Origin of the sequence: Oceanobacter mangrovi, assembly GCF_019740315.1 — a bacterium.
GTDB classification, from domain to species: Bacteria; Pseudomonadota; Gammaproteobacteria; order Pseudomonadales; family Oceanobacteraceae; genus Oceanobacter; species Oceanobacter mangrovi.
Map to the genome: position 1 here is coordinate 1 of NZ_JAHXZR010000013.1, position 57671 is coordinate 57671.

The 57671-nt window shown below is 54.7% G+C and carries 56 protein-coding genes and 2 pseudogenes; 21 read left to right on the plus strand and 37 right to left on the minus strand.

The window, feature by feature from the left end; translation table 11 throughout:
* From K6123_RS20620 to gyrA, 12 genes and pseudogenes are all read right to left on the minus strand, one after another.
* Positions 1–184 (minus strand): annotated as a pseudogene (locus tag K6123_RS20620) (UDP-glucose 6-dehydrogenase); the annotation flags it as partial.
* Positions 185–218: 34 nt separating this feature from the next.
* A complete protein-coding gene (gene pyrF / locus K6123_RS20625; protein ID WP_221801201.1) occupies positions 219–914 on the minus strand; it encodes an orotidine-5'-phosphate decarboxylase in 696 nt (231 codons plus the stop codon).
* Positions 911–2095: a hypothetical protein gene (locus K6123_RS20630; RefSeq protein WP_221801204.1), complete on the minus strand. Its 1185-nt coding sequence runs from the start codon at positions 2093–2095 to the stop codon at positions 911–913. Before K6123_RS20630 ends, pyrF begins: the two co-directional genes overlap by 4 nt.
* 8 nt (positions 2096–2103) lie before the next feature.
* Positions 2104–2388, minus strand: coding sequence for a LapA family protein (locus K6123_RS20635; protein ID WP_221801206.1), 285 nt, complete (start codon positions 2386–2388; stop codon positions 2104–2106).
* Between the two features lie 22 nt (positions 2389–2410).
* Positions 2411–2707 (minus strand): integration host factor subunit beta, encoded by a 297-nt coding sequence (gene ihfB / locus K6123_RS20640; protein WP_221801208.1) that lies wholly within the window; start codon positions 2705–2707, stop codon positions 2411–2413.
* Positions 2708–2884: 177 nt separating this feature from the next.
* Complete coding sequence (gene rpsA / locus K6123_RS20645; RefSeq protein WP_221801210.1) at positions 2885–4567, minus strand: 30S ribosomal protein S1; 1683 nt, start codon at positions 4565–4567, stop codon at positions 2885–2887.
* Between the two features lie 153 nt (positions 4568–4720).
* Positions 4721–5401, minus strand: coding sequence for a (d)CMP kinase (cmk, locus tag K6123_RS20650; protein WP_221801212.1), 681 nt, complete (start codon positions 5399–5401; stop codon positions 4721–4723).
* Between the two features lie 5 nt (positions 5402–5406).
* Positions 5407–7650: a bifunctional prephenate dehydrogenase/3-phosphoshikimate 1-carboxyvinyltransferase gene (locus K6123_RS20655; protein WP_221801214.1), complete on the minus strand. Its 2244-nt coding sequence runs from the start codon at positions 7648–7650 to the stop codon at positions 5407–5409.
* On the minus strand, positions 7647–8759 hold the full coding sequence (gene hisC / locus K6123_RS20660; protein ID WP_221801216.1) for a histidinol-phosphate transaminase: 1113 nt from the start codon (positions 8757–8759) through the stop codon (positions 7647–7649). Before hisC ends, K6123_RS20655 begins: the two co-directional genes overlap by 4 nt.
* A 76-nt stretch (positions 8760–8835) precedes the next feature.
* On the minus strand, positions 8836–9927 hold the full coding sequence (gene pheA, locus K6123_RS20665; protein ID WP_221801219.1) for a prephenate dehydratase: 1092 nt from the start codon (positions 9925–9927) through the stop codon (positions 8836–8838).
* A gap of 92 nt (positions 9928–10019) precedes the next feature.
* Positions 10020–11102 (minus strand): 3-phosphoserine/phosphohydroxythreonine transaminase, encoded by a 1083-nt coding sequence (serC, locus tag K6123_RS20670; protein ID WP_221801221.1) that lies wholly within the window; start codon positions 11100–11102, stop codon positions 10020–10022.
* Between the two features lie 36 nt (positions 11103–11138).
* The gene (gene gyrA / locus K6123_RS20675) at positions 11139–13811 is read right to left on the minus strand and encodes a DNA gyrase subunit A (protein ID WP_221801223.1); all 2673 of its coding nucleotides are present in this window, start codon (positions 13809–13811) and stop codon (positions 11139–11141) included.
* Positions 13812–14179: 368 nt separating this feature from the next.
* Here gyrA and K6123_RS20680 point away from each other — a divergent pair, with 368 nt between their 5' ends.
* The 6 genes from K6123_RS20680 (at position 14180) to K6123_RS20705 (ending at position 20111) form a co-directional block, all read left to right on the plus strand.
* On the plus strand, positions 14180–15487 hold the full coding sequence (locus K6123_RS20680) for a TRZ/ATZ family hydrolase (protein ID WP_221801225.1): 1308 nt from the start codon (positions 14180–14182) through the stop codon (positions 15485–15487).
* Between the two features lie 53 nt (positions 15488–15540).
* Positions 15541–16263: a bifunctional 2-polyprenyl-6-hydroxyphenol methylase/3-demethylubiquinol 3-O-methyltransferase UbiG gene (gene ubiG / locus K6123_RS20685; RefSeq protein WP_221801226.1), complete on the plus strand. Its 723-nt coding sequence runs from the start codon at positions 15541–15543 to the stop codon at positions 16261–16263.
* A 2-nt stretch (positions 16264–16265) separates the two neighbouring features.
* Positions 16266–16934: an HAD-IA family hydrolase gene (locus K6123_RS20690; RefSeq protein WP_221801229.1), complete on the plus strand. Its 669-nt coding sequence runs from the start codon at positions 16266–16268 to the stop codon at positions 16932–16934.
* 27 nt (positions 16935–16961) lie between these two features.
* Entirely contained in the window at positions 16962–17726 is a 765-nt protein-coding gene (locus K6123_RS20695; protein WP_221801231.1) for a YciK family oxidoreductase, read from the plus strand.
* Between the two features lie 426 nt (positions 17727–18152).
* On the plus strand, positions 18153–18911 hold the full coding sequence (locus K6123_RS20700) for a substrate-binding periplasmic protein (protein ID WP_221801233.1): 759 nt from the start codon (positions 18153–18155) through the stop codon (positions 18909–18911).
* Positions 18912–19166: 255 nt separating this feature from the next.
* Positions 19167–20111 (plus strand): GGDEF domain-containing protein, encoded by a 945-nt coding sequence (locus K6123_RS20705; protein WP_343224024.1) that lies wholly within the window; start codon positions 19167–19169, stop codon positions 20109–20111.
* A 38-nt stretch (positions 20112–20149) separates the two neighbouring features.
* Here K6123_RS20705 and rluB read toward each other — a convergent pair whose 3' ends face one another.
* The 7 genes from rluB to K6123_RS20740 form a co-directional block, all read right to left on the minus strand.
* Complete coding sequence (gene rluB, locus K6123_RS20710) at positions 20150–20995, minus strand: 23S rRNA pseudouridine(2605) synthase RluB (RefSeq protein ID WP_221801237.1); 846 nt, start codon at positions 20993–20995, stop codon at positions 20150–20152.
* Entirely contained in the window at positions 20992–21912 is a 921-nt protein-coding gene (scpB, locus tag K6123_RS20715; RefSeq protein ID WP_246624937.1) for an SMC-Scp complex subunit ScpB, read from the minus strand. Before scpB ends, rluB begins: the two co-directional genes overlap by 4 nt.
* Positions 21890–22741 (minus strand): segregation and condensation protein A, encoded by an 852-nt coding sequence (locus tag K6123_RS20720; RefSeq protein ID WP_221801239.1) that lies wholly within the window; start codon positions 22739–22741, stop codon positions 21890–21892. The genes scpB and K6123_RS20720 overlap by 23 nt, the downstream gene beginning before the upstream one ends.
* A complete protein-coding gene (locus K6123_RS20725; RefSeq protein WP_221801241.1) occupies positions 22741–23955 on the minus strand; it encodes a tryptophan--tRNA ligase in 1215 nt (404 codons plus the stop codon). The genes K6123_RS20720 and K6123_RS20725 overlap by 1 nt, the downstream gene beginning before the upstream one ends.
* A gap of 89 nt (positions 23956–24044) precedes the next feature.
* Positions 24045–25085, minus strand: coding sequence for a tryptophan--tRNA ligase (locus K6123_RS20730; RefSeq protein WP_221801242.1), 1041 nt, complete (start codon positions 25083–25085; stop codon positions 24045–24047).
* A 110-nt stretch (positions 25086–25195) separates the two neighbouring features.
* Complete coding sequence (locus K6123_RS20735) at positions 25196–25819, minus strand: L-threonylcarbamoyladenylate synthase (protein ID WP_221801244.1); 624 nt, start codon at positions 25817–25819, stop codon at positions 25196–25198.
* Positions 25820–25894: 75 nt separating this feature from the next.
* Entirely contained in the window at positions 25895–26764 is an 870-nt protein-coding gene (locus K6123_RS20740) for a PHP domain-containing protein (RefSeq protein WP_221801246.1), read from the minus strand.
* A 39-nt stretch (positions 26765–26803) separates the two neighbouring features.
* Here K6123_RS20740 and K6123_RS20745 point away from each other — a divergent pair, with 39 nt between their 5' ends.
* From K6123_RS20745 to mnmC, 5 genes are all read left to right on the plus strand, one after another.
* On the plus strand, positions 26804–27409 hold the full coding sequence (locus tag K6123_RS20745) for a septation protein A (protein WP_221801248.1): 606 nt from the start codon (positions 26804–26806) through the stop codon (positions 27407–27409).
* A 3-nt stretch (positions 27410–27412) separates the two neighbouring features.
* Positions 27413–27712 carry a YciI family protein gene (locus K6123_RS20750; RefSeq protein WP_221801250.1) on the plus strand — a complete coding sequence of 100 codons (300 nt, stop codon included), beginning with the start codon at positions 27413–27415 and terminating at the stop codon, positions 27710–27712.
* Positions 27713–27731: 19 nt separating this feature from the next.
* Positions 27732–28457, plus strand: a complete 726-nt coding sequence (locus tag K6123_RS20755; RefSeq protein ID WP_221801252.1) for a TIGR04211 family SH3 domain-containing protein — start codon at positions 27732–27734, stop codon at positions 28455–28457.
* 99 nt (positions 28458–28556) lie between these two features.
* Positions 28557–29147, plus strand: a complete 591-nt coding sequence (locus K6123_RS20760) for a peptidylprolyl isomerase (protein ID WP_221801254.1) — start codon at positions 28557–28559, stop codon at positions 29145–29147.
* A gap of 155 nt (positions 29148–29302) precedes the next feature.
* The gene (gene mnmC, locus K6123_RS20765; protein WP_221801256.1) at positions 29303–31342 is read left to right on the plus strand and encodes a bifunctional tRNA (5-methylaminomethyl-2-thiouridine)(34)-methyltransferase MnmC2/FAD-dependent 5-carboxymethylaminomethyl-2-thiouridine(34) oxidoreductase MnmC1; all 2040 of its coding nucleotides are present in this window, start codon (positions 29303–29305) and stop codon (positions 31340–31342) included.
* A 14-nt stretch (positions 31343–31356) separates the two neighbouring features.
* Here mnmC and K6123_RS20770 read toward each other — a convergent pair whose 3' ends face one another.
* The 11 genes from K6123_RS20770 to K6123_RS20820 all read right to left on the minus strand — a co-directional run bounded on the left by K6123_RS20770 (position 31357) and on the right by K6123_RS20820 (position 40517).
* Positions 31357–31554, minus strand: a complete 198-nt coding sequence (locus K6123_RS20770) for a hypothetical protein (protein ID WP_221801258.1) — start codon at positions 31552–31554, stop codon at positions 31357–31359.
* A 51-nt stretch (positions 31555–31605) separates the two neighbouring features.
* Entirely contained in the window at positions 31606–31863 is a 258-nt protein-coding gene (locus tag K6123_RS20775) for a YheU family protein (protein WP_246624938.1), read from the minus strand.
* A 1-nt stretch (position 31864) separates the two neighbouring features.
* Positions 31865–32308 (minus strand): hypothetical protein, encoded by a 444-nt coding sequence (locus K6123_RS20780; protein WP_221801259.1) that lies wholly within the window; start codon positions 32306–32308, stop codon positions 31865–31867.
* 165 nt (positions 32309–32473) lie between these two features.
* The gene (locus tag K6123_RS20785) at positions 32474–34276 is read right to left on the minus strand and encodes a PHA/PHB synthase family protein (protein ID WP_221801262.1); all 1803 of its coding nucleotides are present in this window, start codon (positions 34274–34276) and stop codon (positions 32474–32476) included.
* Between the two features lie 83 nt (positions 34277–34359).
* Positions 34360–34752, minus strand: coding sequence for a phasin family protein (locus K6123_RS20790; protein ID WP_221801264.1), 393 nt, complete (start codon positions 34750–34752; stop codon positions 34360–34362).
* Between the two features lie 256 nt (positions 34753–35008).
* Positions 35009–35260 (minus strand): DUF6489 family protein, encoded by a 252-nt coding sequence (locus tag K6123_RS20795; protein ID WP_221801266.1) that lies wholly within the window; start codon positions 35258–35260, stop codon positions 35009–35011.
* A gap of 43 nt (positions 35261–35303) precedes the next feature.
* Entirely contained in the window at positions 35304–36467 is a 1164-nt protein-coding gene (locus K6123_RS20800; protein WP_221801267.1) for an MFS transporter, read from the minus strand.
* A complete protein-coding gene (gene aroC, locus K6123_RS20805) occupies positions 36467–37579 on the minus strand; it encodes a chorismate synthase (RefSeq protein ID WP_221801269.1) in 1113 nt (370 codons plus the stop codon). The genes K6123_RS20800 and aroC overlap by 1 nt, the downstream gene beginning before the upstream one ends.
* A 69-nt stretch (positions 37580–37648) precedes the next feature.
* Positions 37649–38581, minus strand: coding sequence for a 50S ribosomal protein L3 N(5)-glutamine methyltransferase (gene prmB / locus K6123_RS20810; protein ID WP_221801270.1), 933 nt, complete (start codon positions 38579–38581; stop codon positions 37649–37651).
* 74 nt (positions 38582–38655) lie between these two features.
* Positions 38656–39588, minus strand: coding sequence for a patatin-like phospholipase family protein (locus K6123_RS20815; protein WP_221801272.1), 933 nt, complete (start codon positions 39586–39588; stop codon positions 38656–38658).
* 2 nt (positions 39589–39590) lie between these two features.
* On the minus strand, positions 39591–40517 hold the full coding sequence (locus K6123_RS20820) for a DUF4892 domain-containing protein (RefSeq protein WP_221801274.1): 927 nt from the start codon (positions 40515–40517) through the stop codon (positions 39591–39593).
* 157 nt (positions 40518–40674) lie between these two features.
* Here K6123_RS20820 and K6123_RS20825 point away from each other — a divergent pair, with 157 nt between their 5' ends.
* Positions 40675–42456 carry a DUF885 family protein gene (locus K6123_RS20825; protein ID WP_221801276.1) on the plus strand — a complete coding sequence of 594 codons (1782 nt, stop codon included), beginning with the start codon at positions 40675–40677 and terminating at the stop codon, positions 42454–42456.
* Positions 42457–42614: 158 nt separating this feature from the next.
* On the opposite strand, the gene K6123_RS20830 is transcribed toward K6123_RS20825, so the two are convergent.
* The 4 genes from K6123_RS20830 to K6123_RS20845 form a co-directional block, all read right to left on the minus strand.
* Positions 42615–43484, minus strand: a complete 870-nt coding sequence (locus K6123_RS20830; protein WP_221801279.1) for a DUF6268 family outer membrane beta-barrel protein — start codon at positions 43482–43484, stop codon at positions 42615–42617.
* Positions 43462–43947, minus strand: a complete 486-nt coding sequence (locus K6123_RS20835) for a hypothetical protein (protein ID WP_221801280.1) — start codon at positions 43945–43947, stop codon at positions 43462–43464. Before K6123_RS20835 ends, K6123_RS20830 begins: the two co-directional genes overlap by 23 nt.
* Before the next feature lie 363 nt (positions 43948–44310).
* Positions 44311–45654, minus strand: coding sequence for a DUF3422 family protein (locus K6123_RS20840; protein ID WP_221801282.1), 1344 nt, complete (start codon positions 45652–45654; stop codon positions 44311–44313).
* A 164-nt stretch (positions 45655–45818) separates the two neighbouring features.
* Positions 45819–47045 (minus strand): YihY family inner membrane protein, encoded by a 1227-nt coding sequence (locus K6123_RS20845; RefSeq protein ID WP_221801284.1) that lies wholly within the window; start codon positions 47043–47045, stop codon positions 45819–45821.
* A 62-nt stretch (positions 47046–47107) separates the two neighbouring features.
* Between K6123_RS20845 and arsC the strand changes: the two genes are divergently transcribed.
* Genes arsC through K6123_RS20860 form a run of 3 tightly spaced genes read left to right on the plus strand, consistent with a single transcriptional unit; the run spans position 47108 to position 48483 of the window.
* Positions 47108–47458 carry an arsenate reductase (glutaredoxin) gene (gene arsC / locus K6123_RS20850; protein WP_221801286.1) on the plus strand — a complete coding sequence of 117 codons (351 nt, stop codon included), beginning with the start codon at positions 47108–47110 and terminating at the stop codon, positions 47456–47458.
* Complete coding sequence (gene wrbA / locus K6123_RS20855) at positions 47458–48066, plus strand: NAD(P)H:quinone oxidoreductase (protein ID WP_221801288.1); 609 nt, start codon at positions 47458–47460, stop codon at positions 48064–48066. The genes arsC and wrbA overlap by 1 nt, the downstream gene beginning before the upstream one ends.
* 12 nt (positions 48067–48078) lie before the next feature.
* Positions 48079–48483, plus strand: coding sequence for a DUF2069 domain-containing protein (locus K6123_RS20860; protein ID WP_221801290.1), 405 nt, complete (start codon positions 48079–48081; stop codon positions 48481–48483).
* An 85-nt stretch (positions 48484–48568) separates the two neighbouring features.
* On the opposite strand, the pseudogene K6123_RS23305 reads toward K6123_RS20860, so the two are convergent.
* Positions 48569–50239 (minus strand): annotated as a pseudogene (locus K6123_RS23305) (PAS domain S-box protein); the annotation flags it as partial.
* Between the two features lie 257 nt (positions 50240–50496).
* Positions 50497–50733, minus strand: a complete 237-nt coding sequence (locus K6123_RS20870; protein WP_221801292.1) for a hypothetical protein — start codon at positions 50731–50733, stop codon at positions 50497–50499.
* Positions 50734–50951: 218 nt separating this feature from the next.
* Between K6123_RS20870 and K6123_RS20875 the strand changes: the two genes are divergently transcribed.
* From K6123_RS20875 to K6123_RS20895, 5 genes are all read left to right on the plus strand, one after another.
* Positions 50952–51668, plus strand: a complete 717-nt coding sequence (locus tag K6123_RS20875; RefSeq protein WP_221801293.1) for a pirin family protein — start codon at positions 50952–50954, stop codon at positions 51666–51668.
* Positions 51669–51770: 102 nt separating this feature from the next.
* A complete protein-coding gene (locus tag K6123_RS20880; protein WP_221801295.1) occupies positions 51771–52226 on the plus strand; it encodes a hypothetical protein in 456 nt (151 codons plus the stop codon).
* The gene (locus tag K6123_RS20885) at positions 52201–52866 is read left to right on the plus strand and encodes a glutathione S-transferase family protein (protein ID WP_221801298.1); all 666 of its coding nucleotides are present in this window, start codon (positions 52201–52203) and stop codon (positions 52864–52866) included. The genes K6123_RS20880 and K6123_RS20885 overlap by 26 nt, the downstream gene beginning before the upstream one ends.
* 145 nt (positions 52867–53011) lie before the next feature.
* Complete coding sequence (locus tag K6123_RS20890; protein ID WP_221801300.1) at positions 53012–54916, plus strand: methyl-accepting chemotaxis protein; 1905 nt, start codon at positions 53012–53014, stop codon at positions 54914–54916.
* A 396-nt stretch (positions 54917–55312) separates the two neighbouring features.
* Positions 55313–56092 (plus strand): phospholipase D family protein, encoded by a 780-nt coding sequence (locus tag K6123_RS20895; RefSeq protein ID WP_221801302.1) that lies wholly within the window; start codon positions 55313–55315, stop codon positions 56090–56092.
* Between the two features lie 80 nt (positions 56093–56172).
* On the opposite strand, the gene gcvA is transcribed toward K6123_RS20895, so the two are convergent.
* Positions 56173–57066 carry a transcriptional regulator GcvA gene (gene gcvA, locus K6123_RS20900; RefSeq protein WP_221801304.1) on the minus strand — a complete coding sequence of 298 codons (894 nt, stop codon included), beginning with the start codon at positions 57064–57066 and terminating at the stop codon, positions 56173–56175.
* Positions 57067–57189: 123 nt separating this feature from the next.
* Here gcvA and K6123_RS20905 point away from each other — a divergent pair, with 123 nt between their 5' ends.
* On the plus strand, positions 57190–57369 hold the full coding sequence (locus K6123_RS20905) for an RSP_7527 family protein (protein WP_221801306.1): 180 nt from the start codon (positions 57190–57192) through the stop codon (positions 57367–57369).
* Positions 57370–57671: the final 302 nt, after the last annotated feature.

Consider the following 57671-nt stretch of genomic DNA (forward strand, 5'->3'; position numbering starts at 1 on the left):
TGAAGTTGAGCGTCTTGTTGTTGAGAAAATCCTCGATCTCAACATCAACAATCGGAGACTGCCGATTATTCAGCATCTCAACCTTTTCCGGGACAATATCCAGCGCAACCACTTCATTGTGCTGGGATAACAACATGGCGTTTGACAGGCCTACATAGCCAGTCCCTGCGACTGCAATCTTCATACTCACCACTTCCTGATGCCTATTACCAGCCAGATCAAGCCAGACTATTCAAAATTCGTTCACAAGCTTCTGCCGGATCAGCGGCCTGGGTAATCGGACGACCAATCACCATGTAATCCACCCCCGCAGCCACAGCCTGCTCTGGCGTCATCACCCGCTTCTGGTCCTGAGCATCAGCCCAGGACGGACGAATGCCTGGCGTAACGGTTTTGAAATCGGCACCACAATGACGGCGAATAATGCCCACTTCCTGAGCGGAACAAACAACACCATCTAGACCCGAAGCCTGAGCCAGCTGCGCCAGCCGCTGCACCTGCACCGCAGGCTCAATATCCAGACCGATTCCGGCCAGATCACCCTGATCCATCGAGGTCAGCACAGTCACACCAATCAGCAACGGCTGATGGGATTTTTTCTCCAGCTCATTACGAGCCGCTTCCATCATGCGACGGCCACCACTGGCGTGCACGTTCACCATCCAGACACCCATATCCGCAGCAACACCAACCGCCTTGGCACAGGTGTTCGGAATGTCGTGGAATTTGAGGTCAAGGAAGACTTCAAAACCCTGCTGGTGCAGCTGGTCAAGAATCGCCGGACCGCAAGCGGTGTAGAGCTCCTTGCCCACCTTGACGCGACATTTGGCCGGATCCAGCAAGCGTGCCATTTCAACAGCACTATCCAGTGTTGGGTAATCCAGCGCAACTACAATAGGGGAAAGATTGGTCATAAATCGTCGATAGAAATAGTAGAGACCCGCGTAGGGGAAATGGCTTTGAGACTGGCCCAGTCCTTACAACTGGGACAGCGCCAATGAAACTGGCGGGCCTTGAAACCACAATGCCCACAGACAAACGCCGCTTCACTGGCATTAATTCGCTGCAGAATATCATAGACCCCATGCGCCTGCGACTCGCTGAGCTGACGCTGGAACGATAGCATCAAGCCCAGCATGGCCACATAGCCGCGGTAGGATGGATGACTCTCCAGATCACTGATAAAGGTCTGCAATGCCACATCTGTATTATCAACCCGGGCTACCGCTTCCGCTTTGGCAACCAGCGCAGGAACAAAATCGAGGGTGACATTATGACGCTTCAGATGAGCCAGCAAGCCACTGTAGTCATCTACCTGATGGAAGGAATCCACCATTTTCTCCAGTAGCGAAATAATGCAACCGGAATCAATTTCCAGCGCTTTCAGATAGCAGCGAATGGCTTCGTGAAACTCATGCTGGGAATATGCCATGTTGCCCAGCACCACAAACGCGCGGGCACAGCCACTATCAACTTTCAGCGCCTGCCGACAGAGATTACGGGTTTCGATAAAGTCACCGCGAGTCGATGCTTTTTCAGCCATTTCGCAGGCGGCATGGGCAATCCGCCGCTGCAGCTGCGAGGTCATCGGGAAGCGTTTGCCTGCCGCCAACTCCAGAATACGCAGCCACTCGCCTTCCTCTTCCAGCAAGCGGATCAGGCTGGTTGCAGCCTTCTCCTGAATCTGCCCCTTGCCTTCCAACAACTCAACCAGCAACCGCTCGGCGCGATCATGCAAACCAGCAGCGGCATAATCCATCGCCAGTTCCAGCTCCAGAGACTGCAGCAAGGGCTTCGGCAAATCAGTGCGGGCAAACAGGGTTTGATGCAAATGAATGGCACGTTCGACCTCGCCCTTCTCGCGCAAGCTGCGGCCAAGCTTGAGAAACAGGTCAACGGTATCTTCATCAAGGGTTTGGGCATTCACCAACCGTTTCAACGCGGCATCGGAGTTTTGCGAGAAAATAAGCTCGACACTGGGAATCCAGTCCGGTGAGGAAAGTTTTTTCTGCGATCTGGCTGAGCGACTCCCCAGAAACCAGCCCGCAGCAGTGCCCGTCAACACCAACAGGAAGACAAGCATGGACTCAATCATAGTTGACCCTATGGCAGGCGCCCCAGACGGTCCTGGGCATCGGCCAATTGTTTTTCCAGGCGACGAATCTGGCGTTTACGCGCCAGGATGGTCACAGCCCCAACCAGAATCCCCAACGCACAACCGAGCGCGAGAATAAAGCCGAACCAGAGTGCCAGCGGCAGTACCAGTGGCTCTCCAACCAGAAAGTTGACTGCCACATCAGCGCTGTTGCGAGATGCGAACGCCAGACAGTAAACAAAAATCAACAGGAAGGATATCAGGCTTAGGGCCAATCTGATTTTCTTGATCATGTGGCGACGGACTTCCCCAGCCTTAATAATATGGTTCAAGAGCGTCGTTTACCTGGTCACGAAGATCCTTGCCCGGCTTGAAATGCGGCACAAACTTGCCGTGCAGCTCTACAGCTTCGCCGGTTTTTGGATTACGGCCCTTACGCGGTGCCCGGTAATGCAATGAGAAACTGCCAAATCCGCGAATCTCAATACGATCACCCGACGACAGGGTCATGGACATATAATCCAGCATGGTCTTCACCGCCAGCTCGACGTCCTTCGGCGACAGCTGCGGTTGTCTGCTAACGATGCGCTCAATTAACTCCGATTTGGTCACAGCACATTCCTCCGTGAGGTGACTGCTTCAAAATAATTGTTTTCAAATCATGCAGTTAGCTTATGACAATTGCAACCACTGGAGAAAGATTTGTGGTTTTGTCCGCTTTCTTTGGCAGCTGTCCCGATTACAGACATAAAAAAACCCGCCGAAGCGGGTTTTTTTAATCAGGATAGCTTAGTCTTTCTGACCCAGCTGTTCCTTGATCAGGTCACCAATAGTGGTAGGACCAGATACTTCAGAGTCGGCCTTAGCACGAACATCTTTCAGAGCCTGACGGTCATCTGCAGAATCCTTCGCACGAACAGAGATGTTCAGAGCACGGTTCTTGCGATCAACCAGAGTGATGGCAGCTTCAACTTCGTCACCTTCGTTCAGAACGGTGCGAGCATCTTCTACCTTGTCACGGCTGATTTCAGAAGCCTTCAGAACCGCTTCAACGCCTGGAGCAACTTCAACGATAGCAGCTTTGGCATCAACGGAAATTACTTTACCAGTGATGATAGCGCCTTTGTCGTTTTCAGCTACGAAGTCATTGAATGGATCATTTTCCAGCTGCTTCACGCCCAGAGAGATACGCTCACGCTCTGGATCGATAGACAGGATAACGGTTTCCAGTTCGTCGCCTTTCTTGTAGTTACGAACGGCTTCTTCGCCGTTGTCGTTCCAGGAAATGTCAGACAGGTGAACCAGACCGTCGATACCGCCGTCCAGACCGATGAAGATACCGAAGTCAGTGATAGACTTGATCTTGCCGGAAATCTTGTCGCCCTTATTGAACTGAGTGCCGAATGCTTCCCATGGGTTCATGGTGCACTGCTTGATACCCAGAGAGATACGACGACGTTCTTCGTCGATATCCAGGACCATAACGTCGATTTCGTCGCCAACCTGAACAACCTTGGATGGGTGGATGTTCTTGTTGGTCCAATCCATTTCGGATACGTGAACCAGACCTTCAACGCCTTCTTCCAGCTCAGCGAAACAGCCGTAGTCAGTCAGGTTGGTTACGCGAGCCTTAACGATGGCGCTTTCTGGGTAACGATCGTTGATGTTAACCCATGGATCATCACCCAGCTGCTTCAGACCCAGAGAAACGCGGTTGCGCTCACGGTCGAACTTCAGAACCTTAACGTCGATCTCGTCACCAACAGCAACGATTTCGCTTGGGTGCTTGATGCGCTTCCAGGCCATGTCAGTGATGTGCAGCAGGCCGTCAACACCACCCAGATCTACGAACGCGCCGTAGTCGGTCAGGTTCTTGACGATACCCTTGACAGACTGACCTTCCTGCAGGTTGGCCAGCAGCTCTTCACGCTCTTGAGAGTTGGCTGCTTCCAGAACTGCACGACGGGAAACAACAACGTTGTTACGCTTGGCGTCCAGTTTGATAACCTTGAACTCCAGCTCTTTACCTTCCAGGTGTGCGGTGTCGCGTACTGGACGTACGTCAACCAGGGAACCTGGCAGGAAGGCACGGATGTTCTTCAGATCAACAGTGAAACCACCCTTGACCTTGCCGTTGATGATACCGGTAACCAGCTCTTCTGCTTCGAAGGCTTTTTCCAGCTCTTTCCAGCTTTCAGCGCGCTTGGCTTTTTCACGAGACAGGCGAGTTTCACCGAAGCCATCTTCTACAGCTTCTAGGGAAACCTGGGTTTCGTCGCCGATAGCAACTTCCAGTTCACCTTTTTCGTTCAGGAATTGGCTGCGAGGAATAACAGCTTCAGACTTCAGACCAGAGTTAACAGTTACCCAGTCGCTGTCGATGTCAACAACGGTACCGGTAACGATAGAACCAGGCTGCATGTCCAGTTCTTTCAAGGATTCTTCAAACAGATCAGCAAAGCTTTCGCTCATGAATAACACCTATATAGTCGCGCGCATCCGGGGTTGGATTACCGGACATCATCGCATTCCAAATGGCCAGACATTTGGGGTTAGTCAGACAAAAAATCCATCGCGTTATCTGGCTCCTTAGGGCAGGAGGCTGGCAAGCGCGGGGATTTCATCTCAGATCAAACCAGCTTCACGAACAAGCTGGAGTACCTGGCTACACACTTCGTCGATTGAAAGTTCAGTACTATCAATAACTTGTGCGTCTTCAGCCGGTCTCAGTGGCGCTACAGCACGGTTGCTGTCACGCTCATCGCGAGCCTGGATGTCTTCGATAAGGGCCAGTAAACTAGCATTTATTCCCTTGTCAAGCAACTGTTGATGGCGCCGACGGCCCCTTTCTTCAGCACTTGCCGTCAGGAAAACCTTGACCTCGGCATCGGTGAAAACCACCGTCCCCATATCCCGGCCATCGGCAATCAAACCGGGCGCGGCACGGAAATCCCGCTGCCGCTGCAGCAGCGCATCGCGCACTGCTGGCAAGGCAGCAACCTGCGATGCCAGGCTGCCCACATCTTCGGTACGAATGGTCGTGGTGACGTTTTCACCTTCCAGCATTACTTCGACGCCTTCGGCAGTCGGCGCAAAACGCACATCCAGACTGGCCGCCACCGCCGCTACCGCGGGCTCATCGTCCAGCGCAATCTGCTTGCGCGATGCCGCCAGGCCGGTAATCCGGTAGAGCGCACCACTGTCCAGCAAGTGCCAGTTCAGCTGTTCAGCCAGACGGGCACAGACAGTGCCCTTGCCAGCCCCGGATGGTCCATCAATAGCGATGACTGCCGCGCGTTTGGTCATAATCCTTATTCCCCTGCGCCGTCAGCCTCGACACTCAGGCCAACGCTGTTTACCAGTTCAACAAAGCCCGGGAAGGAGGTCGCCACGTTGGCGCAATCCAACACTTCGATTGGCGCGCTGCCACGCAGCGAGGCAATGGTAAAGCTCATGGCAATCCGGTGATCACCATGGCTGGCAACGGTACCCGCCGCAAAACTGCCAGCCGCACCAAAACCAGGAATGATCGCACCGTCAGGTGTACCTTTGGCGGCCACGCCCAGCGCATTCAGACCATCAACCATGGACTGGATACGATCGCTTTCCTTGACGCGCAGCTCTTCAGCACCGGTCAGGATGGTTTCGCCTTCAGCACAGGCGGCAGCGATAAACAGTGCCGGGAATTCATCAATTGCCAATGGCACCTGATCTTCCGGAATATGAATACCTTTCAGCGGTGCGTAACGTACACGGATGTCAGCCACTGGCTCGCCGCCGACTTCGCGTTCATTCAGCACTTCAATATTACCGCCCATGGCGCGCAGGATATTGATCACGCCGATACGGGTCGGGTTAATACCAACGTGCTCCAGGGTGATATCAGAACCCGGAGCAATCGACGCGCCCACCATAAAGAAAGCGGTCGAGGAAATATCAGAAGGTACGTCGATGGTGGTTGCTGTCAGCTCTCCGCCAGATTTGATGGTGACTGTGCTGCCATCCACCTGCACGTCGTAGCCAAAACCCTTCAGCATACGTTCAGTGTGATCACGGGTTGGCGCCGGTTCGGTCACCGAGGTTTCGCCTTCAGCGTACAAACCCGCCAGCAACACACAGCTTTTCACCTGGGCACTGGCCATTGGCAGATCATAGTGAATGCCCTTGAGCTTGCTGCTGCCCTTGATTTTCAGCGGTGGACGACCACCTTCTGCGGTTTCAACTTCAGCCCCCATCAAACGCAGCGGATCCGCCACACGACCCATTGGACGCTTGCTGAGCGACTCGTCGCCACTCATTTCAACGTCAAAGGTCTGGCCTGCCAGCAAGCCTGCCAGCAGTCGAATGGAAGTACCTGAGTTACCCACATACAGAGAATTGGCTGGTGCTTTCAGACCATGCAAACCAACCCCGTGAATAGTCACCCGGCCACGATGCGGGCCTTCAATCACCACCCCCATGTCACGGAACGCCTGCAACGTTGCCAGGCTGTCTTCACCTTCCAGGAAACCACTGACTTCAGTGACGCCATTAGCCAGCGAACCCAGCATGATGGAACGGTGGGAAATAGACTTGTCGCCAGGTACACGGAAAGTACCGGACATCACGTTGGACGGGTTTGCCTTGTAGGTAAGTGAGCTGGTTTTCATAGGTTCCACAAAAGCCCGGCGGGCGAGTATGTTCGAAAAGTGATCACGGGCAGCCTTGGCACGGGTCAGCACTCCCATCAGAGTGGTCTGATCGTTGTCCTCAATAGCAGCTCGCAGCTTGACCAGATCAGCATTAAACAGATCCAGGGTTGCCAACAGGTGCTCACGATTGGCAGTAAAAATATCACGCCACATTTCCGGGCTACTGGCCGCGATACGGGTAAAGTCGCGGAAGCCACCGGCAGCGTAATTGAAAATTTCCTTGTTTTCGTGACTGTTCGCCAGGGTATCAACCAGCGAATAGGCCAGCAGGTGTGGCAAATGGCTGGTCGCCGCCAACACCTCGTCGTGGTGGCCCACCGACATGGTTTCCACGTCTGCTTCCACCGCCTGCCAGGCCTGAATCACCAGATCCAGTGCAGCAGGGCTGGTATTGCTTTCGGTCGTGACAATCACTTTGTGGCGACAGAACAAATCACCGTCGGCTGCCTTCACACCACTACGTTCGGAACCGGCAATCGGATGACCCAGCACAAAACGGTCAAACTGGTCGCCAAACACAGCCCTGGCATCACGGGCAACCGAGCCTTTAACCGAGCCCACATCGGTAATGACCGCATGAGCAGGCAAGCCTTCTGCGACCGACTCCAGTACCGGCCGAATCGACAGAATCGGCACGGATACAATCACCAGATCGGCATCCAGCACCGCTTCCGCTGGCGTCAGCGCAAAGCGGTCGATAATGCCCATCTGCAGACCCAGCTGCATGGAGTCGAGGTTGCGGTCACAACCCACTACCTCTGCCACACAGCCGCGGTCACGCAGCCCCTTGACCCAGGAACAACCAATCAGTCCGAGGCCAATGACTGCAATGCGCTTGATAAAAAACGGGTTATCCGAACTCAAGCCAACACCTTCTTCAGTGCCTCAATAAAGGTCTGGTTTTCCGCCTGGGTGCCAATGGATACACGGATATATCCTGGCATCTGGTAGTTGGCTACCGGACGAATAATCACACCCTGAGCCAGCAACTGCTGGTTCACTTCAGCATCCTTGTAACCTTCCGGCAGCTTGAAGCAAACGAAGTTACCCACGGACGGAATGTAGCTCAGCTTCAGCTCCTCGAAAGCTGCTGTCAGCTGCGCCATGCCCTGGCTGTTTACCTCAAGGCTTTTCGCCAGGTAGGCATCATCCATCAGGGCTGCACGGGCAGCAGCCAGCGCAAAGGAGTCCACGTTGAATGGCGGACGAATACGGTTCATCAAGTCAGCCAGTTGCGGGCTGGAAACACTGAATCCAACACGCAGTGACGCCAGGCCATAGGCCTTGGAGAAGGTACGGGAAACCACCAGGTTCGGATACTGGCTGAGGTAATCCATGCCGTTCGGGTAGTCTGGCTTGTTAACAAACTCGAAATAGGCTTCATCCAGCAACACCACAACGTTTTCCGGTACGGCTTGCAGGAAAGCTTCAAACTCGTCACGGGTATTGTAGGTACCGGTCGGGTTGTTCGGGTTGGTCACAAACACAATACGGGTCTTGTCATTGATTGCTGCCGCCATGGCTGCCAGATCATGTCCCCAGTTAACCGCCGGGACCTCAATCACATCTCCACCCGCTGCGCGGGTAACCAGACCGTAGATAGAGAATGAGTGAGCAGCCACAACCACGTTGTCGCCTTTCTCGATGAATACCCGCACGATGAAATCGAGAATATCGCTGGAGCCGTTACCCAGAGTGATCTGGTTCATTTCAACGCCCAGACGCTTGCACAGCTCGGCCTTCAGTTCAAAACCGGCACCGTCGGGGTAACGGGTCAGCTCGGCCAGTTGTTCCTTGATCGCCGCTTCAATCGCAGGAGAAGGGCCAAGCGGGTTTTCGTTGCTGGCCAGTTTAACGATATCGGCTTCATTCAGACCCAGTTCACGCGCCAGTTCATCAATTGGTTTGCCGGGCTGATATGGATGCAGTCCCTGAACACCGGAAACCGCCAAATCAAGAAAGTTAACGCTCATAGTTGCTTCTCTCAGAATGGCCAAATGGCCATCAAAACAGGTTCAAATAGGTCCAAATCAGAGTCTTGGTCGATTATCAAAGCACGGCTTTTGGATAAGAGCCCAGCCATTTGTAATCGGATGCCAGTTGCTGCAGACGCTCCAGTACCGGATTGATGTCCGGGTCTTCGCAATGGCCTTCAAAATCGATAAAAAATGCGTAGTTCCAGGTACCTGAACGGGCTGGCCGCGTTTCGATACGGGTCAGGCTGATACCGGCCTCATGGAATGGTGCCAGCACCTGATACAGCGCGCCTGGCTGGTTTCGGCTGGACACCATAATGGAGGTCTTGTCATCACCACTCGGCGTGGTCAGCTGGCGGCCAACGATCAGGAAACGCGTGGTGTTGTCCGGCCGATCCTCAATATTGGAATGCAGCAGGTTGAGCTGATACAGATCTGCCGCCACTTCACCGGCTATCGCTGCGCAATCAGCTTCCTGACTGGCTCGCAGCGCCGCGTCGGCATTGGAGTTAACAGCAATACGCTCGGCATTGGGGAAATGCTGGTCAAGCCAGCGACGGCACTGACCCAAAGACTGCGAGTGGGAATAAATGCGCTTGATGGACGCACCATCGCCCTGCGACATCAGATGGTGATGAATACGCAGGGTCACTTCGCCACAGACGTGCAGATTGGAGTCAAAGAAACTGTCGAGAGTGTGGGTCACCACGCCTTCGGTAGAGTTTTCAACCGGCACCACGCCATAGTTGGCGGAGCCGCTTTCCACTTCGCGGAAGACATCGGCTATCGACACCTGACTCTTGCATTGCACCGAGTGGCCAAAATGCTTGACGGTCGCCTGTTGGGTAAAAGTCCCTTCAGGGCCAAGAAAGGCAACATTCAGCGGTTCTTCCAGCGCCAGGCATTGGGACATGATTTCACGGAACAGCCGCGCCATACCCTCACCGGAAAGCGGGCCTTCATTACGCTCCATCACACTGCGAAGCACCTGGGCTTCCCGCTCAGGACGATAAAATACAACCTGCTCACCGGGAGCCGCGTATCTCTCTTTCACCTCCGCGACCTGTTGCGCACAACGGGCCCGCTGGTTGATCAACTCCTGAATCTGGCGATCTATCGAATCGATGGATTGACGGAGTTGTTCGAGTTCCTGAGCTTCAGTCATGATTTGCCTTGCTGTCGTTCTTGTCATTGGATGTCTTGCCTGCCGCCAGCAAGGCAGCAGGCAGATGGGTTGTCAGTCAGCGCTTGCCGACCTCACCCGTTACGGCGAGCAAATTCTGCCATAAAGTCGATCAACGCAGTGACCGCTTCTTCCGGTACGGCGTTGTAGATGCTGGCACGCATGCCACCCACACTACGGTGACCAGCCAGATTCAGCAAACCGGCCGCTTCACTTTCTTGCAGGAACAGCTTGTCGAGCGAACTGTCCGCCAGGGTAAATGGCACGTTCATGATCGAGCGATTATTGACTGCCACCGGGTTGGCGTAGAAATCATTGGTATCAATGAAGTCATACAGGCGCTTGGCCTTACGATGGTTGATGGCAGCAATCGCCTCAACACCACCCTGCTCTTTCAACCATTCAAACACCAGACCAGACAGGTACCAGCTATAGGTTGGCGGCGTGTTGTACATGGAGTCGGCATCCGCGCAGACCTTGTAGTCCAGCATGGTTGGGGTACAGGCCTGGGCATTGCCAATCAGGTCTTCACGCACAATCACCACACACAGACCGGCCGGGCCAATGTTCTTCTGGGCACCAGCGTAGATCATGCCAAACTTGGTGACATCCAGCGGTTCCGCCAGGATGCAGGAAGACAGGTCAGCAACCAGCGGTACATCACCGGTTTGCGGAATGTAGTCGAACGCGACACCACCAATGGTTTCGTTCGGGCAGTAGTGAACGTAATCGGCGTCAGCAGACAATTGCAGCTCAGCCTGGCTCGGTGCCGAGGTGAAGTTATTGCCAGCCGTAGTTGCCGCAACGTTAACCTGAGCAAAACGCTTGCCTTCTTCCAGCGCCTTTTTGGACCACTGACCGGTAACGATCTGGTCAACCTTGCCGGATTTGTTGGCAAGGTTCAGTGGCACCATGGCGAACTGGCTGCTGGCCCCGCCCTGCATAAACATCACCTTGTAGTTTTCAGGGATGTTCATCAGATCGCGCAGATCCAGCTCGGCTTTTTTGCAAACTTCCACGACGTCTTTATGACGGTGGCTCATTTCCATCAGCGACAGGCCTTTGCCACGCCAGTCAACCATTTCCGCGCTGGCGCGTTCCAGCACCGCAGTTGGCAGAGCAGCTGGCCCTGCACAGAAGTTAAACGCTCGGCTCATTCTTTCGATTGCCCTTGATTGAAAACCAACGACGCCTTACTCAGCGTCGTCTTCGGTATTGTCTTCGGTATTGTCTTCGGTATTGCTGTCAGTCGCTGGCTGGTCATCAGCGGCAGCGGCTGTGTTATCAACATCACCGACTTCGCCAGTGGCGTCGATCAGAGCATTGTCTTCATCCTCTTCCGGATCACAGATACGCTCCAGACCAACCAGTTTTTCCTTGTCGTTAACCTTGATCAGGGTAACACCCTGGGTATTACGACCGAGACGAGAGACTTCGTTGACGCGCGTACGAACCAGCGTACCCTGGTCACTGATCAGCATCACTTCGTCGCCATCAAACACCTGCACAGCACCGACCAGACGACCGTTACGATCACTGGTTACCATGGCGATAACACCCTGGGTACCACGGCCCTTGGTCGGGAATTCGGTAACATCGGTACGCTTGCCGAAACCACGCTCGGAAGCGGTCAGTACAGCACCGTTTTCCTGCGGCACGATCAGCGAGATCACCTGTTGATCATCGGTCAGCTTGATACCACGCACACCGCGGGCAGTACGACCCATTGCACGGACATCGGATTCCTTGAAGCGAACCGCCTTGCCAGCATCCGACAACAGCATGATTTCCTGGCTGCCATCAGTGATATCAACGCCAACCAGCCAGTCGCCTTCATCCAGCTCACACGCGATCAGGCCGCTGGAACGTGGACGGGAGAACTGATCCAGAGTGGTCTTCTTGACCGTTCCGCGCGCAGTCGCCATAAAGACGTACTGGTCTTCGCTGTATTCCTCGACCGGCAGAATAGCGGTAATACGCTCACCTTCATCGAGCGCCAGCACGTTCACAATCGGACGGCCCTTGGCGTTACGGGAAGCTTGCGGAATATCGTAAACCGTCAGCCAGTACACCTTGCCAGCGTCAGTGAAGCACAACACGGTATCGTGGCTGTTCACCACCAGCAGGTGTTCAATAAAGTCTTCATCTTTCACGGAAGTCGCAGAGCGACCCTTGCCACCACGCTTCTGCGCCTGATAGGCATCAATTGGCTGGGTCTTGGCGTAACCGCCATGAGACAGGGTCAGCACCAGATCTTCGACCGGAATCAGGTCAGCCATGCTCAGATCGCGTTTCACGGCGATAATTTCAGACTTGCGCTCGTCGCCGTATTCGTCACGAATGGCTTCCAGCTCTTCCCGAATCACCTGCATCAGACGCTCTGGTGAACCCAGAATCTCCAGATACTCGGCGATTTCTTCCAGTTTCTGCTGGTATTCCTCGATCAGCTTTTCGTGTTCCAGGCCGGTCAGCTTTTGCAGACGCAGATCCAGAATCGCCTGCGCCTGAGCTGGCGACAGATAATATTTGCCGTTGCGGAAACCAAATTCTTCCGGCAGATCGTCCGGGCGACAGGCGTCTTCACCGGCACGCTCAAGCATATCCAGTACATCACCCGGATCCCAGGCAGTGTTGATCAGACGTTCTTTCGCTTCAGCACCGGTCGGTGATGATTTGATCAGCTCGATCACTGGATCGATATTAGCCAGCGCCAGCGCCAGGCCTTCGAGCAGATGTCCACGCTCACGGGCCTTGCGCAGATCGTAAATGGTACGACGGGTAACCACTTCACGACGGTGCTTGACGAAGGCATCGAGCAAATCTTTCAGATTGAGAATTTTTGGCTGGCCATCAACCAGCGCCACGGTATTGATACCAAACACGCCCTGCAACTGGGTCTGGGCGAACAGGTTGTTCAGCACCACTTCCGGCATTTCGCCGCGACGCAGTTCCACCACGATACGCATACCGTCCTTGTCGGACTCGTCGCGCAGTTCGGTAATACCTTCCAGTTTCTTTTCCTTCACCAGCTCGGCAATCTTTTCGATCAGACGAGCCTTGTTTACCATGTACGGGATTTCGGTGAAGATAATGCTGACCTTGCCGTTGCGCTCGTCTTCCTCAAAGTGATGACGGGCCCGCAGGTAGATACGGCCACGGCCGGTGCGATAGGCTTCAACAATGCCATCACGACCGTTAATAAAGGCACCGGTCGGGAAATCCGGCCCCGGGATGTATTCCATCAGGCCATCGACATCAATGTTCGGGTTGTCGATCAAAGCCAGACAGCCGCTCAGCACTTCACGCAGGTTGTGAGGCGGAATGTTGGTCGCCATCCCCACGGCAATACCGGCAGAGCCGTTCACCAGCAGGTTCGGTACGCGGGTCGGCAGCACATCCGGAATCTGTTCGGTACCGTCGTAGTTAGGTACCCAGTCAACCGTTTCCTTGTCGATGTCTGCCAGCATGTCGTGGCTGATCTTGGCCATACGGATTTCGGTATAACGCATCGCCGCAGCGGAGTCGCCGTCGATCGAACCGAAGTTGCCCTGGCCATCCACCAGGGTATAACGCATGGAAAAATCCTGCGCCATACGCACAATGGTGTCGTAAACCGCAGAGTCACCGTGAGGGTGGTATTTACCGATTACATCACCAACCACACGGGCTGATTTTTTGTATGGTTTGTTCCAGTCATTGCCCAGTACGTTCATGGCGTGCAGAACACGACGGTGTACCGGTTTCAGACCATCCCGCACATCGGGCAATGCACGCCCTACGATAACGCTCATGGCGTAGTCGAGGTAGGACTGTTGCAATTCATCTTCGATGTTAATCGGGAGAACTTCTTTGGCTAACTCACCCATAGACTCTTGAGATCCGTACTATTTGTCGCTTGGTGGCAATGGCTTGATCAACGTCGATGGTTGACGGACAGCCGCTTTGACGATTTTATAAAATACCCGTCAAACGAAGCGCGTAAGCATACCACAATTGTCCTGATTACCTAGGTGCTGGAATGCTCATTAATTGCCCAGACGGCCTCTCAGCGCTGCCAAAGCTCGAAAAGCCACACCCAAATGCCCCCTATCACAAAAGCCAAAAAATCTCCCTGACGGGATTTTGAACGCTTTTCGATCAATTTCCGTTCAATTCATCAAACCAGTGAGGTCGATCTTGCAGGGCAACGGTTGTTATACTCCGCCCAGTTAACCAAGCATGTTCCGGGGATCCAATGACTGCAGATCTGCGCCTCAACGCCCGCTGGCTTCTTACCATGGCCGACGCCACTGCCACCGTGCAGGAAAACGTCGCTGTTTTTATCAGCAACGGCCGCATCGACAGCATAGAGCCACAGGACTCTACTCGCCTGGCTGCTGCAACCATCGAACTTGGCCAGCATGTCTTGATGCCAGGTTACGTCAATGCTCACGGCCACGCGGCGATGTCACTGTTTCGAGGCATGGCAGACGATCTGGCGCTGATGACCTGGCTGCAGGAACACATCTGGCCAGCCGAAGGGCGCTGGGTCGGCCCGGAGTTTGTTTATGCTGGCACCCGGCTGGCAGTGGCGGAAATGCTCAAGGCTGGTACCACCACCTTTGCCGACATGTATTTCTTCCCGCACGATGCCATTCAGGCATCGGTTGAAGCCGGTATCCGCCACGTCAGCTTTACACCGATTCTCGACTTCCCGACCAACTTCGCTGCTAACGCTGATGAGTACATCAAGAAGGCCCTGAAGCTGGATGACAAGTTTGGTAAACAGCCACTGGTAACACTCGGACTCGGCCCGCACGCCCCCTACACGGTTTCCGACGGTCCGCTAAGACAGATCCGCGTGATTGCCGATGAAAAACGCATGCCGGTGCAAATTCACCTGCACGAAACCGCTTTTGAAGTTGAGGAAAGCCTGCAGAAATATGGCAAACGGCCAACCCGTCGCCTGCAAGAGCTTGGTTTTTTGAACGCGCAAACCAGCTGTGTACACATGACCCAGATCGACGACAGCGATGTTGAAATCCTGCAGCATAGCGGTGCCAGCGTGGTGCACTGTCCGGAGTCCAACCTCAAGCTCGCCAGTGGTTTCTGCCCCACCGCCAAACTGCTGGCGGCTGGTGTCAATCTGGGGCTTGGTACCGATGGTGCCGCCAGCAACAATGACCTCAACCTGCAGGGCGAAATGAAAACCGCCGCCATGCTGGCCAAGGCGGTGGCCGCCGATGCGGCAGCGGTACCGGCTGCACAGGCGCTGTATATGGCAACCCACGGCAGTGCCAGAGCACTCGGCATCGCCAGCCAGACCGGCTCGATCGAAGCTGGTAAATGGGCCGACCTGCAGGCCATTGACATGTCGGTGCTGCCACAGCAGCCCTTGTTCGATGTGATATCCCAGCTGGTCTACACCGACAGCAGCCGCTCTACCAGCCATGTCTGGGTAGCCGGCAAACTGCTGTTGGACCAGGGTCAGCTGACCACCATTGACGAAGACCAGATGATTGCCCAGGCCCAGCAATGGGCAACCCGAATCAAACAGGGCTGATGCCCATTTCCGGCAGCTGGCCGTACGCCAGCGTCGGCTGACAGGAACAGAGAATGACTGAACACAGCACGCCGAACGTTGATCCAACCGAAGTCGCCAAATTTGAAGCACTGGCCAGTCGTTGGTGGGACCCTGACAGCGAGTTCAAACCGCTCCACGAAATCAATCCGCTGCGTTGCAACTACATTGACCAGGCTGCCGAACTGGCCGGTAAAAAGGTGCTGGATGTCGGCTGTGGCGGCGGCTTGCTGAGTGAAGCTATGGCCCAGCGTGGTGCCAACGTTACCGGCATTGATATGGGCGAAGCGCCACTCAACGTAGCCAAACTGCATTCACTGGAAAGCGGTGTCAGCATCAACTACCAGCGTATTCCGGTGGAACAACTGGCAGCTGAACAGCCCGCCAGCTTTGATGTGGTTACCTGTCTGGAAATGCTTGAGCACGTCCCCGATCCGGCTTCAATTATCAAAGCCTGTGCGACCTTGGTAAAACCGGGCGGCAAGGTATTTTTCTCCACCATCAACCGCAACCCCAAGGCCTATGCCTTTGCCATTATTGGTGCCGAATACCTTCTCAAGATGCTGCCTGCCGGTACCCATGACTACAACAAGTTCATCAAGCCCAGCGAAATGACCCGCTGGTGTCGTGCTGCCGGCCTGCAAAATGAACACATGACCGGCCTGACCTACAACCCGCTGCTGAAGAACTACAAGCTCAACGACAGCGATGTCAGCGTCAACTACATGCTGGCAACCTCACGACCACTGGCGGATTAAGCATGAGCCAGCCGCATCCGCACGCCATTCTGTTTGACCTAGATGGCACTCTGGTTGACACCGCACCGGACTTCTACGGCGTGGTCAATTCACTGCGCCTGGAAATCGGCAAAAGCGAACTGCCGGTCGATACCATTCGCAAGCAGGTCAGCAACGGCGGTGCCGCATTGGCTGAGCTGACCTGGGAAATCAGCCGCGAACAAGCCGATTTTCTGGATTACCGCAATCGCCTGCTCGACCGCTACGCCGACCAGCTGGCGGTTGGCAGCGGTCTGTTTGCAGGCTTCGATGCCGTACTGCAAGAGCTGGAATTGATTGGTATCCAGTGGGGCATCGTCACCAACAAGCCACGTCGTTTCTCAGTGCCACTACTGCAGAAGCTGGGCATCCATACCCGCAGCCTGATTTGTGCTGACGATCTGAGCCGCGCCAAACCCGACCCGGAAGGGCTACTGAAATGCGCCGCCGAACTCGGCGTTGAAGCCAGCGCCTGCTGGTACGTAGGCGATCATATTCGTGACATTCAGGCGGGTAAAGCAGCCGGTATGTTTGCTATCGGAGCGGAGTTTGGCTACATCGACGATCTGGACAACCCGGCCAACTGGCAGGCCGATGCCTACATTACCCAGCCCGCCGATTTGATCACCTTGTTGACGCGCCAGCCCAACTGACGCCAACACCACAGGACACCTTTTGCAATGACAGACACAAGCAACAAGCCTCTTGCAGGCCGCAATATTCTGGTCACCGGTGCCGGTTATGGCATTGGCCGTGAAGCCGCCCTCTGTTACGCCCGTGCTGGCGCTACCGTATTGCTGCTTGGCCGCACCCAGCAAGCCCTCGACGACACCTACGACCTGATCGAAGCGGAAAACCTGCCACAGCCAGCGATTCTGCCATTCGACCTGGAAACCCGCGATGAAGGCCCGTACATCGAGCTGGCGCAGCTGATCAACCAGCACTTTGATCACCTCGACGGTATTTTATTAAACGCCGGTGTATTAGGGCAACGCACCCCGCTCGACAACTACCATGCCGATACTTGGCAGAAGGTCATGCAGATCAATGTGAATGGTCAGTTCATGCTGACCAAGCAGCTGTTGCCGCTGTTGCACCAGGCTCCGGCCGACGCTTCGATCATCTTCACCACCAGCAGCGTCGGTCGTGAAGGCCGGGCATACTGGGGCGCTTATTCGGTCTCCAAGTTCGCCACCGAAGGCCTGATGCAGGTACTGTCACAGGAACTCGAAAACACCAGCCGCATCCGGGTTAACTGCATTAATCCGGGTGCTACCCGCACCAGCATGCGTGCTGCCGCCTACCCGGCAGAAAACCCCGCTCACGTCACCCCGGCTGAAGACCTGATGCCGCTGTATCTGTACCTGATGAGCCCATCCTCAGTTGGTGTCAATGGCCAAAGTCTGGACGCCCAGGGCGAACACGCCTTCGCTGTTCCAGCCTGATTTGCCCAAGCGCCTGCTGTCGTCAGCGGGCGCTGCGATTTTTCGCAACCCTGACTCCCAGCTCCCATTTATCGCTACATTTCTCCCAATTTCTGCAAATACTTGCACTTCTCCAATACACAAAAGCACTGAACTTAATCCCTGAAAATCCCCGTAAATACGAAGTAAAAGCGGGTTTTACAGAGACTTTCTGGCAAAGCAGCCTGCCAACCATGCCAGTCGCCGAACAACCACCACTGGAACGCGATTTTTGGCAATTTTGCCGCCATTGCATTTGAGACAGGTTTGGACAAACTGTGACTGAAGGCTGACTGTGTCTCATCTGGACCAGTTAATCCTCACCCCAGGTCCAGAACCGGACCACCAGAACCGGACCACGGGGAGCCATACCACTCCAGCAAACCGCCTTTGAGAGAGAAAGAGATAATGAAGAAAATCTCCGCTATGCACCTGTTTGTAGCCCTGCTGCTTGGCGCCTTTTCCCAGATATCCTCTGCCGAAGAAACCACCCTCAACCTGTTCACTGAGCAATATCCCCCCTACAGCATGACCACCACCGGCCAACCCTTCGCCCACAGCGGCGACGAAATTGATGGCCTTTGCCCAAGCATCGTCAAACAGCTGTTCAAAAATGCCGGTATTCCATACCACATGCGCCTGCGTAACTGGTCTTACGGCCAAGAGCGGGTACAGCGTCGCAAGGACAACGGTCTGTTCTGTGCTGTGCGTAACGAGGTTCGTGAAAAACAATATCAGTGGGTCGGTCCACTGACGGAAATGCGTGGTGCCCTGTTTGCACTGGCCGACAGTAAAATCAAACTGGCCAACATTGAAGACGCTCGCAAGTACCGGATTGGTGGCTATAAGGGCGATTATTACGCTGACTACCTGATTGCCAAAGGTTTTGACATCAACGTCGCGCCAAGCGATCAGGAAAACCCCAAACGCCTGCAACTCGGCACCATTGATCTGTGGATTTCCGACGCCCTTGCCGGTCCTTACCTGGCAGCCGATCTGGCCGACATGAATGACGTCAAAAATGTCCTGACCTATAGCGTCAACCCGGTTTATCTGGCGATCAACCTGGAAACGGACCCGGCCATCGTCGCCAAACTGCAGGACGCTCTGGAAAAAATGCGCAAGTCAGGCGAGCTGGATACCCTGCAAAGCGCCTACGGGATGTAAACCCGTTAGCGGCAACTACCCCAGCCAGCTTCGTCAAAAATACGCCGAATATCTGACTCATCGCTCACTGCAATGCGTCAGATTTTCGGACGGCCGCAGCGGCAGTTATTGCCGCTGCGGTAATCCAGATTGCCGCCACATCCAAAAAGACCACATAACCTGCTGATATATATACAAAAATAAATCAGAATCGTGACTGGCACGAATCTGGCTTAACTCTGAATGCGATCCCATCAACGGCAAGAGGTATTCAGGGTGACTCCATTTCAGAGCAACGGTCAGGTCGATCTGCGTGACGACAAGGTCATAGCATCGTTCGGCGAGCTGGCCCTAAAACCCGATATCCGGCCTGATGTGCTGTTTCGCCTGACCGGCAAGCTGCAAACCTCGCTGGAGCTGCCACAGCTGATCGAAATTTTTTTCAGGGAGATCCAGGCCAGCGTTCCGGTAGACGGTATCACCTACCGCTTCCGTCCATACAATCTGGTCGTCAGCCAAGGCAAAACCAGCGCCCACAGCGTCAGTTATGACCTCAAAACCCAGTCTGAAACCATTGGTGAACTGGTGTTTTATCGCTCCAGCCGGTTGCGCGAGTTTGAACTGGCCAATATCGAAGGCTTATTGAGCACCTTGCTGTTTCCGCTACGCAACGCCTTGCGGTACCGCGAAGCACTGGATGCTGCCTTCCGCGATCCACTCACCGGCGCAGGCAATCGGGTAGCACTGGACCGCACTCTGGACCGTGAAGTCGAATTATGTCACCGCCACGAACAGGCCTTGTCGCTGCTGATGATCGACATGGATCACTTCAAGAATATCAATGACAGCCATGGCCACACCACAGGTGATGCGGTGCTGAAAGAGGCAGTCGCTGCGATTACCGACTGCATTCGTCAGACCGACCTGTGTTTTCGTTATGGCGGCGAAGAATTTCTGGTGCTGTTAAGCAATGCCAGCCAGGAAGATGCCATGGTGGTTGCCGAACGCATCCGCAATTCAATCAGTCGCATTCGCTTGCCTGTCAATCAGGGCTTATTGAAAGTCACCAGCAGTATTGGCTGTGCCAGCCTGCAAGCAACCGACTCACGCAAGAGCCTGATTGATCGAGCAGATCAAGCCTTGTACCTCGCCAAACGCACTGGTCGAGACAAGGTTATTGGCGAAGAGGGGATGGGAAATTCACTGCTTGATCAGGCCTGACGCAGCGCCAGGCCTGATCAGCGGCAAACAACTGCCGCTCAGGATTTGCTTTTCGGCTTGGTATTGGCGTGCTGACGCACACGCTGACGCTTCTGCTCGCGCTGGAAGCGCTCTTTCTCCTTACCAATCAGACGACGCACCTTCTTGCGCTCCAGGCTGACCATGTCACGCAGGTCGTTGACCTCACGCTGACCCAGTTCCACCCAGGTGCCGACCGGAATATTGGATGGCAGGAAAATACAGCCATAACGCACCCGCTTCAGACGGCTGACTTCAATACCCTGGCTTTCCCACAGGCGACGCACTTCACGGTTACGACCTTCCATCACCACGCAGTGATACCATTTGTTGGCGCCTTCACCGTCAAAAAACTGCACATCGGTGAACTTGGCCATGCCGTCTTCCAGCAGTACACCTTCTTTCAGCCGTTCAATCATCTCGGCATCAACATCACCACGAACCCGCACAGCGTATTCACGATCAACGCCGGTAGACGGATGCATCAGCTTGTTGGCGAGATCGCCGTCAGTGGTGAACAACAGCAGGCCGCTGGTATTGATGTCCAGACGACCAACGTTGATCCAGCGCTCGCCCTGGGTTTTTGGCAGATGCTGAAATACGGTTGGCCGACCATCCGGGTCCGTGCGGGAACAGACTTCACCAACCGGCTTGTTGTAGGCCAATACCCGGCAAGCACGACCAGCATCATCCATCTTGATAACCCTGCCATTGACACGGATTTCATCGTGACGGTCAGCGCGATCACCCAATACGGCTTTCTGGCCGTTCACAGTCACCTGACCGTCGGCAATCCAGCGTTCAGCTTCACGACGGGAAGGGGCAGCGCCGGTCAGCGCCAGCAATTTCTGGATACGTTCTTTCATGAGTTGTTTTCTTTATCTCCGGCAGCCTCATCAGGATCTGCCTTGTTCAAATCGGATGGCTCAGGTTCGTCGGTTGCTTCAAACCGGCTGACCAGCTCACCCAGACTTTTTTGTGATGAACGTCTGCCAATCCGAGGCTGGTCACTGTCACCTTCGCCATCCTCATCATTGCCAAACAAATTCTGTTCTACCCTGGCCATCAGGGCTTCTGCCACCGCCAGGTCTTCTGCCGTGGCATCCAGTACATCGGCCCCACGACGAGCGACGTCCTCGTCGCTGCTGAAATCGTAATCTTCGGCGGTTGGTCTGCGGGCTTCAGCATCATCGCCCAGCGCCAGCCGCCGGTTGGCATCGTCCAGCTCGCGAATTGCCATCAGTGACGGCAACTGTTCGAGCCCGGAGAGGCCAAAATAATCAAGGAAGTCTGGCGTGGTTGCGTACAGTGCCGGACGCCCGGGCACATCGCGATGACCGACTACTTTGATCCAGTCCCGCTCGAGCAGGGTGCGGATAATATTACTGCTGACCACCACCCCACGCACATCTTCAATATCACCCCGGGTTACCGGTTGCCGATAGGCAATAAGCGCCAGGGTTTCAAGCAGGGCGCGAGAATAACGCGGCGGCTTCTCTTCCCACAAGCGGCTGACCCACGGCATGGTGTGCTGGCGCACCTGCAAACGATAACCACTGGCCACTTTCTTTAATTCAATGCCACGACCTTCGAGCCGAACTGCCAGTTCTTCCAGCGCCGCCCGCAATTCGGCATTGAGTGGCCGTTCGTTATCTTCAAACAAGCTGCCCATGCGCTCCAGCGACAGCGTGGTGCCGTGAGCCAGCAAGGCAGCTTCCAGAATTTCCGCCAATTGCGAGGTTGTGAAAGGCGTAGACGAATCAGTCACTGTCATCAGTCTCATATTGGCTCTGGCGAGCCCGAACATAAATCAGCCCAAAGGCCTGTTGCTGTACCAGCTCGACCAGCTTTTCCTTCACCAGTTCCAACACCGCCAGAAAAGTGACCACCACCCCCAGCTTGCCTTCGGCCTCATCAAAGAGACTGCCGAAGACCACAAACTCACTGCCTTGCAGACGTTCCAGTACCTGGCTCATCCGCTCACGGGTAGACAGCTGTTCACGCTGGATTTCATGGTGCTCACGGCGTTCCGCCCGCCGCAGAATATCAGCATAGGCCAACATCAGCTCACGCATATCCACGTCCGGGTGAATCCGTTCCACCATGCGGTTATCCACCACCAGCCGGGCTTGCTGGGTATCACGTTCCATGCGTGGCAAGGCATCCATATCTTCGGCAGCGGTTTTAAAACGTTCGTATTCCTGCAAACGGCGGATCAACTCGGCCCGCGGGTCCTCGTCGTTTTCCGCTTCCGGGTCCTGATTGCGTGGCAATAACACCCGGCTTTTGATTTCCGCCAGCATCGCCGCCATCACCAGATATTCCCCTGCCAGCTCGAGCTGCATGGTCTGCATCATGTCGATGTACAGCAGGTATTGATCGACGATCTCAGAGACGTTAACTTCGAGAATATCGAGGTTTTGCTTGCGAATCAGGTACAGCAGCAAATCCAGCGGCCCTTCGAACTGCTCCAGAATCACTTCCAGCGCATCCGGCGGAATATACAGGTCCAGCGGTAACTGGGTCATCGGCTGGCCCTGCACCAGCGCAAACGGCATTTCCTGTTGAGCAGCCAGTGGTAGCGCGGCCAGAGATTCGTCGTTGACTGTCATCAGCGGTAATACAGACCCATGGCCTCGCGTACTTCTTCAAGCGTAGCGCGGGCTTCATCACGGGCCTTTTCGGTCCCTTCCGCAATCAGACTGCGTAACAGATCCGGCCGCTCAATGTATTGCTCGGCCCGCTCCCGAATCGGCTGCTGCTCTTCAACGATGGCATCAATCACCAGTTGCTTGCACTCCAGACAGCCCCAGTTACCGGAACGACAGCGTTCCAGCACCCGTTGCTGTTCTGACTCGGAGCTGTACAACAAATGGAATTGCCATACCGGGCAGTGCTCCGGATTACCCGGATCACTCAATCGTACCCGCGAAGGATCCGTTCGCATGGTCCGAATCTTCTGGGCGACTTCGTCCGGCTCGGCTCGCAACGGAATGTAGTTGTCGCGGGAGTTGGACATCTTTTCGCCATCCAGGCCAGGAATACGCGGCGACTGTGTCAGCATCGAATGAGGTTCCGGCAGAATCGAACGGCCGGTCCCTTCCAGATAGCCCAGCAGCCGGTCCTTGTCTGACAGCGTCAGCTGGTTCTGTTCCCGCACCAGTGCCTGGGCGGTTAACAGTGAATCCGACTTGCCGTGAGACAGATATTCGGAACGCAGATCGCTATACAGGCTGGCGACTTTTTTGCCGAGCTTTTTGACCGCCAACCGGGCGTGTTCCTCGAAATCCACTTCACGGCCGTAGAGATGGTTGAAACGACGGGAGACTTCCCGCGCCATTTCGATATGCGCCACCTGATCGGCACCAACCGGCACCAGTCCGGCGCGATAGGTCAGGATATCCGCCGCTTGCAGCAAGGGATATCCAAGCAAGCCATAACTGGCCGACTCACCTTCATGCAGATGTTCAAGTTGATCCTTGAAACTGGGAGCTCGCTCCAGCCAGCCCATCGGCGTAACCATCGACAGCAGCATGTGCAGCTCAGCCTGTTCCGGCACCTTGCTTTGCACAAACAGGGTGGCAGAACCTGGATTCACACCGACTGCGAGCCAGTCGATCAGCATTTCGCGGACGTGTTCCGCCAGTTGTTCGGAGACTTGTGGGCCACTGGTCAGCGCGTGCCAATCGGCCACAAAGAAGAAACATTCGTACTGGTGCTGCAACCTGACCCAGTTTTTCAGCACTCCGTGATAATGTCCCAGGTGCAATCGACCGGTTGGCCGCATACCTGAGACAACCCGCCTCTGGGGATCAACAGTACTCAATGTGTTTCCTCTTGCTGTTTGATGATTTGGGCAAGCCTGTCACTTTCATGGGCTTGCCCGAGTCGGTCTGCTAACAGACCCTTGCTGTCTTAAACCAGACCGGCAATACCAACCGCTTGACGCACGCGGGCAACCATAGGTGCGGCGATGGCACGGGCTTTTTCAGCACCGGCCTGCAATTGTTCTTCGATATCCTGCGGACGCGCCATCAGGTCGTTGTAACGCTCACGGGCTTCAGCCAGTTCCGCATTGACCAGTTCAAACAGTTGCTTCTTGGCTTCACCCCAGGCAATACCGTCAGCAAATGCCTGCCGCATGTCGGCGGTCTGCTGCTCGGTGGCAAAGGCTTGCCAGATCTGGAACACCGCTGAGCTATCCGGATCTTTCGGTTCACCCGGCTCCAGCAAGTTGGTCTTGATCTTGTTGATGTGCTTCTTCAGCTGCTTTTCTGGCAGGAACAACGGAATGGTGTTGCCGTAGCTCTTGCTCATCTTGCGGCCATCCAGCCCTTGCAATACCGCCACGTTATCATCCACCACATAGTCTGGCAGCGTCAGAATGGGCTGATTGTTGGCATAAATGTGGTTGAAACGCTGGGCCATGTCGCGGGCCATTTCAACATGCTGGATCTGGTCTTTACCAACCGGCACATGAGTCGCACTGAACATCAGGATGTCAGCTGCCATCAGCACCGGGTAGCTGAACAGCCCCATGGTGATGGCCTTGTCGGCGTCTTCGCCTTCAGCAATATTGGCATCCACCGCCGCCTTGTAGGCGTGGGCACGGTTCATCAGGCCCTTGGCGCAAACACAGTTGAGCACCCAGGTCAGTTCGGTGATCTGCGGAATATCGGATTGACGGTAGAACACAGCCTTGCTGGTATCCAGACCCAGTGCCAGCCAAGTAGCGGCAATTTCGCGCGTCGACTGTGCTACCGCGGTAGGATCCTGACACTTGATCAGGGCGTGGTAGTCAGCCAGGAAGTAGAAGGAATCGTTGGCGTCTTCCTGACTGGCCTGAATCGCCGGGCGAATGGCGCCGACATAGTTGCCCAGGTGCGGAGTACCTGAGGTGGTGATACCAGTGAGCACGCGTTTGGGGCTTTGGGCACCGGCTTGTTCTTGAGTCATACAAAGATCCCGACAGGCAAAACAACAAAAGCCGCATGATACCGGTTTTGCCGCCGCCTGCCATCCTGAGTACGGCCTATCCGTTGGTGGATAGCAGGCCGAAGGTCGAATCAGCCAAGAATGGCGGAAGCGTCGCCGACGCCCTGACGGATCAACTCAGGGACTTCTTCGGTCAAATCAATCACGGTAGTGGCTTCAAAGCCGCAATAGCCGCCGTCGATGACCAGGTCCAGCTGATGCTCCAGGGTCTGGCGAATATCGTACGGGTCAGACAAGGGCAGATCGTCTCCTGGCATGATCAGTGAGCTGGTCATCAGTGGTTCACCCATTTCTTCCAGCAGCGCCATGGCAATGGCATTGTCCGGTACACGGATACCAATGGTGCGCTTCTTCGGATGCATCAGCAGCCGTGGCACTTCACGGGTAGCGGGCAGAATAAAGGTGAAGGCGCCCGGTGTATGGGCCTTGAGAACGCGGAAGTAGGTGTTTTCAACCTTGGCAAAGGTCGACAGCTCGGAAAAGTCGCGGCACAACAGCGTGAAGTTGTGCTTCTGATCGAGCTGACGAATGCGCTGAATCGTCTCGGTGGCTTTTTTGTCACCAATACGGCAGGCCAGGGCATAGGAACAGTCGGTTGGAATAACTGCAACGCCGCCCTGACGAATCAGTTCAACGGCTTGTTTGATCAACCGACTCTGGGGATTTTCTGGATGAATCTGGAAAAACTGGCTCACGGGAGCTCCTGAATATACACAAGCGGCAAAGCCGGCTGGCTCACTTCGTCGCGAAGGGCTATAGCACCTGCGGGGTTAACCCCATTGTTGCCAGACAGGTGTCACGAGTTTCGGAAAGTTTGGCATCACGCCGAGTTCAAGACCAAAGCGGTTGGGACCGTGGAAGTCACTGCCACAGGAACCCAGCAGATTGAATTCCCGCGCCAGCGCGGCCATCTGGCCCTGCTGGTTGCTGTCCATCAGGCCATAACTGACTTCCAGCCCGCTGCCGCCAGCATTGATAAAATCACGAACACACGACCTCAGCTTGGTACGGGTCATCTTGTATAAATGCGCGTGGGCCATAACGGCCACACCACCGGATTGCTTGATCCAGTCTACCGCAGTCGCCATCTCAGGCCAGCCACTTTTTACATCACCAATTTTACCGGCACCGAGCCACTTGCTGAACGCCTGCTGGGTATTGGCAACCAGCTGGTGCTCGACCATCCAGGCAGCAAAGTGCGGCCGGCCAAGCTGGTCGATGGCGATGTTGCTGAAAGCGGCAATCGCTTCGATATCCAGCTCGACCTTGAGTTTTTTGCCGACCCGGCTGGCAATCAACTGTGCCCGCTCCGCTCGTACCCGCTGCTGGTGTTGTTCGGCCTGCAACATAATTTCCGCCTGCGGATCAAACCCCAGGCCAACAATATGGATCGATACACCGCTCCAGACGGTCGACAATTCAATACCGCTGATCAGCCGGATTCCCAGTGCTTCCGCGACCGGCAAGCCCTGACGGAACCCTTCGACGGTATCGTGGTCGGTAATCGCCAGTGTGGTAATGCCACGTTCATGGGCCCGCCGCACCACATCCGCTGGCGGGAAAAATCCATCGGAACAATTACTGTGGCAATGTAAATCAATATCGGAACTCACGTGGACGCTCTCAGTGGCTTCGGCCATAATCGGCTCCATTGTAAATGCACCAAGAAGTTGAAGCGAATGAAGTTACTGCTGGATTTTCTGCCGATTGTGGTGTTTTTCCTGACCTACAAGTACGCTCCCGAGCTGGTTGAATGGGTCTCTCCCTGGCTGTCGGCCAGCCAACAGGAAACACTGCAAACCACTCAACCTATCATTCTGGCAACCGCAGTGCTGATTCCAGCGACTGTGTTGCAGATTCTGTATACCCGCCTGAGCACCGGCAAAGTCGAAAAAATGCACATGATCACCCTGCTATTGGTGGTCGTCATGGGCGGTGCGACGGTATTGCTGCAAGACAAAACCTTTATCCAGTGGAAGCCAACGGTAGTTAACTGGCTGTTCGCGGTCGGCTTTCTCGGTTTTTATCTGGTCACCCGCACTACCCCGCTGGAACGCATGATGGGCCAGAACCTGCAGCTGCCAGCCAATGTCTGGGTCAAGCTGAATTTTGCCTGGATCACATTTTTTGTGATCAGTGGTGTCGCCAACCTGCTGGTCGCCTACAATTTTTCCGAAGAGATCTGGGTCGACTTCAAACTGTTCGGGCTGCTTGGCCTGACCATAGTGTTTGTGATTGCCCAATCCGTTTTTCTCTACCGATACATGAATCACGAGGAACCTTGAACCATGTGGTACGCCATCATCAGTCAGGATGTTGAAAACAGTCTCGAACAGCGCTTGTCTGCGCGCCCTGCTCATCTCAAGCGACTGCAAACCCTGGCTGACGAAGGTCGCCTGCTGGTTGCCGGGCCACACCCGGCGATTGACAGTGAAGATCCCGGCAGTGCCGGTTTCACTGGCAGTCTGGTGATCGCGGAATTCAGTTCGCTGACCGACGCCCAGAGCTGGGCCGACGCCGACCCTTACGTTGCCGCCGGTGTTTACGCCAGCGTCATCGTCAAACCCTACAAGAAAGTTCTGCCCTGAAACCATTAAGGAGTTACAGGTGAAGTTGTTCCAATACGCAGGTCTGGCACTGGTGCTGGGCTTCGGATTCAGCCCGGCGCAAGCCGAGGAAAGCACCATCATTGGTCTTGATGACCCCAGCTATGTCGCCAGCAGCAGCGTTTCCAAACGCTATGTAACCGATACCCTGTGGTTACAGCTGCGCAGCGGCCCAAGTGCGGAATACCGCATTCTGCAGGCGCTGCAAACCGGTGAACACCTGATGATGCTGGGTGAAAACAAGGACGCCGGTTACACTCTGGTGCGCACCGACAAGGGCAAGGAAGGCTGGGTTTTGACCCGCTATCTGGAAACCAGCCCGGTGGCCCGTGAACAGCTGATCCTCACCCAGCGTGATCTGCAAGCCAAAGATGCCGAGCTGAAAACCGCGACCCAACGGGTTGCCGAGCTGGAAGCTGAATTGAAAAAGCTGCGCAGCGAGCGCTCCCAGCTGGAACAGCAGGCTGAAAAAACCACCTCCGAACTGGCTGATATCAAGGAAGTATCTTCCAACGCACTGGCGCTGGATGAAAAGGTGCACAAACTCACCAACCGTGCCCAGGAACTGGAAATCCAGCTGGAAGCCACCAGTACTGAAAATGCCCAGCTGCGTGATTCCCGTGATTTCAACTACCTGCTGTACGGGGGTGGTCTGGTTGTACTCGGCATTATTGCCGGTCTGATCATTCCTTCCCTGCGTAGCAAGAAAAACACTGGCTGGAGCTGATAGCCCGCCAAATCCGGGCATAACGACTGACTCATCAGCCACGTTATGCCCGGACCCATTGCTGCTCATTTCCCGCCCTTTCGTTTTCAAGGAGTTTTCATGCTCAGACGTTCGCTGCTCAAATTACTGGCAACCGGCCTGGCCTGTCTGGCTTTTGCCAGTACCAGCATGACTGCCACCGCTGCCGCTAACAGCAGTACCGGTAACATCGTCAATGTTCGTATCAACACCAATATGGGTGCCATTGAACTGGAACTGTACCGCGACAAGGCTCCGGTCACCGTCGACAACTTCCTCACCTACGTGGCTGGCGGTCATTACAGCAACACCCTGTTTCACCGGGTAATTGACGGCTTCATGATTCAGGGCGGTGGTTACACTCCGGACATGGCCCAGAAAGCGACGCTGCCGCCCATCAAGAACGAAGCGGATAACGGCCTGACCAATGATCGTGGCACGATCTCGATGGCTCGCCGTCCTTCAAAAGACAGCGCCACTTCGCAGTTTTTCATCAACCTGCAGAACAATGACTTCCTCAACCATGGCGTGCGTGACTTTGGCTACGCCGTCTTCGGCAAGGTGACCAGTGGTATGGACGTTGTTGATGCCATCGGCAAGGTCAAAACCCTGCCCGGAGATCGTCCGGTGCAACCAGTCATTGTGACCAGCGTCGACGTGCTGTCGCAATAAGCGCCACTGACGCCAGTCAAGGCTCCTGTTCACTGCCAGTGGCTGAAACCACAGTGCTGGCGGTGAATCTGCTACCATAGCGGCCCAACTCATCGTTTGCTGCTACCACCGTGTCCAGAAATCCCCGTCCCGAACCCACGACTCCAGCCACTGCTATGCAACATCCACAACTGCAATGGCGTGACGATGGCCAGCCCATTGCCATTGCATTCGACGACCCCTACTTCTCCGTCGAAGACGGTTTGGCGGAAAGTCGCCACGTATTTCTGCACAACAATGGTTTGCCTCAGCGCTGGCAAAACTGGCAAGGGCCGTTCGGCATCATCGAAACCGGCTTTGGCAGTGGCCTGAATTTCATCATGAGCTGGCAGGCTTTTGCTGCCGAAGCCAGCGACGATTGCTGGTTGCACTACACCAGCATCGAAAAATTCCCGATGTCACGCCAGCAGCTGCAACAAGCCGCCAGCCTGTGGCCGGAGCTGGCGCATTGGTATGCACAGCTGTTGGAGCAATATCCATTACCGGTGGCTGGTTTTCATTCGCTCTGCTGGCCTGAACAACGCATCCAGCTGACACTGATATTCGCCGATGTTCACGAAGCACTGCCACAGCTGCAAGGGCCGGTAAACGCCTGGTTTCTGGATGGCTTTGCGCCGTCACGCAATCCGGAAATGTGGCAACAACCGCTGTTTGATCATATTCGTCGGATCTGCCGTCAACAGCCACCCCAAATCGACAACACCACGGTGGCGACTTTCACCTCCGCCGGGATCGTTCGACGCGGCCTCAAGGGCGCAGGTTTTCGGGTCGCCAAGGTCAAGGGCTTTGGCCGTAAACGGGAAATGCTGGCCGGCAGTTACCAGCAAACCCTTGGTCCGGAGCAACCAGCCTGCTTCAGTAACACCCCCTGGGGGCTGACACCGGCCTTACCCTGCCCCCGGAAAGTCATCGTGATTGGTGCCGGACTGGCAGGTTGCACCACCGCCCGAGCGCTGGCCGAGCGCGGCATCCAGGTTGAGCTGATCGATCGTCATGGCATCGCCAGCGAAGCGTCCGGCAATCCTCAGGGCGGGCTATACATCAAGCTGGCAGCCAATGATCAGGCCACCCACACCCATTTTTATCTGGCCGCCTATTTCACCAGCCTGCGCTGGATGCAACGTCTGCTGGACAATAAGCAGTGGGATGATTGCGGCGTGTTACAGCTGGGCTATAACGACGCGGAATTGCAGCGTCAGCAAAAATTCATGCAAGCGATCAACTACCCTGACGAACTGATTCAGCCTTGCGACAGCAACCATGCCAGTGAACTGGCAGGCAGCACGAATAACAAAGGCGGCTTGCTGTTTCCGGCAGCTGGCTGGGTCAGCCCGGCCGAACTGTGTCAGCAGCTGGTGCAGCATGGCAATATCCGCTTTCATCAGGCCGATATCGACTCCATTCGCCAGACGGACAATGGTCACTGGCAGGCGATCAGCAAGAATCATCAGGCTTTTGAAGCCGATCAGCTGGTGGTTGCCAACGCTTACAGCGCCAGGCAGCTGTTACCAGACAGCTATTTGCCGGTGAAGTCCATTCGCGGTCAGCTGACCTATCTGAATCCGACGCTGACTCCCACGCTGTCAGCCGTGTTGTGTGGCCGCAGTTACATGGCCCCAGAGCGGGATAATCGGATTGTGATGGGTGCGACCTACAATTTACGCGATGACAATACCGATGTGCGTGACAGCGATCACCAGGAAAACCTGCGGCATCTGGCCGATTTTGGTGAGCAGTGGCAGCAACTGGCCGAAGCCGCACTGGCCAACCAGCAAGACTTTGATCAACTGGTAGTGGGTGGCCGCACCGCGTTTCGCTGCACTACACCGGATTACCTGCCAATGACGGGCGCCGTGGTTAATACCGCAGCATTTGTCGCTGCTTACCAGCCGATGGTCAATAACGCCAAGCGCATTCCAGCGGTGGCCGCTCCGGTTCATACGGGCCTGTGGCTGAATATTGGCCATGGATCAAGGGGGCTGGCGTCGACACCGCTGTGTGCGGAGTTGTTGGCTGGCAAAATCAGCGGCAGCGGCTCACCGACCAGCCAGGCAATTGAGCTGGCGCTGTTGCCTGCACGATTCTTGTTGCGGGATATGATTCGCAAGAAGCTGCCAGCTGAGTTATCCGGCAGCCCTGAAAAAATGAGTAGCTAAAGGCAGTTAGTGGGTCAGACGACCCGACGTATCTGTCGGCGTCGTTCGGCGTCTTCGCGGGCCTTGATGGATTGCTCGCGAATTTGCCGCATGGCATCGGACAGTTCACTACACATTTGGCGGATTTCTGCCAGCTCAGCCTTCATGGCGTCGATGTCTTCAACAGCATCGGCTACTCGCCGTCTGAGACGCTGCACACGAATATCAGTCATGTCAGGTACCTCATTCTATTGCTGTGCAGGCACCGCCTGGACAGTGATTGATTAACGGGCGAGCCTGCCCGTTAATTCAATGTGGCAGCTATTTTCGATGGGGTCAAACAACAGCTTGGCAGTTTTATCACGCAGCTGTGCCAGCACCTGCTGTTTCTTGTCTTCAAAGCTGAATTCGTAGTCGCCGTAGTCGGTACCTTCACGCAGTACAAACTCGCCCAGAATACCGTCGAGTGCTTCCGGGCTCAGTTGCTGCCAGGGTACTTCAATCACACCGTGGTCCGGTGCATCGTCATTAAAATCGTTCATATCAAATGGCGAAGCCCGCCTCCCGCTCCCATTCACAGCTCATGCGCAGCTCAGCATCGGACGGCTTGTGGCCATGTTCAGACTGCCAGTTGAAGGTATGTTTACCAGACAATTCGGTTTCCAGATGCACCGTCGCCGATACCCAGAACATTGACTTCAGCAGCGATTCAAACTGCCGCAGCCAAGCTTCCCATTCATACTCGACTGCCCGATAGGAAGCAGCAAAGTGGATAATCTGGGTTTGATAGGTACCACTCAGAACATGGTCCCCCGGCATCGCAAACATCTCGCGACAGATCAGCGACCAATCGTCATCCACACCGGCAGGGAGATTTTGTACCGCCGCCCAGTTGGTTCGCCGTTCAATACGGGCCGTCAGATCAGACGTCGCCGGAATATGCCGGATCACGCCATAGACGATGGATTCCTGATCGAAATGATTCACACACAATTCCTGAGATCACAACAGCGTAATCATAAACCATCCGGCCAACTCGGCAAGACCGGAGAAAGAGTTTCCCGTCACAGTGCCAGAAACAACCAGGCCGCTTGTGGGAAACCCCGCAAGCGGCCTGCTATTTTGCCTCCAGAATGGAGGCAAGTGCTTGATTTACTTCAAAACATCGTCAATGCGGGTACGGGCATAAGTACCTGGTGCATCTTCGATTGGCGGCAAGGCATCACTGCCAGGCTGACGTGCCGGAACCATCTCCATACCACCCTGTTTGACGATCCACTGCTGCCAGTCGAGCCACCAGGAGCCTTCATTATGCTTGGCATCGGCGTACCAGTCGTCGGCATTAGCTGGCAGGGTATCATTGGTCCAGAAGCCATATTTTTTCTTCTGTGGTGGATTAACGATACCGGCAATGTGACCTGATCCACCCAGTACAAAACGCTTGTCACCACCCAGCACCTGAGCTCCCTTGTAGGTACCGCGCCACAGCGCGATATGATCCTGGGCACAGGAAATAAAGTAGCTTGGAACGGTAATCTTGCTGAGATCCAGCTTCACGCCATCCAGTTCAATGGCATCCGGCTCGATCAATTCGTTGTACAGGTACATATGACGCAGGTAGAAACCATGCATGGCTGCTGGCAGGTTGGTGCTGTCGGTGTTCCAGTACAGCAGGTCAAACGCCGCCGGACGTTCACCCATCAGATAGTTGTTTACAAAGAATGACCAGAACAGATCATTTTCACGCAGGGTATTAAAGCTGAAAGCCATCTGGCGGCCATCGTAATAACCCAGTGTGTTCATCTGGCGTTCGAGCGCGGAAATCGCGGTTTCGTTGATAAATACACCGATTTCACCCGGCTCGGAGAAGTCCAGCAAGGTGGTCAGGAAGGTCGATGACTTGATCGGTGCCCGGCGTTTTTTCTTCAGATAGGCCTGGGTCGCACCCAGCAAAGTACCACCAACACAATAGCCAATGGCATTCACTTCTTTTTCACCGGTTGCGTCCTTAATGGCGTCAATCGCCGCCAGTGGACCTTCCAGCATGTAATCTTCAAAGTTCTTGTCGCGCAGGTTCGGGCCAGCGTTCACCCAGGAGATACAGAAAACCGTGTGACCCTGATCAACCAGCCACTTCAGGAAGGAATTGTCCTGGCGCAGATCGAGAATGTAATACTTGTTGATAAAGGGCGGAATCACCAGCAGCGGGCGTTGATAAACCTGTTCAGTGGTCGGTGCATACTGAATCAGCTGCATAATGTCGTTCTGATAAACCACCTTGCCGGGCGTGACTGCGACATTAGCGCCAACCTGGAATGCAGTGGTATCTGTCATGGCCACATTGAGCATGCCCTTGACGCTGCCTTCCATGTCCTTCATCAACTGTTCCATGCCGGTCGCCAGGTTGGCACCACCGGTTTCCATGGTTTTGCGAATAACGGCCGGATTCAGACTCGGAAAATTGGTAGGCGCCATGGCGTTGACAAACTGGCGAACAAAATACTCTACCTTCTGACGAGTGCGCTCATCGAGGCCATCGGCGTCGTGAACCATCTTCATCAGCGAGTTGCCCTGAATCAGGTACAGCTGCTTCATGTAGTCAAACAGCGGATTGTCGTGCCATTCTTCACTCTTGAAACGGCGGTCAGACGGGTCTGGTTCTACCACTGGCGCCGGTGCCTGACCAAGAAACCGCAAGCTGGTGTATTGATAGAGCGCCTGTTGTTGCTTGAGCAGTTCCATCTGGTCAGCAATTACCTTGTTGGGATTTTCCAACATGGCCGTACCCAGTTGCTGCATGGCGGCAGAAAAATCCGACAACACCGATGCCGAAGGGTCTTCAGCCGAAGTTGGCTGCGTGATGGTTTTCTCCCAGAACCGTCCATACTGTTCTGCCAGGCGACCGGACATTTCATAAAAATCACTGACGGCGATTTCAAAGTTTTCCTTGGTCATAAAAGTCGAACCTGTCTTCCAAAGGGTTGGCAAAGAAAAAAGGCCACCTGATGGTGGCCTTAATTACCTACTACAGACCAGAATCAAGCAGCTTTGCTGGCAGCTTTGGTGGCTGGTTTGGCAGTAGTAGCGGTAGTCGCTGCAGTAGTGCGAGCTTCTTCCATAATGGCTTCAACCTGGGACTTGAACTCCATAGCCATATCGGAGAAGGTCTTGGCATCTTCCATGATTTTCTTGTTCAGGGCGCTTGCAGCTTCTGCCTGAGCAGCAGTGTAGGCGCGCATGCTTTCGGTGTCTTTCACGTCGGCAGCTTTCTTCATCTGATCCAGACCCATCTCGGCATAGCTCTTGATGGCGGTCAGTTGGAAGTCAGTCATTTTTTCCATGTTGTCAACAAACAGAGTGTTGAACTTGGCCATAGGCGAATACATGGTTTTGGCCTGCTCTGCGAAAGCATTCAGAATAGAGTCTTGCATGATTTTGCTCCTTCAAAAGGTCGTGGTTAGCAAGTACTGCCAGGTCATACTAGCTCAGTATTTCTGACACTTGAATGACAGATATACCGAATTGACTAACTTTGTTGCCTATTTTTGATATTCGTTCATCTATATTCCATTAGAAAATATTAAACCAATATCTTTATATCCATAATAGTGACATTTTTGCCATATAACGCCCGATAGTTTTGAACAGCCGTTAGAAAATCACCCTATCCAGCCGGTTTTCAGGCTATCAGTCGTTAGATTTTTCCGGGGTTTTTCCCTGCATCATCGAAAACATGGCTTTCTGAAACTGGTTCATTACATTCATACTTTCGTTGAACATCGGTCCATAAAGGCTCATCGGGTCATAGCCCTCTTCGCCTTTATGCATTTTTTCCAGCATTTGGGAAAAAACTTCCTGCTGGAATTGCTGAACATCTGGTAAGCCAAATATGCGGCGGAACTCTTCCGGAGTCATATCGAAGGTGATATTTATTTGCATATTCAAAATCCCTAAAATACGTTTCTTTTAATATAGAACTCAGTTATTTAACCCGAATATCCATCCATTGCCAGGCGATGATTAGTGCCAACATGGCAAAACCGGCGGCACCGGCAAATACCAGATCACCACCCCAGTGCCAGCAATAACCACTGAGCCAGGCGCCCAGCGCACCTCCGAGGCCGAAACCGGCACTGGAATACAATGCCTGGCCCTTGCCCTGCAGATGATCCGGAAACAGCACAGGAACATAACGGATACAAACAGCATGCAACATTGCGAAGGTGAATGCATGGGAAAGCTGGGCCAACAACAGCACCAGCAGCGAATCTGCCAGCGTGGCTACTACCAGCCAGCGAACGGCGGTAATCGCCAGGCTGATCAGCAACCACTGACGCAAGCTAGCGAGCGCCAGAAACCAGCGGATCTTCCAGAACAGCAACACCTCAGCCAGCACCCCCAGTCCCCAGAACAGGCCAGTTTGCGCCGCTGAATAATGAAACTCGGCCAGATAGATGCTGAAGAACGAATACAGCGGCCCATGGCTCACTTGCAGAAGCAAGTTGACCAGCAGAAAGGCGATCACCACCGGTTGCCGCAGACAAGCCAGCAAGACACCTCGGCCCTGACGCTCTGCACTAAAGCTGGTTTGCAAGCGAATGCCCCAGCTGTTGAGTACCACACCGATCATCAATAGCAGCATCACCAGCGGCAGCAGCCAGACACCAAACACGTCGAACAGACTGCCCAGAGACACCACAGTGGCAATAAACCCCACCGAGCCCCATAACCGAATGCGGCTGTAATGTTCAAGGTTATTGGCAATCGCCTTCATGGTGATGACTTCGTACTGCGGCAGCATCGCTGACCAGAAGAAACCATACGCCAACATCACCGCCAGCACCGGCCAGAAACCCTCCACCAGCCAGATCGCGGTGAAGCAGACGGCAGTCAAAATGCCACCCCAGCGGGCCATATGAATCGGGGTCGGAAAATAACGGCTCCAGTGAGCCCAGAGCGTCGGTGCGATAATACGGATCAGTGAAAAACCAGCGATAGCGCTGCCAATCTCCTGATAGGAAAAGCCGAGGCTTTGCAGATAAGGGCCCCAATACGGCGCATTGCAGCCCACCAGCGCAAAAAACAGAAAATAAAAAACCGCCAGTCGCTGACGAATCTGGCGGTTTTCTTTATGGCTGCTAACCATCAACCAATGTCAGGCGCCTGACCGGCAATGGCAGTGGTAGCACACTGCACATCCGCATTCTGGCCGCGATGGCGCAGCAGATGATCCAGCAGGGTAATCGCCATCATGGCTTCGGCAATTGGTGTCGCACGGATACCAACACAAGGATCGTGACGGCCCTTGGTGACCACTTCAATCGGGTTGCCATGGGTGTCAATTGAACGGCCCGGAATAATCAGGCTGGAGGTTGGCTTCAGGGCGATATGGGCAATGATGTCCTGACCGGAAGAAATACCACCAATGATGCCGCCAGCGTGGTTACTGAGGAAACCTTGTGGCGTCATTTCATCACGATGCTCAGTGCCCTTTTGGCTGACAACGTCAAAACCGTCACCGATTTCAACGCCTTTGACCGCGTTAATGCTCATCAGGGAATGGGCCAGTTCGGCATCCAGACGGTCGAATACCGGCTCACCCAGGCCTGGTATCATACCAGTGGCAACGACGGTGATTTTGGCGCCAACCGAGTTTCCTTCCTTGCGCAGGGCGTTCATGTAGTCTTCCATTTCCGGCACCTTGCTGGCATCCGGGCAGAAGAACGGATTCTGCTCAACCTGATCCCAGTCAAAGTTGGCCTGCTCAATGGCAATCGGGCCAAGCTGAGACAGGTAACCTTTGACCGTAATGCCCTTGGCCGCCAGCACTTTCTTGGCCACCGCACCCGCGGCAACCCGCATGGCGGTTTCACGGGCCGAAGAACGGCCACCACCACGGTAATCACGGAAACCGTACTTCTGGTTGTAGCTGTAGTCGGCGTGGGCCGGACGGAAGGTTTCGGCAATGTTGGAATAGTCTTTCGAACGCTGGTCGGTGTTTTCGATCAGCAGACCAATCGCAGTACCTGTGGTTTTGCCTTCAAACACACCTGAGAGAATCTTTACCTCGTCGGCTTCGCGACGCTGGGTTGTAAAACGGGAAGTGCCCGGCTTGCGGCGGTCCAGATCCAGCTGCAGATCAGCTTCGGTCAGTTCAATGCCTGGAGGGCAACCATCGATGATGGCTCCCAGCGCCAAGCCGTGACTTTCACCAAAGGTGGTAACGGTGAACAGCTTACCAATGCTATTTCCTGCCATAGACTTCTCGTTCTCTTATTCATTGGTCCGGCCGAATCGGTTCAGCCGAATAAAATGGATTGCGCAGCCTCAATCGTCTGCCAGTAATTCCAGATCGCGTGCCTGCAACACAAACACACCGTGGCCACCGCGTTCAAATTCGGGCCAGACAAACGGCAACTGTGGGAAGGCGGCTTCCAGCGCAGGCCAGCTGTTACCAACCTCAACCACCAGCAGGCCGTCATCGGTCAGAAACTGGCGCGCCTGTTTCAGAATCGTCCGCACCAGATCAAGGCCGTCATCACCGGCGGCCAATGCCAGTTCCGGTTCATGGTGGTATTCCTCCGGCAAACTGGCCATGTCGTCAGCATCCACATAAGGCGGATTGCTGACGATCAGGTCGTATTTGCCAGATGCGGCGCTGAAGAGGTCCGACTGGAACGCCTGCACCCGGTCTTCCAGACCATGACGCTGAATGTTTTCTTCAGCAATCGCCAGCGCATCAAAGGAAATATCCAGCAGCTCAACCTCAGCGTCCGGATACTGCACCGCACAGGCGATGCCAATACAACCGGAGCCGGTACAAAGGTCGAGAATACGGCGCGGCTGATCTGCCGGCTCAAAGCCACGTTGCCACCAGGGTGCAAATTCACTGTCGATCATTTCACCAATCGGCGAGCGTGGAATCAGCACCCGCTCGTCAACCCGGAAGGCCAGACCACAGAACCAGGCTTCGCCAATCAAGTAAGGAGCCGGAACCCGGCTTTCAATACGTTCGCATACCAGTGCCAGCACGTCTTCGCGCTCTGCCCGGGTCACCCGTGAGCTGTACCATTCAGGTGCCAACTCCCAGCCCAGTGACAAGGCATGCGTGACCAGCAAACGGGCTTCGTCCCATGGATTATCCGTGCCATGGCCAAAGTAGATATCCGATTCATTCATGCGGCTGACACTCCAGCGCACCAGATCCTGAATCGTTACCAGTTCATCAATCGCCGTACGGGCCTGGGTTTGCAAATCCATGCGGATTCCTGCTGATTAAAAAGGCGGGCATTTTACTGGCTTGTGAGCCATCCGGCCACCGCGTATTGAGTGGTTTAGCCCATCCGGTGGGCATAAGGGCTGGCACCGCCATGTTCATAGGCATCGAGTGCCTGATTGGCAATGTGATAACCAAGCGCAATCAGCTCGCGAGCGCGGTAAAACTCGTACATTTCGCAGGATTCCATCGGCATCTTGATCAGCAGATCCGGTGGATAAGCCGCCGTTTTGAAGCGTGTCAGCGACAGCTGCATGGTTTCGAACATCTGGTTAATCATTTCCAGCTTGCCGATGTTTTCATCGACATGCTCGCTGACGTCGTCACCACCCTTACGGGATTCAAGCCAGTTGGTGGCCTTGTCGACTACCGAATTGAACCAGGCCTGCTTCTGTGGCTTGTTGGTTTCTGCTGGCAGAAAGCCAAAATCGTCCGGCATCACAGTGTCCGAGTTCAGATCCACCGCGATGATATGATCAGCATGAACCGACACACAGGGCGAAATCGGCAGCGGATTAAGCACACCACCATCGACCAGATGGCGACCATTAACCTTTACCGGGCTGAAAATACTCGGAATCGCCGCCGATGCCCGAATGGCCGTGTCGAGCGAGCCACTCTGAAACCAGATTTCCTTGCGTGCCTGCATGTCGGTTGCCACAGCGGTAAAGGGAATCGGCAGATCCTCAATCAGCACGCCATCAAGCATTTCTGCCAGCATATTGAACACCTTGTCACCGCGAATCACGCCACCCGACAGTAGTGAAACATCCACCAGCTTGAGTACATCGAGATAATTCAGCCCGGACACCCAGTCGCGATATTCATCAAGCTTGCCTGCGCAATAGAAACCGCCGATTAACGCCCCCATCGAGCTGCCAGAAATGGCCACCACCTCATAACCACGCTCCTGCAGGGCATCCAGTACCCCGATATGGGCGTAACCCCGGGCGCCGCCACTTCCCAGCGCCAGTGCCACCGTTTTTGACATAGCTACCTCCCTGGCCAGAATACAAAACGTAATGCCGCTTTATTGGATGATTCAGGCGACGCCACCAGCGCTGCCTGTCCACGAATATTCAAGGGGCGGCCGAGCGTCGCAGTGGCCGTCCGCAGTTGCTCAGCGAGCTGATCCGAACACTGCTGATTGGCATCCATTTCGCTGTTTTCATAACAGTGCACCATCAAATACAGCCGCGAACGCAAACCATCCGACAGGCCTTTCAGAACCTCAATCAGTGCCGCACTGGCTTCCACATCCAGCTCACTGCCAACGGTCACCAGCCCCGGCAACCAGCCACTGCTGGCACTGAGACGACCCAGAATGGTTTCGCGATTGACCACTTGCGGTAACACCTGATCAGCAGTCGTCAGCACATCAAAGCCGATCACGGTCTGGCGTGGTCCGCGCTGACTGGCGTACAGCAGCAACACGGTTGCCGGACCGCTGGCTGCGGGAATATAGCCAACCAGATAACGTTGCTGACCATCACGGCCAACCAGACGGCCGTTGCCAAATATTTCGTTGGCCCAGAAATGGCTGCTGCCGCAATCAAGGTCCTTGCACTGATACAGAATGCTGGCAGCGGGATTGGCCGCCAGGTTCAGTAACAGCGGCTGTAACAGCTGATCAAGGTCGGTTTTTTCGGAAACTTCCCAGGCCCAGCGGTGCAAATCACCGGACACCCGCACTTCCTGCGCAGCAAAGGTGGTGGCGGCCTGACGTTTGAGACTCGACATCGCCAGCCGGAAATTGCTGACACTCTTCTGTTGGTCGGTAATTAAACGGCTACCGGCTGGGGCCACCAAACCGGCGTAATCTACGGTTTCAGCCCGGCTCATGCCACTGAACAATGTCAGCCCGCTGAATGCTGCCAGCAGCGTCAAACACGTCCACACCCGTATCCAGGATTTCAACAAAACTTTTCTCCATCAGCTACCGCACTAGGACCTGTCAGGCAGGTCGGGGTTTCATCGCAGCATAGCATGCTGGCAGGTCAGCAACAGTCACACTGTTGGCCGCGCAATTCGATTGCTACACTGCCCGCTTTCGAGCCAACGACAATTTGTATTCATAATGATCAAGTTCTCCGCCAGCCTTGCCGCGCTGCTGGCCACTGGTTTGCTGGCTGGCTGTCAGCCCGCCCAGCTGAAGCCCGGCAGTAGCACCCTGCAATATTCCGACGATGCCATCGAAACCGCCAGCCAGACGCTCAGTCAGGCCGAAGATGAATATCTGCAACTGCAGGTCGCCGCGCATCCTTACGCAGCCCGCAGCAGTGGCTTGTTGCAATCGCTGGTGTTGCCAGACCTCAGCAATGAATTCCGCCAGCAGCAGCAGCAGCAACTGCAACAGTTGAAAACCAGTCTGCAGCAACTCGAATACGACGCCCTGCCAGCCAATCGCCAGTTACAGGCGCGAGCGCTGCAGTATCGTATCGGTCAACAGCTTGAATGGCATGAATGCAGCCAGCAATGGCCAGCGCTGAGTGCCCAGGGTTCGGTTTTGACCCAAGTACTGAAGCTGCTGACAGATTACAGCCAGCCGACGGATATTCCGTCTTTCCACAGCTATTTGCGGGAAATTGAAGGTGCCGCGGCAGTCATCAAGCAGTGGCAACAACAGCTGCAGCAGCAACAAAAGACGCTCCACACGCTGAGCTACAGCCGCGATGCCCTGCTGCGTCAGCTCGACCGTCAGCTGCAAGGTTACCCGTTCAGCGACAGCAGCCAGCCTGCGCCATTGTGGAGTGCCATCGTCAGCAAGCTGCAGGCACTGGATGTCTACCCATCCAGTTATGAAATTCTGCAGGGCAAAGCCAGCAGTACCCTGACCAACTATTTGCTGCCGAGCCTGCGTTCGCTTTACAACCAGCTCAACAGCATGCCCACCAGCACCAGCCTGAGCTGGCAACAACAGCCCAATGGCGACAGCTGTTACCGGCTGCAACTGGCCCAGCTGGGCAGCACCGAAGCACCAGAATTACTGCAGGAAATTGCCAAAAGTCGGCTCTCTGCACTGCAACAACAATTGCGAACTGAACTGGCGCTCGACCCGGGACAGCCACTCGGTAGCCAGCTACGAGCCTGGCTTGCATCCCATCAGGTCGCGCCAATTCCACTGAAACCGGCGGTGCTGGATCGCCTGCAGAATCTCAATGGCCAGTTGCCACAACGATTTGCCGTCTTGCCACAAACCCCATTGGTGGTACTCACCAGCCAGGATGCCGCCGTCCAGCTACCCTACTACCAGCCACCACAGCCCAGCACACAGCAACCGGGCATTTACTGGACCACGGCGGTTGAAACCTCGGCGCACTGGCGCTGGCCACTGGATCTCTATCGCGCCAGTCTGCCCGGCAAACATCTGCAATATGCCCTGGCGCAGGAAAATGCCGAACTGCCGGATTTCATGAAATATCCACTACACCAGGGTTTTGAACCGGGCTGGCTCAGCATCGCTGCCGAGCTGGCCAATGATCTGGGCGGTTATGAATCGTCAGCCGAACACGCCTGGGTGCTGCTCGATGATATGGAACAAGAGCTGAATCTGGTGCTGGATATTGGCATCCACCTGTACCAGTGGAATCAGGAAAAAGCTGCCGGTTATTGCCAGGTCAACAGCTTCCTGTCTGACACCGCCTGTCAGCAGCGGGCGAAAGCCATTATGGAAGCACCTGGCCAGTTTGGCTGGCCAGCCATTTCCAAAGCCAACCTGCTGGAGCTGATCCGTCAGGCGCAGGATAACGATGATTCTGCCGCCGCTATGGCGTCGTTCTACAGCAGCCTGCTGCAACAGGGTGACTTGCCACCAACCCTGTACAGCCAATGGTTGAATCTGTGGCAGGAAGCGTACTGACAGTCTGGCGTCTGGGGTATTCACGCACTCGAATACACGTCATTCCAGACTTGCTCTGGAATCCAGACAGCGGTGCAATTTTCTACGCCGTATGGTTCCCGAATCTCGCAAGCTCGTTCGGGAAGACAGTGTAAATTGCTTCCGTCTGACCTACAGAATCAGAAACGCAGCTTGAGGCCCACCTGCCAATAGTTACTATCAGCCGGTTCCGCTTCCACACGGGCGCCGGTTGAATCATAGGCCGTGATCTTGCGCAGCCGCTGCTGCCCCACTTCCGCCATCAACCAGGCATTACCACGCAGCCAGAACTCGGTACCAACGCCCATTTTCCAGTCGCGATACCGCACGTCATAAGTGCCATTAAGGCCCTTCAGCTGCTCACGCCAGACACCACCATCCGGCCGCACATGTAGGTAGGTTGAGAACTGCTTGTTCCAGCCGGTCTGCACCCGGGTTTCCGGAAAGCCCAGCAAGACTTCGGTTTTCGACAGTGCCTTCCAGGCGATGCCTGCCAGTGGCCGAGGCAACAAATCCCCAAAACGGCGATCAACCACTACCCCCGCCTGCCAGAACAGCGTCTGACTGATCGGTTGGCGCCAGTAGAAACGCACGTTTGCCATCAGGCTGTCGGTGCTGAGACCATCCAGGTCGGTCATCAGGCCAGGCTCAAACTGCGCATGAATTTCACCGCCATTATCGCGCCGTTGCCAATATTTCATCGGCAGTGACAACCAATAATAATCACTGGCGGCGGCATCCGCTCCAGCCCAGTCGAAGCTGCTGATCTGCACCCCGGCATCAATCGACAATCCTTCATCCCGGCCCTGATTCGACTGCAATGGCATCGCCAGACCGATCTGACTGACCCCAAACGAAGTCCCGGTGCCGCTGTCCGGGGTGCCGGAAATATCTTTTGACCAGCTGACACCCGCAGCACTGGCCAGCGTCGACGACATCACCAGCCCCAAACCAACCACCGCTGTCAGCAGCGGCCGTTGGCCCAAATCAGTACGACTGACGTTTGGCATTGATCACCTCCTCAACCCCGGCAATGCTGAGCCGCACACCGGTTTCCTGATCGTGTTTATGAATCTGATCGACTGCCAGTAACAGCAGCAAAATCAGTTGAAAAGATTCCACCAGATAGTCCGGTGCGCCACCGGCCACCAGCTGATCGTAATGCTCGGCAGCGGCGTCATAGGCTTCCGCCTCGCGGCGACGCCAGCCGTCATCATCGTCGGTATCAAGATGGTCGATCACCCGGCCGATATGGACGATGGTAGCCGCCACCGACGGCAAGCCCTGACGTTCCAGCAGCTGGTGATAGGCCTGCAGAAACCGGTGCGCCCAGCTGACAATCGAGCTGCCGCTACCGATTCCCGGCAACGGCGGCAGCTGACACTCCGCCGCCGAAGCACTGGACACCAGTGATAATTCACTGTTGCCACGCCATAGCTGGGCAACTGGCAAGGATGGAAGTGTGCGAGCCATAAGCCTGCCTCCTGATCATTTGCAGGGAATACAGCAATTAGCAAGCCAATAGAAAATTTCCCTTTTGATTCAAAAGCTTGGATTCAAATAACGAAATGATCGGCAAACTGACGTCAGAAATACGTCGTCAGTTTCAGAGAACGGCTGAAAAGCGGCCAGTAGCATGCACAGACACAGGAAAAAGCGGCCGAGCGGCGGCAACCTGTTGCCGCACTCTGGTTTTCAAAGACGTGGTTTTCCAGGATCTGGTTTTCAAAGATAAGGGTCAGAGACGTAATACAGGAGCGCGGGCGTCCCGCCTGCGCTCCCGTGCAACCCCTCAACAGCAATCACGGTGCGTGGTTTAAATAAACAGCATCAGGGTCAGTGTTTATCACAGCTATCAGGCTTCATGGTCGCTGCTGTTTGCTTCGACATATGTTTGCGAAGTTCGTGAATCAGCGAATACACCACCACCAGAATCAACGGCAGCGCGATACCTTCGGCGATTTTGGCGTTGAGGTTGAGGCCAAAGGCGTTGAGCGCATCAATGGTGATGCCCATCAAACCCAGCAGGTAATAACAGATCACCACCACTGACAGCCCTTCGACCGTTTGCTGCAGCCGCAATTGCAGTTCACTGCGGCGGTTCATCGACGCCAACAGATCCTGGTTCTGTTCCTGAATCGACAGGTCAACCCGGGTCCGCAACAGACTGGTGGTACGGTGAATCCGCCGCGACAGATCTTCGAGCTGGTCGCGCACCGACATACAGGTGTTGATGCCCGGTGTCAGCCGCCGTTCGAGGAATTCGCGCAGGCTCTGCACGCCATCCAGTGGTTCTTCGTTAAGCTGGTTAAGGCGGTCACGGACCAGATCGTGATAGGCCTTGGCGGCCGAAAACCGGAAGTTGGTATCCGAACGATAACGTTCAACGTCGGCAGCCAGCTGCGACAGCGCCGTCAGCAACTCACGATCATCGGCCTGATTATCAAGCTCGGAAATATTCTGGATCAGGTTGGCCAGGCTGGTTTCCACCTGGGTCAGTTCATGGCCCATCTTGCGGGCGATGGGCAACGCCAGCAGCGCCATCAGGCGGTAGGTTTCCAGCTCAAACAGGCGCTGCACCAGCCGCCCGGTCTGATACGGATTCAAACCCTTGTTACAGGCCAGCATACGGCCAAACCCATCGCTGTGCAGCCGGAACGCGGTCCATACCGTCGCCTTGCCATCAGCCACCGAAGCTCCGGAAACCCGCTGGCCTTCAAACCACTGATACAGTTGTTTGTCGGTCGGTTGCTGATCGACCAGTGACAGGTTCACTGCCACCACCAGCTCGCCCGGTACCGCCGCCAGCCAGTCTTTTGGCACAAACGCCATGGCATCGGTGGTGAAGGCATTGTCGGTCGGTACGATAAAGGTGAAGTTGGAGAACTCCAGGTGGCGCTCCCAGCGTAGCTCAAAACCACCAAAGTCCTGATACAGACAGGAAGATTCCGGGTCTGGTGCTGGCACGCTGAAACGCCGACACAGCTCGACGACGTGAGCGTGCAATTGCTTGCGGCTATCGGTTTGCTTGAAGGTAAAGTGGGCAACCTGGCAATTGCCTTCAATCACCGGCGACGGACGGTTATGCAATTCTTCGTACAACACCGAACGCAGCGGGTGCACGTTGAGGGATAACGCCGGGCTGGCAAATTCAGGTGCCTGCGGCTCTAGCTTGGTCATGCCTTGGTCTCTTTCCGAGTTTATAGGTAGGGCTAACCGGAAAGATAACGTCTGACAGCGTCCGCCACCAGATGTCTGTTGGTGCCGCTACCAAGGTAGCCCGACAACTGGCAAGCCCACTGCCACCAGCGGCAGTAACCGCAAACCGCTATAACCGCAGATCGCTATAACCGAAAGCCGCCCTGCTCATCCAATACACTGGCAACAGTGGTTTGCAGACTGCTGCCGACCTGTTGTTGCCAGGCCGTCAGCCAGTCCGCCAGCGCCGTGGCTTCCGGCACGCTGGTTTCCGCTGTACGTAATTGCTCCAGCGTCAGATCGGCAAAAAAATCACCCAGCGTCAGGCACCGCAAGTCCGGTAGCCAGACCCAGGTATCATCCTGGGTTTGGGCCACCCAGCCGCGTTGGGAAAAATGTTTCAACAAGGCTGCAAGATCCTGTGCCGGTATACTGCGCAAGGCTTTTTGCAAATCCTTGTTACCTAGTCCGGCACCTTGCTGCTGACCCTGTTGCAGGGTCGCCGCCAACGCCAGCCGCTGGCGCAACGGGTCTCGACTGGAGCGGCTTTCCGGATGACTAAGGGCATAACTCAACTCAGCACCAAACAGCAGTAACATCCAGCTGATGTAAATCCACATCAGGAACAACGGCACTGCCGCAAATGCGCCGTAAATCAGTTGATAGGACGGAAACATGCCAACCAGCCGGGCAAACAGGAATTTGCCGGTTTCAAAGGCTGTCGCTACCACGACGGCGGCAATCACCGCATCCCGTGGCGGCACCTTGCAGTTCGGCACCATCATATAAACAAAGGTGATGGCGGCGACGGTCATCGACCAGGGCAACAGCCGGGCGATTTCCGGCACCGAATTCGTCAACCAGCTGGTGTGTTCGTGTAACAGATTGAGGGAAGCAAACACCGAACTGGCAGCCTGCGCCAGGCCAAACAACAGCGGCCCCAGACTCAGCACCGCCCAATAGCGGAAGAAGCGTTGCAATGTCGAGCGTGATACCTCGACCTGCCAGATCTTGTTGAACTGTTGTTCGATGGTTTGCAGCAGCATCAAGGCGGTGAAAAACAGGAACACCACACCGACCCAGGTCAGTTCGCGGGCCTGCTGGCTGAATTCGACCAGATAATTGGATACCGTCTCACTGCCTTGCGGCATCACATAAGACAACAGATTGGCATTGGCCTGCTTGCCCCAGTCCTGCAGCGCCGGAATGGCACTCAGAATCGAGTAGGTCACGGTAATCACAGGCACCAGCGCAAACAGCGTGGTATAGGTCAGTGCCGCCGCATCACGACGGCGCTCCATCGATTCAAACCGCAGCAGTGTTTGCCAGATCAATCTCAGAACCCGACGACCGCGCCGGAAAGCGATGAGCATCACAAGCTTCCTTGTTACAATCCCGGTCAATCACAACCGTATTCAAACAACAGGATTCAAGCATGAGTGAAATTCGTATCTACCACAATCCCCGCTGCTCCAAGTCCCGCGAGACCCTCAAGCTGCTGCAGGATCAGGGCATCGAACCGACTGTGGTTGAATACCTGAAAGACACCCCGTCTGAACAACAGATCGCCGAACTGATCAGCCTGCTGGGTCTGGCCAGCGCCCGCGACCTGATGCGCACCAAGGAAGACGAATACAAGCAGCAGGGCCTGGCTCAGGTGACCGATGAAGCCGCCCTGATCAAGGCCATGGCCGCCACGCCCAAGCTGATTGAACGCCCAATCGTCGTCAAAGATGGCCAGGCGCGTATCGGTCGGCCACCAGAGCAGGTACTGGAGATCCTGTAATGGCCGCAGCCAGCCCCTACATTCTGGTGCTGTATTACAGCCGCCACGGCAAGACCGCCGAAATGGCCCGCCTGATCGCCCGTGGCGTTGAACAGGCTGGCCTGGAAGCCCGCATCCGCACCGTGCCATCAGTGTCACCGGATACCGAAAGCAGCTTGCCTGCGGTTCCCGCTGACGGCGCTGTGTATTGCAGTCAGCAGGATCTGCGCGACTGTGCCGGGCTGGTACTCGGCAGTCCGACCCGCTTTGGCAATATGGCCGCACCGCTGAAATATTTTATCGACGGCACCAGCAGCCTGTGGCTGAGTGGCGCACTGGCTGACAAACCAGCGGGGGTGTTTACCTCAACCTCATCCCTGCATGGCGGCCAGGAGTCCACCCTGCTGACCATGGCGCTGCCACTGTTGCACCACGGCATGGTGTTCGCGGGTCTGCCCTATCGCAACCCGGAGCTGACCGAAACCAGCACCGGCGGTACGCCATATGGCATGAGCCACTGGGCCGGAGCCAACAACGAGCACTCTCTGAGTACTCATGAAAAATCCTTGTGCCTGGCCCAGGGCAAGCGTGTGGCTGTGCTGGCCAACGCCTTGCTGACTGTCAGCTGAGCGGAGAATTGCATGAACCAACCTGAAACCAGCCAGTTTGCCAGCAAGGCCAAAACCGCCTGGACGCTGCTGCTGCTGAGCTATACCGCCATGTTGCTGATTCTGGTGGTATCGACCCTGATCAATCCGCCGCAGGATGTCGAACCAGGCCTTGAAATGTGGCTGGGCGGCATTGGCATCGCGGTCTTCAAATGCCTGCCGCTGTTGCTGTTTATCCCGGGCCTGATCGCCCGTTCACATAAAACCGCATCCTGGCTGGCTTATATGATACAGCTGTACTTTGTACTGGCAGTGATGTGGATTTTCACCCCTGGCAGTGGTGCCTGGGGCTGGCTGATGACGGTCGACAGCCTGGCCATTTTTGTAACAGCCATGCTGTTCACCCGCTGGCAAAAACGGTTCGAAGCCGGGCTCTGAGCTCGAACGTCGGGCTTTATTCCGCCGAACGCTGCAAGGCGGCCGCCAGCTCACCAATACGCTGTTTGGTTTCATCCACCAGCGTATTGATCTCCCTGGCTGATGCCGCTGACTTGAACGCCAGTGTCCGCACTTCGTCGGCCACCACCGCAAAACCACGGCCCTGCTCGCCAGCACGGGCCGCTTCAATCGCCGCATTGAGCGATAACAAGCTGGTCTGATCTGCAATATTGTTGATCACGGAGACGATGGCCCCGATCTGGTTACTCGACTGCAGCACGGATTCCATCGCAGCAGCGGTTGATTCCCGCGCCTGAACTTCGGTCGAAATATCCTTCACAAAGGCGGTGTAGCCGATTTCACCCAGCACCCGAATTTTGCTCAACGACAGCATGGCGTCAGTACGGCTGCCATTCTTTCGCTGGATTTTGACCGGCCGGCGAGTACCGACAATCTTGTCCTGACCAGTGTTGCGATTGTTATTGACGTATTGGTCGTGGCCGCTACGCAATTCCTGCGGCACCAGCATATTGACGTTCTGACCAAGCACTTCGTCACGCTCATAACCCCACAGCTGCGCTGCCGCACGGTTATAAAAGGTCACCCGGTTGTCGCCATCAATCGACACCACTGCATCCAGTGCCTGCTCCAGCGTCTGGTCGATGATTTCCCGTACCTCCCGCTCGGCGGAAATATCCCGCACGAAGGCGGTATAGATAATTTTGCCCTGCAAGTGGATTTTCGACAGCGACAAGCTGCCCCACACCAGTGAGCCATCCTTGCGCATAATTTCGACTTCCCGACGACTGCCAACAATACGGTCCTGGCCGGTCTTGCGATTACGATTCACATGCTGGTCATGTTGAGTGCGAACGGCTTCCGGCACCAGCATCTTGACGTTCTGACCCATCACTTCGTCAGCGCTATAACCCCACAACTGTTCGGCTGCGTGGTTATAAAAGGTGATGCAATTGTGCTCGTCGATGGTAACCACGGCGTCCAGCGCCTGGTTCAGAGTCTGGTTAATGACTTCCCGTACCGCCCGTTGCCGGGTGATGTCCTTGACGAAGGCGGAATAGAAAAACTCTTTACCAATACGGATTTTTGACAGCGACAAGCTGCCCCAAAGCTTGCTGCCATTCTTGTGTTCGATTTCAACATCACGACTGCTACCAACGATCTTGTCGGCACCTCCCTGACGATTGGCAGAGATAAAGCTGTCGTGCTGTGAACGCAGGGCCTTCGGCACCAGCAGGTTGACGTTTTTGCCAACCACCTCCGCAGCTCCGTACCCCCACAGCTGTTCGGCAGCGCGATTGAAGAAGGTAATCTGATTGTTGCCGTCAATCATAACGACCGCATCAATGGCCTGTGCCAGGGTTTGCTGGACAATTTCCTGCTGCTGATGCAACCCGGACACATCCTTGATAAAGGCGGTATAACATAGCTGCTGGCCAACCCGGATTTGCGAAACCGACACACAGCACCACAGTGGCGAACCATCCTGGCGCAGCAGTTCAAGTTCCTGACAATGCCCCGGGGCAGATTTTGCGGTCTGCCAGATACTGGCTGGCAACAGCTTGTCTGCGCTCTGGCCCAGCAGTTCAGCCGCAGGTCGTCCCCACAGAGCTGCCGCAGCCGGGTTCGCAAACGTCACCCGGTGAGCTTCATCGACACAAATAACGGCATCAATTGCCTGGGAAAGAATTTGTTCTGAAATTGACTGGTTCGCTGCCCTGCCCGGCAATTTCCACATTGCACGTACCCTGCCTGGATTATTTTCTAATAACCCTAGCAAAGATTTGGCGGTTGATCAGGGATGGGTCAATCGGAGTTGACGGGGAAGGCTACAACAAGAAGCGGTTTGAGCGGATGCTGACGTCCTGCAACTGGCGCAAGAACAACACCAGAGGGCCAACACCAGAGGGCCAACACCAGAGAAAGGCTGCAAGGGAGGTTCTGGCAGTTTGGCGGAGCCGGGTTGTCAGGAATACCCCCCGGCTCTGGACAGGATTATTCCTGCTCGTCTTCCCATTCACCGTCGGTGTCATCGTCAGCAATTTCGGTGGTTACCGGAGCACCACATTTAACACACTTGCCTTCAATGTAAATCACACCACCGAGTTCGTATTCCTCTGGTTCCTTCATGCCCAGATCGGCTTCCATACACTGGTTGCACCAGGTCTGGCTCAGGAAAGCTTCCTGATCTTCTTTGTCACGGGCATAAAAATCGCGTTCGGTGCGTTCCATGGAAATCTCTCTTTGATCGGTTTAAGGGCGGCATTGTAGAGCAATTATGGCCGCCGCCAAGACCAGCGGCCATGCCGACCTTCATAAATACCAGCAGCCACGGAAAAACATCTAAAAAATAGAAAGCTAATCGCTTTTTTATCCGCTTTTTAAGAAAGCTTTAAACCACTAACCTGCAGCTAATTCCTCCATACATTTACGATATCGGAGCAGCAACCATGATCTATCTGAGACGTGCCGCCGATCGCGGCCTGGCCAACTTCGGCTGGCTCAATAGCCATCACAGTTTTTCCTTTGGACATTATTACGACCCGCAACACATGGGCTGGGGCCTGTTACGGGTAATCAATGATGACACGGTTGACCCGGCCGCAGGTTTTGATCCCCACGGCCACCGCGACATGGAAATCATTTCCTACGTCTTGCAGGGTGCCTTACATCACAAGGACAGCACTGGCCGGGAATCCGTATTACGGGCCGGTGAAGTTCAGCGCATGACTGCGGGCAGTGGCATTGTTCATTCAGAATACAACCACTCGAGCGAGCAGCCAGTGCATTTTCTGCAAATCTGGATCCGTCCGGCCAGCAACGGCCTGGAGCCAGGTTATGAACAGAAAGTCGTGCCTCAGCAGGGTTCGCTGACAGCACTGGTGTCTCACGACCAACGTGGCGAATCACTGAAGATTCATCAGGATGTGGTGCTGTCACGACTGCAACTGGAAGCGGGCGAAAGCAGGCCACTGGCTATCAGCCAACGCGCTGGTTACCTGCATCTGATCGAAGGTGAACTGGAAGTGGCAGTGGATGACAACGACAAACTGACTCTGACGGCTGGTGATGCCCTCGGTGTTAACCAACAAAAACAGTTGCAAGTCAGTGCTCACAAACCTGTCACAGCGCTGTGGTTTGATTTACCAGTGTTTGCGCAAAGATGACCATCACAAACCGTTACTGATGGTTTCCAAGCGTCACTAGATGATGGTTTAAATCCGTACCATACTCACACAGGGGACAAATTCAGCTCAGGGAGTAGCGCAATGGTACAGCCTAACCCGGGGAAACTGTTCAGGCTCAGCCTGTGGGCGCAGACGGCCTGGACGACTCTGTTATGGGTCGTTCTGGTATGGGAAGTCTGCTTGCAACATCTGGCTGACAAAAGCTGGCTGGCAGCGATCGGTTCATTGACGATATCGCTGCTGGGACTTGCTGCTGGCTGCCTGTTCACCATACTCTGGCCACACTGTTTGCTGAAACGTCAGCAACACACCGAATGGTCGATCCATCATCCAATGCGACTGGGGTTGCCACCTCAGGAAAATCTCACCGAGTTGACTCATACTTACCATCACACCTCATTGTGGTCCTGGTGGCTGGTCAATCTGCTGATACCATTGGGTTTTGCATTTACCTTATTGCAGCTCTGGTGCCTGTGGGCGCTGGGCAATATGCCAAGGGAAGCCAACCCCCATGATCACCCTGCATCACCTGAATAACTCGCGTTCCCAACGAATTCTCTGGATGCTGGAAGAAGTTGGCATCCCCTATCAGATCACCTATTACGAACGCGATGCCAAGACGCTACTGGCACCGCCAAGCCTGAAAGCCATTCATCCACTGGGCAAGGCGCCGGTGCTGATTGATGGTGAACTGGCACTGGCTGAATCCGGCCTGATTATCGAATACCTCAACGAGGCCAAAGCTGCCAACCGCTATTTGCCGGATGATCATCAACAGCGCTGGCAAGCCCGTTATTGGCTTCATTACGCCGAAGGCAGCCTGATGCCCTTCCTGTTGCTGACGCTGGTGTTTAACAAAATCAAGACATCGCCGATGCCGTTTTTTGTCAAACCCATCGCCAGAGGCATTGCTGACAAGGTGCTGCAAACCTTTGTGATGCCGAACCTGAATACCCACCTGGATTATATCGAACGTCACCTGGCCCAACATGAATGGTTTGCCGGAGAGCAATTATCCATTGCCGATTTCCAGATGGTGTTCCCGCTGGAAGCTGCGCTGAACCGCGCAGTAACAGCCGCCAGCCATCCCCAGATTGCTCGCTTTGTGCAGCAAATCCAGCAACGCCCGGCCTATCGTCGGGCGCTGGAACAGGGTGGCCCTTATGACTATGCCTGAGTATCCGGACAGCTGTTGGGGTTGTTCTTTGGTACTGTTTTAGGCAGCAACCAGGCAGATTTAAACCATCATTGCCGCTGGCTCACTTTGTTCCCGATTGGTTATCTACTATTAGGGTAATAACAACCAAAACGAGCCAACCTGCATGTCTGTGTTATCCAGTCTGAGCGTCCAGAAAAAAATCCTGCTGCCGGTTTCCCTGCAACTGCTGTTGCTGGTGCTGGTAGTCGCCATTTTTATCAACAATCAAAGCACTACCGAACAGATTCGCAGCAAGGTCGCAGAAACCCAGGTACTGGCCAGTGATCTCTACCAGATGTCGTCCGATGCCGAGCGGTTCAGTTTTTCCCGCCAGGGCTACGACGACTTGGCTAACAAAATCCGCCAACTGGAACAGCAAGTCAGCCAGTATCCAGCGCTGGCGAAACTGCAAGAGCACTTGCAGGGCCTGCAAGCTGCGTTGTCCCAGTTACAGCAGGTGTTTAACAGCAACCGCGAGCTGGCTGCCCGCTTTCTGCAACTATCGCGGCAATCCATCGAAGCATCGAATCAATACGTCTACGACGTGATGGACAGCCTGAATGACCCATTCAAACTGCAAAGTACCTTGCGGGAAGAATTGGCGGCCATGTCTGGCGCGGTCAAAAGCACCAACAAAACCTACCAGTTGCGATTGCTGTTCGAAGAGCTGACACAGCACCCGGAAAAAGGGTCTGAACTGCTGGGGCTGATCGACGAATTGCTTGAGCAAGCCAAAACCGATGTCGAAAATTTTGCGGATACCGAACAGGAGGAACGTGTTAATGAACAATTAGCCGTTCTGACGCAGCTCCGGCAAATTACCAATGACTATCTGCAAACAACGCCTTTGCTGGAACAAGCTGAAGCCGGGGTCGATGCCAACCTGACCGAAATTTTCGAGCATCTGGGCCAGGCAGAGCAGCAAACACTGAATGATACTTTCGGATCGATAACCGCAGCGCTTGTAAAAATCATCGTCACACTGGCTATCGCAATTGGCCTGACTATCGCCGTTTCATTACTGATGGGCCGCGCCATCGTTAACCCGATTCGTGAACTGAAGGGCCATATTGACACCCTGGCCTCCGCTGGCGGTGACCTGACCTTCCGGATCAAGCAATCCGGCAATGACGAAATTGCCGAACTGTCACAAGGCATTAACCATTTTCTGGCAACCCTGCAGGGAATTTTCCAGCAGGTCAAAGCGTCGTCGTCGGCGATATCAGAATCTGCCAGTCGTAACTCTCAGCTGAGCAAACAGTCTGCCGAACTAATGCAACAACAACAAAAGGAAACCGGTGACGTCGCCACCTCGGTAAGTCAGATGGAATCGGCGATTCAGGAAGTCGCCAACAATGCTTCATCAGCCGCCGAATCCGTACGGCATGCCGACAACCGCGCCAAAGCGGTGGTCGACACCATCAACTCTGCCATCAGTGGAATTACCCAGGTCAGCAGTGAACTGGACTCCGCTTCCCATGTCATTCAGCAGCTCAATCAGGACAGCCAGAACATCAGCGGCATTCTCGATGTAATCCGGGCAATTGCCGACCAGACCAACCTGCTGGCGCTCAATGCCGCCATTGAAGCCGCCCGGGCCGGTGAGCAAGGACGTGGTTTTGCAGTGGTTGCCGACGAAGTCCGTTCGCTGGCGCAACGCACCCAATCCTCCATCGAGGAAATCCATAGCATGATTTCCAAGCTGCAAACGGCTTCCGAGCGAGCTACCGAGGTCATCAACAGCAGTAGCCAGCAGATTGCCACCACCGTCAGCCGTAGTCAGGCTGCTGGTGACGGTGTGCGGGATATTTCCGGGCTGGTGTCGTCCATTGCCCAGATGAACATCCAGATTGCCAGTGCGGTTGAAGAACAAAGTGCAGTGGTACGAGAGATTAACGGCTTGATCCAGCATATCCGTGAACTGGCCGAAGACAGTAATCAGGCAGCGGTCGAAGCCCGCCAATCATCGTCGCTGCAAACCGATGCAGCCCACCAGCTTGATGGCGTAACCCAGCGCTTCCGGGCCTGAGCCACCAGGTTAGTCGCCGGATCGCACGAGCCATTGTGCAGATCCGGTTATATTTGCATATAGCGATTATTCCCTTTACCAAACAATCTGTTTCATATTCATCATTCATTTACTGACTGCTTACATTAAATGATTCAGCCAGATAAAAAATACGTTATAGAACAAATTATATAGTGAAAGATTGCCAGACAATCGTAATGTCGATATACAACAAAAACTCATTATTCCGTGATCAAGTTCTTATTAATCTGTGACAAACGTAAATATTTGCAATAATATTTCAAACCCAATTGAGACATTTATCACCCATGGATAGGCTTGGTGACCATCCTGTACCCGTACGGGTCGCACTTTGATTGATGGCCCCTTGATAACTCAACCTGCAAAGGAGTTGCGATGGCTACTTTTCTCAATAAAACCTCAATCGATCGGCTCACCAGAACACTGATTCAGAAATCAGCGCGCCAGCTGACACTGGTAAGCCCATATCTGCAACTGGAAGCCGATATGCTGGATCTGATAACAGCCAAAGCCGATCAAGGCCTGCAAGTCCGGCTTATCTATCGTAACCACCAGTTCCTGTCACAGATATATTCACTGGCCCGCCATCCGAATATCGCTATTTACGTTAGCCCGAAACTGAATGCACGCTGCTGCTGCAACGAAAGCAATATCATCCTCAGCAGTCGCAACCTGGAACCGTCTCGTGATGGTCAACAACACGATATGGGTATCCTGCTTACCCGCAGCAAGGATGCTGATGCCTTCAGCGCCGCCTGCAGGGATATTATGGATATTCTGGAGCATTCCGAGCAGCTGTTTGCAGAGAAACAGGCAACAGAGCAGCTCAGTATCACGACAGCGGTATCAGAACGCACACCATCGGCAGAAATGTATTTCGCCCTCAAGAATCAGAAGGTTCAGTTCGCCTCCCGTCCCGGCTTTGATAACGAAGCCGACAACGACACCCTGCTGGAAACCTCTGCCTGGTCAGAAATGATGAAGCTGGATACCGACGCCGTACGCCAGCAATTGGTTAACGCGGGTATGCTGGTTGAATCAAGCGGCAAGTTGTACATGACCGCCCGAGCCAAACAGCAAGGAGCCCGTACTCGTATGGGTGAGGATGGCCTCTACTTTCTGTGGCCCAGCAAGCTGGAGCTGCGCGCTAATTAAACGTCACCAAAGCCGTTATGCAGGCGGTACGCCTGCTCTCCCCGGCTGGTCTGAATTGATTAACCGAACCGAGTTGCCGGTTATTCTGAGTCTTCCTGCAGCTCAGCCATCATCCATTCCTTGAACGCCTTCATACCAGCAGTTAACGGCCGGTTCTTGCGATACACCAGATAGAAAGCCTTATTGGTATCGAGCTGGATATCAAAGGGGCGTACCAGCCGGCCAGATGCAATTTCCCGCGAGGTCAGCGTACTGTCCGCCAATGCGACACCAAGACCTTCCTGGGCGGCAGCCGTGGCCAATTGGCCACTGGACATCTGCAGACTGCCTTTTGGAATCAGGCCACCAGCACCCGCTTGCTGCAGCCAGTCGAGCCACTCCCACTTGCGTTTGCTGACGTAAATAATGTTGTGATACTTGAGGTCCGCCGGCGTTTTTAACGGATTTGGCCCCATCATCAAACGCGGACTACAAACCGGCACCAGCATCACCTTGCGCAAAAAGTGGGTTTCGATGTCGTCCCACTCGCCATTGCCGTAATAAATCGCGATATCGGTATTGGAGCGGTTGAAGTCGATCAGACCCATGCTGGCATTGATCTGCAATTCGATATCCGGATACAGCTCCTGAAACCGGCTCATGTGCGGCATCAACCAGCGAGTCAGGAAGTTGGGCGCCACGCTGATCTGTACCACATTGGTTTCCTGATGGGTGGTCAGACGCCGGGTCGCCACTTCGATCTCATCCAGCGCGTGTTTGATCATGGTGAGGTACTGCTCACCTGCCGTGGTTAACTCAACTTTACGTTTGTTACGACTAAACAACAAAATACCTAAGTATTCTTCGAGGGTTTTGATCTGGTGGCTGACTGCTGATGCGGTGACCGATAATTCCTCTGAAGCCCCAACAAAACTGGCATTTCTGGCCGCTGCTTCAAAGGATCGAAGGGCATTCAAGGGAGGTAAACGACGCATCAGGACCATCCATAGATTAGATTTTTTCAACATAGTGCTTAGAAAGCTTCGCTTTTGCAAGTGTCAGCTTTTGTCTAACCTAGGCACTGTAAACACTACCTTTGTATCAATGGAGATACTGCTATGAACAACTCTGATTTCCACATCGAAAATGCTGCCGACTTTGACGTCGAATTCCACATTCAGCGTGCCCGTGCCCTGCGCAGCGCTTATGTTGCTGAATTCTTCGTGTCTCTGGGTCGCAAGATTGCTGCACTGCTGCACATCGGACACAAAGATCACAACATGGCATCTTCTCACTAAAAGCCACTGCTTGCCTGAACTCAGGTAACTGGCGAATTCAACGGTCCTGCTGACCGCGCCAAGCCTGGTAAACTCACTTCGACTCGCCTGTTAAAAATAATCAAGAGTCGATGTTGTTTTACTCTTCTTGCCGTTCTCTCTGTATATCACCCCTCCCAGCCATTGTTTTCCTGTAAGTCCTTCGCTATCCCAGTCAATTAGCCCACAAGCTTCCAGAAATTCCATCCCGGGCATTGCCTAATGCTGATCAGTTAAGCGTTTTTAACCACAAATTGTCGTCATCCTGAACTGTTCCGGCTGCG

Bases quoted from the DNA above. Each gene is read 5' to 3' on its own strand.
- K6123_RS20695 (WP_221801231.1), top strand. From the start codon at position 16,962: ATGACAGACACAAGCAACAAGCCTCTTGCAGGCCGCAATATTCTGGTC.
- rluB (WP_221801237.1), bottom strand. From the start codon at position 20,995: ATGAAAGAACGTATCCAGAAATTGCTGGCGCTGACCGGCGCTGCCCCT.
- K6123_RS20825 (WP_221801276.1), top strand. From the start codon at position 40,675: ATGATCAAGTTCTCCGCCAGCCTTGCCGCGCTGCTGGCCACTGGTTTG.
- K6123_RS20840 (WP_221801282.1), bottom strand. From the start codon at position 45,654: ATGACCAAGCTAGAGCCGCAGGCACCTGAATTTGCCAGCCCGGCGTTA.
- serC (WP_221801221.1), bottom strand. From the start codon at position 11,102: ATGAGCCGAGCGTTTAACTTCTGTGCAGGGCCAGCTGCTCTGCCAACT.
- K6123_RS20845 (WP_221801284.1), bottom strand. From the start codon at position 47,045: ATGCTCATCGCTTTCCGGCGCGGTCGTCGGGTTCTGAGATTGATCTGG.
- K6123_RS20785 (WP_221801262.1), bottom strand. From the start codon at position 34,276: ATGACCAAGGAAAACTTTGAAATCGCCGTCAGTGATTTTTATGAAATG.
- K6123_RS20730 (WP_221801242.1), bottom strand. From the start codon at position 25,085: ATGACTCAAGAACAAGCCGGTGCCCAAAGCCCCAAACGCGTGCTCACT.
- K6123_RS20700 (WP_221801233.1), top strand. From the start codon at position 18,153: ATGAAGAAAATCTCCGCTATGCACCTGTTTGTAGCCCTGCTGCTTGGC.
- K6123_RS20800 (WP_221801267.1), bottom strand. From the start codon at position 36,467: ATGGTTAGCAGCCATAAAGAAAACCGCCAGATTCGTCAGCGACTGGCG.
- K6123_RS20905 (WP_221801306.1), top strand. From the start codon at position 57,190: ATGAACAACTCTGATTTCCACATCGAAAATGCTGCCGACTTTGACGTC.
- K6123_RS20860 (WP_221801290.1), top strand. From the start codon at position 48,079: ATGAACCAACCTGAAACCAGCCAGTTTGCCAGCAAGGCCAAAACCGCC.
- gyrA (WP_221801223.1), bottom strand. From the start codon at position 13,811: ATGGGTGAGTTAGCCAAAGAAGTTCTCCCGATTAACATCGAAGATGAA.
- mnmC (WP_221801256.1), top strand. From the start codon at position 29,303: ATGCAACATCCACAACTGCAATGGCGTGACGATGGCCAGCCCATTGCC.
- K6123_RS20895 (WP_221801302.1), top strand. From the start codon at position 55,313: ATGGCTACTTTTCTCAATAAAACCTCAATCGATCGGCTCACCAGAACA.
- K6123_RS20680 (WP_221801225.1), top strand. From the start codon at position 14,180: ATGACTGCAGATCTGCGCCTCAACGCCCGCTGGCTTCTTACCATGGCC.
- gcvA (WP_221801304.1), bottom strand. From the start codon at position 57,066: ATGCGTCGTTTACCTCCCTTGAATGCCCTTCGATCCTTTGAAGCAGCG.
- arsC (WP_221801286.1), top strand. From the start codon at position 47,108: ATGAGTGAAATTCGTATCTACCACAATCCCCGCTGCTCCAAGTCCCGC.
- K6123_RS20760 (WP_221801254.1), top strand. From the start codon at position 28,557: ATGCTCAGACGTTCGCTGCTCAAATTACTGGCAACCGGCCTGGCCTGT.
- K6123_RS20885 (WP_221801298.1), top strand. From the start codon at position 52,201: ATGATCACCCTGCATCACCTGAATAACTCGCGTTCCCAACGAATTCTC.
- cmk (WP_221801212.1), bottom strand. From the start codon at position 5,401: ATGACCAAACGCGCGGCAGTCATCGCTATTGATGGACCATCCGGGGCT.
- wrbA (WP_221801288.1), top strand. From the start codon at position 47,458: ATGGCCGCAGCCAGCCCCTACATTCTGGTGCTGTATTACAGCCGCCAC.
- K6123_RS20830 (WP_221801279.1), bottom strand. From the start codon at position 43,484: ATGCCAAACGTCAGTCGTACTGATTTGGGCCAACGGCCGCTGCTGACA.
- K6123_RS20815 (WP_221801272.1), bottom strand. From the start codon at position 39,588: ATGTCAAAAACGGTGGCACTGGCGCTGGGAAGTGGCGGCGCCCGGGGT.
- K6123_RS20790 (WP_221801264.1), bottom strand. From the start codon at position 34,752: ATGCAAGACTCTATTCTGAATGCTTTCGCAGAGCAGGCCAAAACCATG.
- K6123_RS20890 (WP_221801300.1), top strand. From the start codon at position 53,012: ATGTCTGTGTTATCCAGTCTGAGCGTCCAGAAAAAAATCCTGCTGCCG.
- K6123_RS20745 (WP_221801248.1), top strand. From the start codon at position 26,804: ATGAAGTTACTGCTGGATTTTCTGCCGATTGTGGTGTTTTTCCTGACC.
- prmB (WP_221801270.1), bottom strand. From the start codon at position 38,581: ATGGATTTGCAAACCCAGGCCCGTACGGCGATTGATGAACTGGTAACG.
- K6123_RS20635 (WP_221801206.1), bottom strand. From the start codon at position 2,388: ATGATCAAGAAAATCAGATTGGCCCTAAGCCTGATATCCTTCCTGTTG.
- pyrF (WP_221801201.1), bottom strand. From the start codon at position 914: ATGACCAATCTTTCCCCTATTGTAGTTGCGCTGGATTACCCAACACTG.
- K6123_RS20795 (WP_221801266.1), bottom strand. From the start codon at position 35,260: ATGCAAATAAATATCACCTTCGATATGACTCCGGAAGAGTTCCGCCGC.
- aroC (WP_221801269.1), bottom strand. From the start codon at position 37,579: ATGGCAGGAAATAGCATTGGTAAGCTGTTCACCGTTACCACCTTTGGT.
- K6123_RS20740 (WP_221801246.1), bottom strand. From the start codon at position 26,764: ATGGCCGAAGCCACTGAGAGCGTCCACGTGAGTTCCGATATTGATTTA.
- K6123_RS20690 (WP_221801229.1), top strand. From the start codon at position 16,266: ATGAGCCAGCCGCATCCGCACGCCATTCTGTTTGACCTAGATGGCACT.
- K6123_RS20630 (WP_221801204.1), bottom strand. From the start codon at position 2,095: ATGATTGAGTCCATGCTTGTCTTCCTGTTGGTGTTGACGGGCACTGCT.
- K6123_RS20775 (WP_246624938.1), bottom strand. From the start codon at position 31,863: ATGAACGATTTTAATGACGATGCACCGGACCACGGTGTGATTGAAGTA.
- K6123_RS20880 (WP_221801295.1), top strand. From the start codon at position 51,771: ATGGTACAGCCTAACCCGGGGAAACTGTTCAGGCTCAGCCTGTGGGCG.
- K6123_RS20770 (WP_221801258.1), bottom strand. From the start codon at position 31,554: ATGACTGATATTCGTGTGCAGCGTCTCAGACGGCGAGTAGCCGATGCT.
- K6123_RS20875 (WP_221801293.1), top strand. From the start codon at position 50,952: ATGATCTATCTGAGACGTGCCGCCGATCGCGGCCTGGCCAACTTCGGC.
- K6123_RS20835 (WP_221801280.1), bottom strand. From the start codon at position 43,947: ATGGCTCGCACACTTCCATCCTTGCCAGTTGCCCAGCTATGGCGTGGC.
- hisC (WP_221801216.1), bottom strand. From the start codon at position 8,759: ATGAGCGTTAACTTTCTTGATTTGGCGGTTTCCGGTGTTCAGGGACTG.
- scpB (WP_246624937.1), bottom strand. From the start codon at position 21,912: ATGAGACTGATGACAGTGACTGATTCGTCTACGCCTTTCACAACCTCG.
- ubiG (WP_221801226.1), top strand. From the start codon at position 15,541: ATGACTGAACACAGCACGCCGAACGTTGATCCAACCGAAGTCGCCAAA.
- rpsA (WP_221801210.1), bottom strand. From the start codon at position 4,567: ATGAGCGAAAGCTTTGCTGATCTGTTTGAAGAATCCTTGAAAGAACTG.
- K6123_RS20750 (WP_221801250.1), top strand. From the start codon at position 27,413: ATGTGGTACGCCATCATCAGTCAGGATGTTGAAAACAGTCTCGAACAG.
- pheA (WP_221801219.1), bottom strand. From the start codon at position 9,927: ATGACTGAAGCTCAGGAACTCGAACAACTCCGTCAATCCATCGATTCG.
- K6123_RS20720 (WP_221801239.1), bottom strand. From the start codon at position 22,741: ATGACAGTCAACGACGAATCTCTGGCCGCGCTACCACTGGCTGCTCAA.
- K6123_RS20870 (WP_221801292.1), bottom strand. From the start codon at position 50,733: ATGGAACGCACCGAACGCGATTTTTATGCCCGTGACAAAGAAGATCAG.